The following is a 57,671-nucleotide window of genomic DNA, read 5'->3' on the forward strand; positions in this document are numbered from 1 at the left end:
GCAGCAAGCACGTCAAAAAACGCCTCCTGTCCCACATGAACTCGCAAAATTACCGAGTGGGAGAGAAGGCGTTGTGTTTAGCCACAGTTAATCGACGGCTTCCGCCAGACCGTTACGCAAGCCCAATCGAGCGCCCAGCTGCATTTAACGGTCCGGCAGGCTGTTGCGGCTTTGAAGCTTTGCTTTTTCAAGCTTTTGACAAGGCGCTGTCGGACATGATACGTTGAACTCACAAGCCATCCGCTGCAGAGGAAAGGAGCCGTGGTCCGCATCGCGTACGAACAGAAAACGAAAGAAACCGAAAATAGCGTCCTCGAATTTATCGCCAACGTGGATTCTCCCAAAAAACGCGAGGACGCGTACAAGCTGCTCGATATTTTCGCCGAGACGACCGGTTATCCCGCGAAGATGTGGGGGCCGAGCATTATCGGCTTCGGATCGTACCGTTACAAGTACGCGACCGGACATGAGGGAGAGGCGCCTCTCGTCGGCTTCTCGCCGAGAAAAGCGAAGACAAGTCTCTATTTTGCGACGGGGGACGCGGGGCGCGAAGCGCTGCTGCCAAAGCTGGGCAAGTACACGGCGGGCAAAGCCTGCGTCTACGTCAACAAGCTGGAAGACATTGATATCGAAGTGCTGAAAGCTTTAATCCGGCAATCGATGGAATTTTTGCAGAAGACTTATCCCGATTGATCCCGTCCGAATAAGCCCGCCAGACGCTTGCTCCCCCGAGGGAGGCCGAGCGTTCGGCGGGCTTTATTCGCAATTCGGCAGGAAAACGCAAGAACCGCTAAACGTTCCGAAATCATCTCCCGACAAATCAGCGATCTTCGTTTATCCTTTTCGAAAACGTCCCCCCACAAAACAGCGACTTCGTTTATCCTTTCCGAAAAACGTCTCCGACAAAAAAGCGATCTTAGTCAAAGGGACGCCGAAGGCGCTGCTGCCGGTTACAGCTTAAACGCAACTTCCAGCTCGCGGATTTGCGCCGGGCCGATGTGCGCGATCTCTCCCAGGCAGCCGGCCGATAGCAGCGCTTTGGCGCTGTATTCGGCGACCTCGAGCCGGTCGAAGGCGTTGAGCAGATTTTGGCCGGTAACGATGACGCAGTTGTTCTCCACGAGGGCGATCGGGGTATCCTTCGTAAAACAGGCCGCCGTTCCTTCCGTGTCCCGATAGACGGCATCGAAGGGCAGCTTGGGCGTCCGTCTCATCAAAATGTAGCTTTCCGGAATCGTCCGCGAATCCAGCGCCCGATCGGTGACGGCAAAAGCCATCGCGTTGGGAGGATGGGCGATAATCACGCTGTCGATATGCGGATGCAGCTCATACACGCGCCGGTGCAGGCGGACGGACCGGCTCGGCGTCTTGCCGGCCTCGGCTGCTTCGCCTTCGATGCGGACGAGATCCTCCGGCTCCAAATATTTGCGGTCGGCTCCGTAAGGCGTAATGACAAAGGCGCCGTCCGCCAGCCGGTGAGAGAAGGTGCCCTGCGTGCTCGTGAACAGACGCTGATCGTACGCGCGTTTGATGAGCGCGCACATGTCCCGGCGGATAGCCAGCTCTTCCGTACCGTACGCTCCCGGAACGAAAGCGCCCGGCGCCGGCTCGTCGCCGTCCGCGACCGTGCGGAACTGTTCGTCCGACAGCAGCGCCGGATTGCCGATTCGTCTGGCGTTGATCTCCAGGCGCGCGCAGAAATCGAGCGTCTCGAAGCGTTGGAACGCCTTGAACAGGTCCGTTCCTCCGACGACGACGCCGTGGTTTTCCAGCATGACCGAGTCGATGCCGCGCTTGAACACGGCGGCGATATTCTCCCCCAGCTCGCGGCTGCCGGGGAGCGCGTATTCCGCCATGCCGATCTCTCCGCAAATTTGCCGTTCGTTCGGCAGCAGTCTCGTATCGGGAATGCGCCTGACGATGCTGAACGAGACGAGAGCGGGCGGGTGCGCGTGCACGACCGCGCGCAAGTCGGGTCTGGCGTCGTAGATGAGCCGGTGAAACGGAAACTCGCTGGACGGGCGATGAGGCCCGACCACCGATCCGTCTGGCTTGACGCAGACGATGTCGTTTCTGGTCAGGGCGCCCTTGTCCACGCCGGCGGGCGTAATCCAAATCTGATTGTTTTCGTCGAGAATGGAAAGATTGCCTCCCGAGGTCGTCGTCATGCCGTAGCCGTAAATCCGGTCCATCATCAGCAGGATTTGATCCGCGGGGTGGAGAAATTCGTATCGCATAGTAAGCTCTCCTTTGCCTGTCGTACGTGTTCTCCCTTAATGTACCACAAGCGGCGGAAACGCTAATGTAACGAAAGTCATAATCCGGACAAGAAAAGACACAATATCGCCCAAATGTGAGGAACACTACAGAAATCCGGGCAAAGAGGGAATATGCTGTAAGCACGACAGAGATCAACATCATTTTGGAGGGATCAGTATGGCGTACCATCACGTATTAGCCGCATATGACGGCTCCAAGGCGTCGAACAAAGCGCTTCAGCACGCGATCAAGCTCGTCGAAAGCCGCCCGGGAAGCAAGCTTACGGTGGCCCACGTCACTTTGCGCCCTCCGTATGCATTTGCGGGCTTCGGCATGGTGGTGCCGAACGATTACGAAGAACGGATGAAGGAATATCAGAACGACCTCGTTCGCCAAGCGGAGGACACGGTGAAGGAGCTGCCCTACGCGAAGGTCGTCGTGTTGAACGGAACCCCGTCCTCGGCGCTTCTCGAATATGCCCGGGACAATTGCTGCGATCTGATCGTTATCGGCAACCGAGGGTTGGGGCCGATTCGCGAATGGATGCTCGGAAGCGTCAGCCACCATGTCGTTCAGCAAGCGCAAATTCCGGTTCTGGTCGTAAAATAACGGGCGCGAACACGACGAAGAGGCTGTTCCATAAGCAGCTCTGCTTATGGGACAGCCCCGGCGAGCGTATGCCGCTCCGTTTTACAGCCAGGATCTCAGGTAGGGATGGCAGCAGCCTCCGCGATGGTCATGGCCGTGGCTGTGGTGCTCGCTCTTGTGGCAGGATTTGTGCTTCCTGTCGTGACCTTCGCTCCGCTGGCCGCAGCTTTTATGCGGCTCGCGGCACTCGTGCCTGCCGCCGGATTTGTGCATGCCATGGGACTTGTGCGCGCCGCCGGTTCTGTGCATGCCGTGAGAGTGATGCATGCCGGAGCTTCTGTGTCCGCCATGGGACTTGTGCTTGCCGCAGCTCTTATGTTCGTTGCGGGATTTATGCTTGTCGTGGTGACATTCGCAACTCATAGGGCTCACCTCGTTTCTCCAGAGAATACTAGAGTATATGAGGAACTCGTCCGTACGGCTTGTACCTTTGGCTGCCCGAACGAAAAATGGAGGAGTGCGTAGCGGCCGGCTCTCGCCTCCGGGATTCCGGGAACGGGCGAATGGAAAAAAGCCGCCGGAAAGGCGGCCTGACAAATCGGGGTTCAGGCTTTGCGCTCGATCAGAATCGTTAAGCTGACGAGCGTAACGAATACCGTTGCTCCCATATCCGATAAAATGGCGAACCACAGCGTGAGCCAGCCCGGCAAGGTCAACAGCAGCGCGGCCAGCTTCAGTCCGAGGGAGACGGCGATGTTGAAACGAATCGTGCGGTTGACTCGTCTGGCCAGGCGAATCGCTTCCGGCAATTTGCCCAGGTGATCCTGCATCAGCACGACGTCCGCCGTCTCGATGGCGCTGTCCGTACCTTTGCCCATCGCAATGCCGAGGCGGGCGGAGGCCAGGGCGGGGGCGTCGTTAATACCGTCCCCGATCATACCGACCGCTCCCTGCGCGGCAAGGCTTTTCACCATGGCGACCTTATCCTCCGGCAGCAGATTGCCGAACGCCTCGTCGATGCCGACCGCGCGGGCCACCTTGTCCGCCGTCTTCGCATGGTCTCCCGTCAGCATGACGGTGCGGCGGATGCCCTCCCGGCGCAGCGCCGAGAGGACGGAGGCGCTCTCCTCGCGAATTTCGTCGGCAATGCCGAACAATCCCAGCACATCGACCCGGTCGGCGACCAGAACGACGGTAAGTCCGTTTTGCTTCAACCTTTCGATCTGCTCGCGAACGCGCTCGGGAATCGCGAAATGCTCGATGAGGCTCTCGTTGCCCAGCCAATACGTTTCCTCCCCGCAGTCGGCGACGGCGCCGCGGCCCGGAACCGCCCGTATGCCGTCGGCCTCCAGAGGCGCTATGCCCGAGCGCTCGACTTCCTTCATGATCGCCTTGGCCAGCGGATGGGAGGAGGCCCTCTCGATGGCGCCGGCGGCGGAGAAGAAGCGCGGCTCCTCGTATATGACCGTCTCCTCGACGTGAGGCTCGCCCTTGGTCAGCGTTCCGGTCTTGTCGAAAGCGAGCGTATCCAGCTTGCCGAGCTGCTCGAGATGAACGCCTCCCTTGACGAGAACGCCGTGGCGGGCGCTGCGCGCAATACCCGACAGAATGGCGATCGGAGACGACAGGATGAGCGCGCAAGGACAGCCGACGATCAGCACGGCGAGTCCCTGGTAGAGCCATTTCGTCCAGTTCCCGTCGAGCAGCAGGGGAGGGACGAGCGCGACGAGCGCCGCAACGATCATAATGAGCGGCGTGTAGTATTTGGCGAAGCGGTCGATGAACAGCTCGGTCGGCGTTCTCGTCTCTTGAGCTTCCTCGACGAGGTGCAGGATGCGGGCCAGCGAGGAATCCTTGTACGCCCTGGCGATGCGCACGCGGATAACGCCTTCGTTGTTGAGACTGCCTCCGTACACCGAATCGCCCGGGCCCTTCTCCAAAGGCAGCGACTCGCCGGTTATGGCCGCTTCGTTCACCGAGCTTCGCCCGAACACGATCGAGCCGTCGGAAGGAATTTTCTCCCCGGGCTTGACGACGACCGTATCGCCAATCTGCAGCGCCGCGACCGGCACAAGCGTCTCTGCGCCGTCCTCCAGCTTGAGTGCCTGCTTCGGCGCGACGCTGAGAAGCTTCTCCATCGAGCGGCGGGCTTTCTCCATGCCGAGTCCTTCGAGAAGCTCGTTGACCCCGAACAAAATGGCGACAAGGGTCGCTTCCTTCCATTCGCCGATCGAGACGGCGCCGACCAGCGCGATCGTCATCAGCGTGTCGATGTTGAACTTGAGGCGGAGCAGGTTTTTGACGCCTTTATAGAAAGTGCCGTATCCGCTGAGCGCGGCGGCTGTCAGGTAACAACCGACGGCGAGGAGAGAGGGGACCGATCCGTCCATGATCAGCGCGGCGGCATAGATCGCCGCCGACACGCCCAGAATGGCGATCAGCCGCTTGCTTCCTTGAGCATGAGCGTGTTCGTGTTCGTCGCCATGCGCGTGGCCATGCTCGTCACCGTGCTCGCCGCGATCGCGCATCTGTTCGCCGTCGCGCTTTTGCGCGAGGGGGAGCGTCTGCGCCGCGGCCGGGGACGCTCCCGATCCGGACGGCTCCGCACCCTCCGAAGGCTCGGCGAGATAAGCCCGATCGCTGCCGAGAATTTGCCGCACCCGTTCGAGCGGCACCCGTTCGTCGAGCTTCAGCTTGCCGCTGGCGAAGCTGAGCGTGGCCGACTCTCCGTAATCCAGCCGCCGAATTTCCTCCTCGAGCGTTCGGGCGCAATTCCCGCATGAAAGTCCTTTGACCCGATATTCGATCATGGTGTTCCTCTCCCGTTGTCAAATGAATACTTGCTCATATAATAATCCATAGAGGGCGGCAAAACAAGTCGAAAAACGGGATGCCGGATGCCTTTTTCCGAACGGACGATAAAACGGCAAAAATCGCCCAACGGGAAGTCGGCGCGATATTCGCGGCAGGTATTCGTGGTAGGATAGAGGGATAAAGCAGACGAGGTGAGGACGATGACGTCCGTGAGATGGAATTCGCGATGAGGATGCAAACCGTGGCAGAGGTCACATCGCCGTATAACGAAATCGCAGTTTATGAAACGGCGCAATTGGACGGAGAGGCGGGCAGATTCAGGTGCATGCGCTTCGCGGACGAGGACGTGCAGGGCGCGATCGACTTGAGAGACAGCCGGCGCCTTGTGCTGGGCTATCAGAAAGCGCTGGCGCGCCTGCTGGAGCTGCGGGACCCTTCCTTCGGGAGTTTGTTCGTGATCGGGCACGGGTGCGGCTCGATTCCTCGTTATTACTCCGGGAAGGCCGTTAAAGTGGCGGAGATCGACGCAGCGGTCGTGGAGCTGAGCCGCCGCTATTTCGGATATGCGGACCACAACGTGGCCATCGGAGACGGACGCGCCCTGCTCGAGGCGGAGCCCGACGGGGCTTTCGATTATATCGTCCTCGACGCGTTTACGAGCAAGGGAACGCCTGCCCATCTGACGACGGAGGCGTTTTTCCGGCTCGCTTCGGACAAGCTGAGCCCGGGAGGCGCGCTTGTCCTCAACGTGATGGGACGACCGCGCGACGACGGCCTGACGGAGGCGATCGGCACGACTTTGCGCCGCGTCTTCGCCGACACGCGCTGCTATTCGCTCCCGGCGAAGCGGAATCGGGACCGACGGAACATGATTTTCATCGGCAGCGATGCCGAGTTCGAGTTGGGCGGCAGGGGGATGGGCGAACTGGTCGAAGTCGAGCTGGCGGAAGGTTACGTCCTGCTGGACGACCCGACGCCTCGGGCATGAGCGCCGAGGCGGAAGAGGACGGGCTTATCGAGTCATGCATGCTTCAGGCTGTCCGGACGGGGGAGCGAATTCAGGCGTATTTTCGCAGCGCGATCACCGCGTTATGTCCGCCGAATCCGAACGAGTTGGAGAGGCCGACGCTCAGCTCGGCCCGTCTGGCCTCGTTCGGCACGCAATCCAGATCGCAGTCGGGATCGGGCGTCTCGTAGTTGATCGTCGGCGGAACGATGCCGGCCTGCAGGCTCTTGACGAGCGCGATCGCTTCGACCGCGCTGGAGGCGCCGAGCAGGTGGCCGGTCATCGATTTGTTCGCGGTCACGGGCACGCGGTAGGCGTGCTCGCCGAACAGCCGCTTGATCGCCAGCGTCTCGGAGCGGTCGCCGATCTCCGTGCTTGTCGCGTGGGCGCTGATGACGTCGACCTGCTCCGGCCGCAGACCGGCTTCCGCGAGCGCCGCTCTCATCGCCCGGTAAGCCCCGTCGCCTTCGGGATGCGTCGCCACCATATGATAGGCGTCCGAGCTGGCGCCGTAGCCGATCACTTCGGCGTAGATGCGCGCGCCGCGTTGTCTGGCATGGGCCAGCGATTCCAGAACGACGATGCCGGCTCCCTCGGCCATGACGAAGCCGTCGCGGCCGGCGTCGAACGGGCGGCTGGCTCCGGCCGGATCGTCGTTGCGGGAGGAGAGGGCGGTCGCGTTGCCGAAGCTGGCAAGCGCAATATCGGACAAGGCCGCTTCCGCGCCGCCGGCGATGACGATGTCCGCGCCGCCGCCGCGGATCAGCCGGAACGCCTCGCCAATCGACGTATTGCCGATCGAGCAGGCGGTCACCGGGGACACGGTCGGACCGAGCGCGCCGAATTTCATGCTGATCAGGGCGGCGGCCATGTTCGAGATAATCATCGGCACGAGCATCGGGCTGACCCGTTCCGGTCCCCGGTCGCGCAGCACCGCGGCCTGATCCAGCAGCGTTTGCAAACCTCCGACGCCCGAGCCCACGTAGACGCCAAGCCTTTCTCCGTCGACCTGCGCCTCGTGCAGCCCCGCATCCTCCCAGGCTTGTCCGGCCGCGGCCAGCGCGAACTGGCAGAAGCGATCCATGCGGCGCGCTTCCTTGCGTCCGAACAGCGCTTCCGCATCGAAGCCGCGCACCGATCCCGCGATTTGGGCCTTGAACCGCGACGTATCGAATGTTTCGATCCGCGATACGCCGGAATCCCCGCGCGCCAGCCGCTCCCAGAAGCTATCCACCGAATTGCCGAGCGGCGTCAGGGCGCCCATTCCGGTGATGACGACTTGTTCCATACCGATTCCACTCCTTGTTCGTGTCAAAGTACGTTCAGCATCTCATTTCATTTATCCTATTACAAGTTGCCAATTATACTAGTATAATGAGTAATACGATAATACGATTCAAGCCGAACCGAAGATGCGCCGCGGGGCCGATGCGGCGGTTCGGCTTGCCGGAGCGGAGGAACAAGCGATGAATCATGAAGCGAGGCTGTCGGCTCTGTCAGCTTTTCTTAAAGCCAAACGGGCGAAAATATCGCCGGAATCGGCGGGCTTCGGAACGGGAAGCCGCAGGAGGACGCCGGGTCTGCGCAGGGAGGAGGTCGCCCAGCTCGCCGGGGTCAGCCTGACCTGGTATACGTGGTTCGAGCAGGGACGGGACATTCGCGTATCGGCTTCCGTGCTGGAGTGCATCGCTTCGGCGCTGCAGCTAAGCGTGGACGAGCGCAAGTATTTGCATTCCCTGGCGATGGAGTCGAGTCCTGGAACGGTCCTCAAGGAGGAGCTGCCCGAGATCAGCCCGTCGCTCAGACGGATTTTGCGCGAGCTGACTTATTGTCCGACGATCATTACGGACCGGCGTCACGCGATCGTCGGGTGGAACGAAGCGGCGGCTCACGTCTTTCTCGACTTCGAGCAGGTGCCGGCCGAGGAGCGGAATATGATCCGGCTGCTGTTCGCCAGGAAGGAGCTGCGCAGATTGGCCGTCAACTGGGAGCATTTCACGAAGGGTTTCCTGGCCATCTTCCGCGCCTATTACGGACAATACGTCGAGGATCGGTGGTACGACCGCTTTCTCGGCGAAATGAAGGCGGCCCATCCGGAGTTCGAGGCTCTGTGGGAGGAGAGCGAGGTGCAGTCGGCCCCGGAGGTGCTGATCGAGTTCCGGCACGCCAAGGTCGGCAAGATGCTGTTCCATCTGACGTCGCTGCAGGTTCAGGGCAGCGTGGATCTGCGATGCAGCATCTACACGCCGGTGCCGGAATCGACGACCGAAAACAAGCTGAAGCGGCTGATCGGGGCCGACGCGGTCTCCGGGGAGCCGCGGGGCGGGGACATCCCCTTATTCTGAATCGCCAAGCATCCTCATAGGGTAGAGAAGGACAGGCGAAGCCGCCGAATCTTCGAACAGGATGGGATGCCGCATGGATACGCTGCGTTTGCAAGTGACGGGAATGACGTGCGCCGCATGCTCGGCCCGTATCGAGAAAGGACTCGGCCGCATGAGCGGCGTCGGCGGCGCGAGCGTCAATATGGCGACGGCGCAAGCGTTCGTGCAATACGATCCCCGGGTGACCGGCGAAGCGGACATCCGGCGCAAAATCGAGCAGCTCGGGTACGGAGCCGCCGAGCAGGTCGATTCTCCGCAGAAGGCGCACGAGTCCGAAGTCCGTCTCCTCCGCAACAAGCTGCTGGTCGCCGTCGCCGTCTCGATCCCGCTTTTTTGGGCGATGCTCGCCCATCTTCCGCTTTTGTCTTCGTCCTTATGGGTTCCCGATCTTTTTTTCCACCCTTATTTGCAGCTTGGGCTGGCGACGGTGCTGCAATTTTACGTCGGCTACTCCTTCTACAGAGGCGCCTACCAGGCGCTCAAGCAGCGGAGCGCGAACATGGACGCGCTGGTCGTTCTCAGCACTTCCGTCGCTTATTTCTACAGCCATTACAAGCTGATGCGTTCGCAGGGGGCGATCCCGCACGATCAGCTTTATTTCGATACGATCGCGATGATCTTGACGGTTGTGCTGCTGGGCAAGCTGCTCGAGGCCAAAGCCAAAGGCCGGGCGCTAAAGGATCTGAACGAGCTGTACGGCCTGCAAATCCGTTTCGTTCGGGTAGCGAGAAAGCAGGGAGAAGATTGGATTCCGGCCGGCGAGCTGCGGCGCGGCGAACAGGTCGTCGTGCTGGCCGGGGAGTGGATCTCCGCGGACGGCCGCATCGTCTCGGGCGCCGCCGAGATCGACGAGTCGCTGCTGACGGGGGAAAGCGCGCCCTCGCTGAGGCGGACGGGCGATTACGCGTACAGCGGAACCCGATGTCTGAACGGTTCGCTGCGGATTCGCGCCGAATGCGACGCCGGAGAGACGCGGCTCTCGCGGATGATCGCGATGGTCGAAGAGGCGCAAAGCCTGAAGCCGACGATCGCGCGCAGGGCGGACAGGGCGGCCGCGGTGTTCGTGCCGGCAATGGCGCTGTGCGCCGCGGCGACGTATGCGGGCTGGGCGTTGGCGGCGGGCGCGGCGGCATCGGAAGAGGCGATGCGCTACGCGCTCGCCGTGCTGCTGATCGCTTGTCCCTGCGCGCTCGGCCTGGCGGCGCCGGTATCGATTCTGATCGCCACGGCGCTCGCCGCCAAGCGGGGGATTCTGTTTAAGCACGGAAGCGCGATGGAGACGCTGGCGAAGGCCGACCGGATTTTGTTCGACAAAACCGGAACGCTGACCGAGGGCAAGCCGCGCCTGATCGAGGCGCGCGCCGCCGGGCGTCCGCACGCTTATCTGTTGAAGATGGCCGCCGCTGTCGAACGGCATTCCGCGCACCCGCTCGCCCAGGCCATCGTCCGGGAGGCGGAGCGTCTGCGCGTGCTTGCGCCCGAGTCCGCGGACGTCCTCGAGGTGCCGGGAGGAGGGATGGAGGGGCGGGTCGAAGGCAAGCTTGTGCGGATCGGCCATCCCGGCTGGGTGCTGCGGGGCGAGGGCGCTTCGGAGCAGGCGCGAGCGCCGGGAACCGCGGCCGTCCGCCCCGGCGTGACGGTGCTGTGCATGACGATTGACGGACGCTTCGCGGGCGAGCTCGCCTTCTCCGATTCGCTGAGAAGCGAGGCTCCGGAGGTCGTAAGGCTGCTGGAGCGCGCGGCCTCGATCGGCATGGTGACCGGCGACCAGCCGGAGCCCGCGCAGGCGATTGCCCGGCAAGCGGGCATCGGCGACGTCCAGGCGGCCTGCGCGCCGGATCGCAAGGCGGCGATCGTCGAGGAAGCGCGGCGCGCCGGGCAGGTTGTCGCCTTCGTCGGGGACGGCAACAACGACGCGGCCGCTCTTGCGACGGCCGACGTCGGCGTCGCGATGGGGGGCGGAGCCGGAGCCGCCATGCAGACCGGCGACGTGGTGCTGACGCGAGACCGCCTGTCCGGTCTGGCGGACGCGATCTCCATCAGCAGATCGGCGCTGCGGAACATCAAGCAGAATATCGGTTTCGCGATTGCCTACAATACGGCTGCCGTCCCTCTGGCGGCATTCGGATATTTGGACCCCCGGGTCGCCTGCATGGGGATGGCGGCAAGCTCGCTGCTCGTCGTCGGCAACGCGCTGCGGCTCCGGAGGGCCGCGGTGTTCGGAGGGCGCGAATGATGCTTGCGCAGAGCCTGCTTCTTGCTGCGGCGGCGGGGCTGGCCGGCGCTCCGCACTGTCTGATCATGTGCGGCGGCATCACCTCCTCGATTGTGCTGAACGCTGGGAAGCGGCCGATTAAAGCCGCGGCGGCGTATCATGCCGGCCGACTGACGACTTACACCGCTACGGGAGCCTTCATGGGAATAGTCGGCTCGTTCCTGAACGCGGCCGGCACGTTCGTCGGCCTGCAAAGCTTGGCCAGCATTGCCGGCGGAGCGCTGATTATCGCCTGGACGTACTGGCGCTTCACGCTTCCTTACCCTCACCGGTTTTTCCCTTTCGGGAGGAAGGCGGATCGAAGGCTGACGGAGAACAAGCGGGAAGGGGCATGGATGGGCACTTACTCCTCGGGCGTCTTGCTCGGCTTCCTTCCGTGCGGATTGACCTATGCAATGCAGATGAACGCTGCCGCTTCCGGCTCGTGGGCGGAGGGGGCGGCGCTGCTGCTTGCCTTCGGGCTGGCCACCGTTCCGGTCTTCGCGCTGCTTGCGCTTTTCTCCGGCAGACTGGGCAAGGGCCGCAAAAAAATAATGCGCGCAGCCGGCACGGCGCTTGCGTACACGATGGGGATTCTGGCTATTCTGAAAGGAATGGCGGCCAACGGCTGGATTCCGAGCGTGCATCCCTGGCTTTGGTGAGGACAGATGTTTAATGACATTAACTACATGGCTTTAAAAGGATGAGCGGCCCGCAGCGAATCTCCGTCCGACGCGACGGAAATTTCCGCCTCCCATTTGCCCGCCATGACGGGAATCGCCAGCAGCTCGTATTGTCCCGGCCCGACGGCTCGCGCCTCCGCCGGAATTCGTCCGCAGAACATGCCCGGCATGACCAGGTAGGCCTCGATGCGCGCCTGTTCGACCGGATTTCCCGCTTCGTCCCGCAGCGCGAGCCGAATGATATTTTCCTCCATTACCGCCATCCCTCCTCGTTCGGAACGAACGTCCAGCCGCAGCGCCGAGCTGCTCGCCGAAGTTTCCGCCGCCGCTCCCCCCGAGTATTTTCCGTTTAACGGACCGCAACCTCCACCCGCGAGCGACAAGCCGACGACGCAGGCCAACACAACCGCTTTTTTGGACATCTTACCCCTTCTTTCGCCGCGATTTCCGTTGTTCATGTATATCCGCCGGACATTTGGTTCATTCCTGATTCGAGCGCGTTCGCAATTGTCACAATTATGTCATCGGATGTAGCCCTAACGGGTTATGTCAAGGGTCGGATCTCAAGTTAGAATAAGGTGGAAGCACTTGAACAGATAGGGGCGATCCGGATGAAAATGAGAACGACGGGGTGGCTGACGCTGATTGTCCTGGCCGTCTGGTGCCTCTCGGGATGCGCGTCCTCCAAGCCCGGGGATCAAGATCCGAGAGCGGTAAAGGTGGAATTGACGACGGACCCGGCGGCAGCGAAGGCGGGAACGGACGTCAAGCTGATCACGACGGTAACAGGGCTTGTGGACGAGAAAAATACGATCGTGCAGTACGAAATCCGCAAAGCGGACCACAGCGGTCTGCCCGAGCTGCTGGAAGAGGTCGACAGGGAGGGCGCCACCTACTCGGCGAACTTCAGCTTCGCGGAAGGCGCGACCTACGATGTGTACATTCATATCTATAACGGCGAGCTTCACATCACGAAGAAAAAATCGGTGGAAGTGACGCCATGAACAGGAAGGGCGAAAGTCGGAGAGGCGGCATCGCTGGCGGCGCAGCTCTGGCTGCTCTTCTGTTGGCCGGAATCGGCTGGCCCGGGCCGGCTGCCGCGGCGGAACCGGCGGTTCAAGCGGTGCCGCTTCAACCGATTCTCGATCAAGCGGAGCCCGGAAGCGAGCTCGTGCTCGCCGCGGGAGATTACGCCGGACCCGCGGTCGTCGACAAAACGCTCACGATCCGCGCAGAGTCGGGCGCAACCCTGTACGGACTGGATGGAGCGGCTGCGCTGACCGTGCGCGCTCCCCGATCGGAGCTTCGAGGCATTCGCGTGGTCGGTGCGGATTCGGACAAGCTGGCGGCGGTGGCGGTCGAGGCCGACGATGTCGTCATCCGGGACTCGGTCATCGAATCCTCGGGGTTCGGAATTTCTCTGCGCGGCGCGGACAGGGCGGTTATCTCCGGCAACGTCGTGCACTCGGCGGAAGCGGCCGCCGTCAGAGGCGCCACTGCGCGAACAGGCAACGGCATCGATCTTTATGAGTCGCATGAGGCGCGAATCGAGCATAACGAAGTGTTCGACATGAAGGACGGCATCTACCTGGAGAAAAGCCATCGCGCCATCGTCGAAGAGAATCGAATCTATCGTTCGAGATACGGAATTCACTGCATGTATACGGACGGAACGATCGTGCGAAGGAACGAAGGGGAGTACAACGTTACCGGGGCCATGGTCATGGGGGTCAGAGACGCCGTCGTGACGGACAATTCGTTCCGCAAGCAAAGCGAGAACGTCCACTCCCAGGGGCTGCTTCTCTTCGACGTTCAGACCTCGCTGATCGAACGGAACACGTTCGAAGGCAATCGGGTTGGCATCTATATGGAGCTGTCCTCGAATAATCGTTTGGCAAACAACGAGGTGCTTAGAAACTTTGTCGGAATTCAATTTTTGGAATCTTCCGATAATTCGTTCGCGAGCAACGTGTTTCTGTCCAATGTGATCGAAGCGCAAGCGACGGACAGCGCCGGCAACCGGATGGAGAACAACTACTGGGATGCCGCGCAGTCGCTGGATGCCGACGGAGACGGGATCGGCGATCTGGCGTACGCCATCAATCCGTTTTTCGAAAGGGCGGTTGACCGCGCTCCGGCTTTTCAGCTGTTTTTCCAGTCGCCGGGCATGACGTTTCTTAGCGGTTTGTTTACAAGCGACAAGTCGGAATGGTCCGAGGATATTGCACCGCTGATGGAGCCGCCCGAGGGGGCGGGCGCCGGCGGAGCCTCGCGTCTTGCGGCCGATCGGGATCCGGAGGTCGGATGGATCGGATTCGTTTTGACGTTGGCTGCTGTATCTACAATTTATTTGGGGGTAAGAAAATCATGAAAAAGTGGATGATAGTTGGCGTTGTGGCGTTGGTTTTGGCGGTTGTTGCCGGCTGCGGGGAGAAGAAATACGAGGCGGTTCCGATCAACGAGGAAGTCGACGTATGCGCGATCTGCAAAATGCAGATCAAAGACGACGCCTACGCCACGCAGCTCACGACCAAGGACGGCAAAAACTACAAGTTCGACGACATTGGCTGCATGAACGAATGGAAAACGCAAAACGGCACGGATAATATCGGCATGGATTTCGTCAGAGATTACAACGACAAGGAATGGATTGAATTTTCCGCCGCCACCTACGTTTACGACGCTTCCATCCGCACGCCGATGGCTTATGGGATCGTCAGCTTCAAGGACAAGAAATCGGCTGAGGCGTTTATCGCCGAGCAAGGCGTCGGACAGCTGATGAGCGCGGACGATCTGGCCAAGCATACCTGGACGCAAAATACGGACGGCATGAACATGGGCGGCATGGAGCATAACCACAGCGCGGAAGGCGGCATGGAGCATGGCCAGAATGCCGGGGATGGCATGGGGCACAGCCCCGACGCCGAGGGCGGCATGGAAAACGGTCACGGGGCGCAAGGACATACGGAGACATAAGCGATGGCTAACATGCTGCAGGTTGCGCTAAGGGAGATACGTATCGGGTTTCGGAATCCCTGGTCCTATTCCTTTATGGTATTGTTCTCGATATTCAGCCTGAGTCTCCTGCTGATGAACGCCCGAGGCGTTGTGCAGGGCTACTCGGGAACGACGGGGTCGATGATCAGTCTGATTCTTTATTTGCTGCCTCTGATGACTTTGCTTCTCGGTTCGTTCTCGTTAACTTCGGAGAAGGAGGAGGGCAGCTGGCAGCTGCTGTCGACCTATCCGCTCGGCACGGTTTCCTACATCGTCGGCAAATACGCGGGGCTGTCGGTCACGCTGCTTGCGATTGTCGCTTTTGGCTACGGACTGATGGGCGTTGCCGGTTGGGCCTTCGGAGCCGGCTTTGCGCTAAAAACCTATCTGTTGTTTCTCGCCTTCTCCGCCGGGCTCGTCCTTTTGTTTCTGGCGATCGCGATGATTGTCGGCTCGTTGTCCCGCAATCGGTGGCAGGCGATGACGATCAGCGTCGCGCTGTGGTTCTTCCTCGTCATCGGCTGGTCGACGATTCTGATCGCGCTGCTCGGCAACCTGCCCTATGTCTGGATCAAGCCTGTTCTCGTGTTTTTTACGTTCGTTAATCCGGCCGAGCTGGTCCGTTTGTTCGTCGTGATCAAGCTCGGGGGAGGGGCAGTGCTGGGACCGGAATATTACGACTGGGTTCAATGGGTGCAAGGGACGGGCGGAACGCTCGGTTTCCTGGGAGGATGCGCGGCGCTGGTCGGCTTGTCCGGAGCGCTCGTCTGCTGGATATGGGAAAGGAGGCGCTCGCATGGCTGAATCTTTGCTTGTCGCCGAGGGAATGACCAAGGCGATCAAGAAGCAGGTTCTGGTCGAACCGATCGACGTCAGGCTGGACAGGGGGCAGGTGCTCGCCCTGTGCGGCGGCAACGGCGCGGGCAAGAGCACGATTCTGCGAATGCTCGCCGGCATTCTGCGGCCGAGCGGCGGAAGCGTTCGGCTGAACGGATGGGAATGGGCAAGCAACCGGGCGGAGTATGCCAAGCAGCTCGGCTATATGCCGGACGATTATTCGTTCAGCCCGGGACTGACGGCGGGAGAAGCGCTGAACTTCTGGGCGGCGCTGCGGGGGATCGGCAAATTGCGGGTGCAGGAAGTGCTGGAGACGGTCGGTCTGGAGCACAAGCGCAGCGGCAGGGTTCAAACCTTCTCCAAAGGGATGAGGCAGCGCTTGCTGTTCGCTCAGGCGATTCTGGCCGAGCCGCCGCTGCTGCTGATGGATGAGCCGACCAACGGCCTGGACCCTTATTGGATGGACGAGTTCGTGAGATTATTGGACGGGCTGAAGCAAAAAGGGCACGCGGTCGTCTTCAGCACGCACCAGCTGCAGGTGGCCGAGGATATTGCGGATCGGGTGGTTTTCCTGATCGAGGGCCGCAAATGCGCGGAAGGCGATGTGGAATCGTATCGGACGATTCACGGCGAGCATCCGCTTCACGCGGCTTTCAAGGCGGCGCTCGAATGATGCGGGGGCGTTCGTACCGGAGAGGATTGACCGGCATAATCGGCCTGCTGGCGATACTTGTTTTATGCGCGGTCGCCTGGACGTCTTTCCGTAGCGAATCCGATGGCAGGGGAGGGATCGCCGTCGGAAAAGAAGCTCCCGCGATCGAAGGGATCGACACGTCCGGCGCGAAAGTCGATCTGCTAGATTATCGGGGACAGCCTGTCCTCGTTAACTTCTGGGCTTCCTGGTGCCAGCCCTGCGTCAAGGAGATGCCTCTGATCGATCGAACGTATCGCGAGGCCTCGGACCGCTTTCGGTTGATCTCGGTCAATGTCGGAGACACCAAGGGCACGGTAAACGAGTTTTTGAAGGCGCACGACATCTCGTTCCCGGTGCTGATCGACGCGACCGGCCGAGCGGCCGAACGTTATCGCGTCTCCGCGCTTCCCGCCACGTTCGCAATCGATGCGGAAGGCCGCCTCAGCCGCGCGGGCATAGGAGAATTGACCGAAGCGGAGCAGCTGTACAAGCTCTTGCAAATCGACAAATAATTTATACAACAAGCAGGTTAAATAGGGTATGCTATCTTTGAATCATAGAGGACGTCCCGGCCTTCGGGACATCCGTAAGGAGCGTATGCCTATGGAATTGCTGATTATGGTGCTGATGCTGCTCATGCTCATCGGTCTATCCAATGTCCTTCATCGATTTATTCCGTTCGTCCCCGTACCGATTATACAGATTGCGCTGGGCGTCGCGGCGGCTTATATGCCGGGATTGCACCATGTGCCCCTCAATCCGGAGCTGTTTCTCGTTCTGTTCATCGCTCCTTTGCTGTTCAACGACGGTAAAATCATCCCGCGGGACGAGCTGTGGCGCCTGCGAAAATACATATTGCTGATGGCGCTCGGACTTGTGCTCGCCACCGTGCTGATCGCGGGTCCGGTGATCCATTGGCTCATTCCCGCCATTCCGCTGGCCGCCGCCTTCGCGCTCGCGGCCATTCTGTCCCCGACGGACGCCGTGGCGGTCGGCTCTCTATCGAGCCGCGTCAAGCTGCCCGGCCGCATGATGCGGCTGCTGGAGGGCGAGGCGCTCATGAACGACGCTTCGGGGCTCGTCGCCTTCAACTTCGCGATCGCCGCGGCGCTGAGCGGCGAGTTCTCGCTGCCGAAAGCCGTCGGCAGCTTCATCACCATTGCCGTCGGCGGGCTGCTCGTCGGCGCGGTTTTGGGTTTTGCGCTCATCTGGCTGCGCTTGTTCTTGCGGCGGCTGGGCATCGAGGACGTTACGCTGCACATGCTGATCATCATCGTGACGCCTTTCGTGATTTTTCTGGCGGCGGAAGAAATTCATGTGTCCGGAATTTTGGCCGTCGTGGCCGGAGGAATCGTGCATTCGATCGAAAGGGAGCGGCTGGAATCCTCCTCTTCCCGTCTGCGGGTCGTTTCGGACAGCACCTGGTCGGTTATTTTATACGTACTGAACGGACTTGTGTTTATTTTGCTCGGGCTGGAAATTCCCGAAGTGATCGCCGCCGTATGGGACGATCCGGCGTATAACAACGCGCAGGCGATCGGCTATATTTTCATCATTACGGCGCTGCTGCTGTTAATCCGATTCGCCTGGGTATGGCTGAGCAACCGGAAAGCCCGCTCGGCGCTGCTCATGACGCTCTCCGGGGTGCGCGGCGCGCTGACGCTCGCGGCCGCTTTCTCGATTCCGACCGTCTTCATCGACGGCAGGGTGTTCCCGGGACGTAGTCTGATGCTCTACATCTGCGCAGGCGTTATCCTGCTGACGCTCGTCTCCGCGAGCATCTTCCTGCCCTTGCTGACGCGAGGAACGAAGAAGGCCGAAAGCCAAACGCCGGAGACGCGGGGCCTGAACGAACGCGAGGCGAGAATGCGCGTGCTGGAAGCCGGCCTGAGCACGATCCGCGAAGAAATGACCGAAGAAAACAAACGCGAAGCGGTAGAGGTCATATCGGAGTATAACAGGCGGCTTCAGCAGATGAGGATGGAAGGCCGCGTGGACTATCGGAAGGAATGGAGAGCGGCCATCGGCATTCGACTGGAAGCGATGAAAACCGAGCGGGAGGCCGTCTTGTCCTTGCAGCGCGAAGGCAAGATTACGGCGGCTATGGAAAGCCGTTTGTTGACCTCGCTTGGACAGATGGAACTGATTTTGTCCAATAAGGCTTTTCCGAAGCGGGCGGTGCTGCTGTTTTGGCTCGCGATGAAACGTTTGTTCCGCGGCAAGAAGGGAGCAACCCGCATGTCGCCGGACCATCCGAACTGGGAGTCGATGAAGCAGGTCAAGCTCATCTGCGTTCGCAGAGCGATCGAGCGTCTGAAAGAGATGGAAGCGGCGGGGGAAAACAATCGGGAGATCGTCCGGTCCGTGCTGGCCGATTATCGCGAGATCGAGCTGCTGCTACAGAACGATTGGTACAAAGACGCGGGCAAGACCGAGAAGAGCGAGCTGCGCAGGGAATTGGAGCTAAAGGCGATTCAATCGGAGAGAAACGAGATTCAGGCGATGTTCGAGCAAGGGGACATCGACCGCCAGCTCGCGGGAAGCCTGCGCTCGGACGTGAATTATCGCGAAGCCAACGTATTCGAATCGCACACCGTTCATGCCGACGGCGCGCATGGATAGCGAAAATTCGGTCTTCCTATCCGTTAATGCCCAAATAATTGTTACATTCGGGCCCGGAATCCGTATGTAATATCATATTAAGCAGGAGAGGAAGACTCAGTTGATTCTTAATTTAGTTCTCGTCGTCGTTCTTATCGTTTTAACCGCCTTTTTCGTGGCGACCGAATTCGCCGTCATCAAGCTGCGCTCCAGCCGCGTCGACCAGATGGTGATGGAGGGCAGAAAAAACGCGCTGGCAGTTCAAAAGGTGACGAGCAACCTGGACGGCTACTTGTCCGCCTGTCAGCTCGGCATTACGATTACCGCTCTGGGCCTCGGCTGGCTCGGCGAGCCGACGGTCGAGAAGATGCTGTATCCGGTGTTCGGGCAATTGGGAATCGGAGAGAGCGCCGGCCACATTTTATCCTTCGGCATCGCCTTCGTATCGATTACGTTTTTGCACGTTGTGCTCGGCGAGCTGGCTCCGAAGACGATGGCGATTCACAAAGCCGAAGCGATCTCGGTGTTTACCGCTCCGCTGATCATTATTTTCCATAAAGTCATGTATCCGTTTATTTGGGTCTTGAACGGCTCGGCCAACGCGCTTGTGCGGGTGTTCGGGATGAAGCCGGCCAGCGAGCATGAGGAAGCGCACTCGGAAGAGGAGATCCGCATCATTTTGTCGGAAAGCTACGAGAGCGGAAAAATCAACAATACCGAATTCGGTTACGTAAACCGGATTTTTCAATTCGACGAAATGATGGCCAAGGAAATTATGGTGCCCCGCACCGATATGGTCTGCTTGTACGAGAACATGTCGCTTGAAGAGCTGGTAGCGGTCGTGAGGAAAGAGCAGTATACGCGTTTCCCGGTCGCGAAGGAAAACAAGGATGATATTATCGGATTCATCAATACGAAACATTTGTTCCTGAAATACGATAACGATCCGGAATTCGATTTCCGCAAGCATATCCATCCGGTCATGACCGTTCCGGAGGCGATGCCGGTTAAATTGCTGCTGGTCAGAATGCAGGAAGAACGCGTGCATCTGGCGATTTTGCTCGACGAGTACGGAGGCACTTCCGGTCTGGTGACCATCGAAGACATTCTCGAGGAAATCGTAGGAGAAATCCGCGACGAATTCGACAACGACGAGAAAAAGCCGATCGAGCAACTGGGAGCGGGCCATTATTTGGTCGACGGATTAACGCCGATCGACGAAATCAATTTGCTGCTCGGCTCCTCGCTCGAACAGGACGGCATCGACACGATCGGAGGCTGGCTGTACGCCAGGCAGCCGGAGTTGGCCGAAGGCGGGGAATGGAGCTTCGGAGAGCTGCATTTCATCGTCCGGGAACGGGACAAGCACCGCATTCGCAAGGTGGAGATCCGGGAGAGTCATTAGAGGTAGGCGATTAGGGGACTATCATGTATAATAAGCTCAATTCATTCGGAGGTGTAAAAATATGCAAAGAACTCAACAATCCGCTAGGACGGCAGCCAACCTTCAGGAAAGAGACAGCAAGCGGTAGGCAACGCGCGATCTAATCGCGTTTGACGATTGTCGGCACGGGTAGGATGAACGCGTTGATCTGCCGTATATAGAGAGGCGGATTCGACGTTTTGAAGAAACTGGATGCATCGCGAATTTATATGATTATGGGGTTTATGACGTCGTTGGCTAATGCGACGATGTTTACGACCTATGCTATCTATCAGGTTGTTGCGCTTGGTTTTAATCCTCTACAGCTTCTGATGGTAGGAGTGGTGCTGGAGGTTACGGTATTGCTCTTCGAGGGTGTCACGGGAGTTATGGCGGACACGTATAGCCGAAGAGCATCCGTCATTGTCGGCATGTTCGTGCTCGGAGCCGGATTCGTACTGGAAGGAAGCGCAATGTGGCTGGGGGACGGTGGCACAGCCATGTCCGCGTTCGTCTGGCTGCTGATTGCGCAGGTCGTCTTCGGCATCGGATTCACGTTTGTCAGCGGCGCCGATTCCGCCTGGATGGTCGACGAGGTGGGAGAGGACCGCGCGGGCGGCGTATTCCTGAAGGCGAAGAGGATCGGCTTGATCGGAACGCTTCTTGGCATCGGACTCAGTGTAGCCATTTCCACGGTCGGTTACAACCTGCCTTATATTGCCGGGGGCTTGATGTACTTGGCGTTGGGCGCGTTTCTGATCGTCCAGATGAAGGAAACGAACTTTACCAGGCCGGAGAAACCCGAGGGTGGTTCCTCCCATTGGCGCAGTATGAAGACGACATGGGTGATGGGAGCGCGAACCGTCAGAGGCAACCGGATATTGCTGATGATTTTGATCGTAACTCTGTTCAGCGGGGCGGCTTCGGAAGGCTACGACCGACTTTGGCAAGCTTTCGTAATCGGAGATATCGGCTTTCCGGCCGCAATTCGGTTCAACATGGCGACATGGTTCGGCTTGATCGCGCTGGCGTCGACGCTGCTGAGCCTGGCGGCGGTCTGGGCGGCGGAAAAGCGCATGAACATTGCCGGCGAGAAATTCGTCCGCCGAAGCCTGGTCGTCCTGACTGCTGCTCGAGTGTTGGGCATAGCGGGGCTGGCCTTATCGCCGGACTTCGCGTATGCGCTGGCCGCCGTGCTGCTGATAGAGGTCGTAACGGCGCTAACCGGTCCTCTCTATGACACATGGCTTAACATGAACATCGAGAGCCGTTCGCGGGCCACCGTACTGTCTATGCTGAGCCAATCGGATGCGCTGGGTCAAACGGGCGGCGGGCCCTTCGTCGGCTGGATTGGCAGCCGGCTGTCCGTGAGGGCGTCGCTGCTGGCTTCCGCCGCGCTGCTCGTTCCGATTCTCGCTGTATTCGCTCGGGCGCGCGGCCAACAAATCGCCGCTCCCTCCGGCAAACAAAATACACCGTAAACCCCATGGAAAGTCATCTCCCCGATTAACTCGGCGGGATGGCTTTCTTCTCGTTCACACGAGCTCCAGCACCCCGCAAAGCTCGATCAACCGATGAATGCCTAGCAACTGGTTGCGGTTGCGGTCGTCGATGCTGCGAATGGCTTCCTCCGTGACCTTTTTGGCGTGCTCCAGGCTGTGATGATCCAGCGCGTGTACGATTTCCTTCATGCTTTTCAGAAAATAGATCGTGCTCCGCAGCGTGCGAATGAGCAATATTTTGCGCAAGTGTTGAGGCGTGAACACGCGATATCCGTTCTCCGGGTCCCGTTCCGGCACAAGCAGCCCCTCCTTCTCCCAGTGGCGGATCGCGGAAGCGGCCACACCGGCCAAGCGGGCGACCTCTCCGATCGTCATCCGTTTCTTGGCTTTCGGATTCGTCATCTGCGCGGCTTCAATAGGGTGAAGCAGCTCGAGCGTCTGATCGGCCGCCTGCTTCTCCTGCTGCAAAAGAGCCTGCTCCTTGTTGATCTTCCAGAAAGCCTTGTCGGTCCGCCCGTCCTGGATCATCTTCAGCACGTCGCAGGTCGCTTTGACCCCGAAGCCGGGAAACATGGCACGCAGGCAGCGGAAATAGGCCAGATGCACTTCCGTGTACAGCCGGTACCCATTGTCCGCCCGCTCGGGAGCGGGAACAACGCCCCAGGACTCATAATGCCGCAGCGCGCTCGTGCTAATATGAAGCTGCCTCGCTATCTCAATCGGCTTATAGTACCTCAACGAACATCCCTCTCCTTCGGACGAAAGCTTAGGCGTCTACCTCATCAAAGCCGGGCGATCGGTTCACAAAAAAACTTGGTTGGATGCTTCACTATAGCAGAAGGTTTCGAGCTTCGCAATCGCCCCGGCTCTTAAAAGCTAAAAGTAAAAGCTTAAAGAAGCATAACAAGGTTTGAGCGGCGAATAGAAAGGATTCATGAAGAACGGGACAAAACTTTAGCACTTGCATGAATGTAGTAAAGTAAGTTACGTGTGAGGAATCATCAAGCAGAATCATCAAACAGACCATTAGAAAGAAGGGATCGAGTTGCTAATTAATCATGGTTTTCCGGAAGCCGGGGAATATGCAGCATTAAGAGCGGAAGCGAGTCTTGGCCCGCAAAATCCGCTATCTGCCGAAGCGGCGTTTCGCCATTCGCTGTTTGTCGCCTGCGCGCGAGACGAGCAGAACAAGCTGCTCGGGACGGGAAGGGTCATCGGAGACGGAGTTTATCATTTCCAAATCGTGGATGTAATTGTTCGCTCCGATTGCCGGGACGACTCTGTCGTTCATGAACTTATGAAAGAGTTAATAGATTACGTCGACCGCAGCGCGGTTAAAGACGCGAGCCTCATCGTTATTTCCGATCTGGATAGGATGAAAATGTATACGACGCATGGCTTCGAGCTTATGTATCCGAACTTTTACGGAATGAGCAGAAAGCTTTAAGCGGCTTCATCGTCAAGCCTCCGCCGAGAGGTGGAACGGAGACTTCCGTACTCGTTCATCGTGTAGATCGTCGTACAGGCACTCGTCGCCAGCTTCACTAGCGCTTCGACAGGGTTGTGCTCGTTGCTGCAACGGAATCGGTACTCGCAATAGTAGTACGGTCGCCTCCATTTCGCCACGCGGCCGTAATACTTGCGGACGAAGGACCGGGCTCTTCTGTACATCATCTGCATCGCTTTCCTGACGATCGGCTGCTGGGCTGTTCGTTTCTCGCGATTCCAGAAGTCGAACAGCGGAGCCGACTCGTTGCTGTACATCGCCGCTCTAATTTTGTTAAGCAGCCACCTTGCGGTACGGTATTGAAGCTTAAGCGTACCGGCAAGCCTGCGAGCCGAGCAGCGATGTCCGGACGCGACCCAATAGATCGCAACCATCCAGTAGCGAAGGGGCAATTACGTACGGTGCATCAGCGTGTTGGAGGTAAGGGACGTCTGGGTCTTGCAATTGGCGCATTCGAACACGTTCCGCGTTTTGATCAGGCTGTATCTCATTTCGCCGCATTTGGTGCAAATAAAGCCGCGCGGCCAGCGGATGCCGAACAAGAAATCCCGGCACGACTGCTCGTCCGGAAACAACGTCATAAACCTGCGAATGGACATCATCCCAAACTCCCCCTTCAAACACAATTTCGAACGTTTGTTCTTATTTTATTGTACCAAACAAACGTTCCCTTTTCAATAAAAGAAGCGAAGAAAAGACGAAATTTTTTCTCGATTTATGGGATATTTTAGGAGGATAAAATTCGTTTTGTATCTCTAAATTGCGTTACCTGAGCAATCTGCAGAGGGGGGCGGAAGAGACGGAGGAAGGGAAGGATTATTTCTGCATTTTACTTAGGTAAGGCGAAATTGAGATAGATGCTTGTTCAGCAAAACGCGGCAAAAATAGGGGGTCGGCAGATGACTCAGGTAAGGCAAAAGTGAGATAGAAGGCCAGTTGGTGGGCGGGTGAAGGAGGGACGGACGGAAAGGGTTGGCAGATGACTCAGGCGAGACGAAAGTGAGATAGAGAGGCGATCGGTGCGCTGGGAAGGAAGGAGCGAGGTGCGGAAACTGCGGAAAGGAGCGGAGAAGAGGGGACAGAAGAGGACAGAGGAGGTGAGGAGAGGACGGGAGCAGGTCAGGAAAAGAGGACGGGACCAATTCAGGAGAAGAGGCTTGACAGGGGGATTTTTATTCTCTATGATGAGTTTCAAAGTTAGGCGACGATCAAGGACATGAGCGTGTGCGGACACCGTCCAGAGAGAGGGGGCGAGGGCTGAGACCCCCTTCGGAGAGAGGCATGCGTTTACCCCCTTGTAGCTGCGATTCGGAAAACGCGATGCGCGATTGACGCGCGGGGCGGGAGTATGAGTCGACGGGAGCTCCCGTTACAGAGCGCCAAGAATTTGTCGGCCGTGCCGGAGCATGGGGGCAAATTGAATTTGGGTGGAACCACGAGCGCGCTCGTCCCTTTTGCGGACGGCGCTTTTTTTATGATCATAACGGCTTGGATCAAGGACACGAGCGTATGCGGAAACCGCCAGAGAGAGGGGGCGAGGGCTGAGACCCCCTTCGGAGAGAGGCATGCGTTTACCCCCTTGTAGCTGCGATTCGGAAACCGCGACGCGCGATGGACGCGCGGGGCGGGAGTATGAGTCGACGGGAGCTCCCGTTACAGGGCGCCAAGGATTCGTCGGTCGTGCCGGAGCACGGAGGCGGATTGAATTTGGGTGGAACCACGAGCGCGCTCGTCCCTTTTGCGGACGGGGGCGTTTTTTAGTTCATACGAAAACAGACAAGGAGAGGTTAAAAGATGAGTCAATCCAAACAAGACAAACATGAGCAAGTCAAAGCGGGTGCGGCATTGCTGTTGGCCCAGGCGGTGCAGCGGAGGTTTGCGGGAGCGAAGCTGGGCGTCGGAGCGCTGTCGGAGCAGGGATTTTATTACGATTTCGAGGTGCCCGGCGCATTTGCGGAATCGGATCTGGCCGGCCTCGAGGAAGAGATGCGGAAGCTGTTGGCCGAGCAAATCCCCTCCGAGCTCGAATGGCTTTCGAGAGCGGAGGCCGCGGACCTGTTCGAAGCAAGGGGAGAAAGCTGGAAGGCGGAGTGGCTGAGAGAAGTAGCGGCAATGGAGCGGGTGCCGATAGATCGGAGGGGCGAGTTCGTCGACATCGCTTTGGGCGCAGAGGCGGACGGCTGCGATGGCCGCGTGAGCGAAATCGGGGAGGAACAACCGATATTCAAGCTGTTAAGCGTAGCGGGAGCGTACTGGAGGGGAGACAGCGGCAAGCCGATGCTGCAGCGCGTCCATGGAGTGGCGTTCGCGAGCGAACAGGAGCTGACGGACTTCCTGTCCTGGCAGGAGGAAGCGGAGCGGCGCGATCACCGGAAGCTGGGCAAGCAGCTGCAGCTTATTTATTTCTCGGAGGAGGCTCCGGGTATGCCGTTCTACTTGCCCAAGGGGGCGGTCGTGCGGCAGGAGCTGGAAAACCTGTCGAGACGGTTTTTACGAAAATACGGCTATGAAGAGGTCCGCACACCGCTTATCATGAACAGGCAAATGTGGGAGCAGTCGGGGCATTGGGAGCATTATCGGGACAATATGTATTTCTCCGAGCAGGATGGCCAGCAGTTCGCCGTCAAGCCGATGAACTGCCCGGGACATATGCTGATTTACAAGAGCCGACTGCGCTCGTACCGGGATTTGCCCATCCGGCTGGCCGAGTTCGGACAGGTGCATCGTCATGAATTCAGCGGGGCGTTGAACGGCTTGTTCCGGGTCCGTACTTTTTGCCAGGACGATGCGCATATTTTCGTTCGGCCGGATCAGATCGAGGAGGAGATCGGGCGGACGATCGCGATGATCCAGGAGATGTACGCCATGTTCGGCTTCGAATACAGCCTGGAATTGTCGACGCGTCCCGACGATTCGATGGGCGACGACGAGCAGTGGGCGGAGGCCGAAAGGGCGCTTGCCAGCGTGTTGGAAAGCAGCGGCCTTCCTTATCGCATCAACCCCGGGGACGGCGCTTTTTACGGTCCGAAAATCGACTTCCATATCAAGGACGCGCTGAATCGGAGCCATCAATGCGCGACGGTTCAGCTGGATTTTCAGATGCCGGAGAAGTTCGGGCTGCTTTATGTGGACGAGGGAAACGAGAAGCGGACGCCGATCGTGATTCATCGCGCGGTGTACGGGTCGATCGACCGGTTTATGGGGATTTTGATCGAGCATTATGCGGGCGCGTTTCAGGCGTGGCTGGCGCCCGTGCAGGCGGTGGTGATCCCGGTCGCGGATCGTCACAGGAATTATGCCGGGGAGGCGTGCCGTCAGCTGAAGGAAGCCGGGATACGGGCGGAGACGGATTGCCGGAATGAGAAGCTCGGTTTTCGCATACGTGAGGCGCAACTGATGAAGATTCCGTATGTCGCGGTCGTCGGGGACGCCGAACTGGCCGTCGGTACGGTGCAGTCGCGCATGTACGGTCAGGCGGGGCAGCGGCAATTCGACCTGAACGATTTTGTCGCGGACGTGCGCGGCAGGATCGAGAGAAAAGAAGGCTGAAGGTGTCGCGGTGCTCAACGGTTGGGGATGGATGGTTTTGCGAACATGTGGGGCAGGATCGATAGAGGGGAATGCTGATGGAGCAGCGGGCCTCAACGGTTGGGGATGGATGGTTTAGCGGACATGTGCGGCAGGAACGATAGAGGGGAATGCTGATGGAGCAGCGGGAATTGACGGGACGGGGGGAGGTTGCACTTTTGGCGGAAAGGAGCGGATCTGGCGTTGGCAAGGATGAAAATGCTTCTTTTGTCGCAAGCTGTTAATTAAAAGCAGATGAACGAAGGAGCCGAGAGCATGAAGGATACGATCGGGAAAGCGATAGCGCTTGGATTGGGGCTGGCCGTTGCGGGCAAGGAGCAGGTAGAGAGGACGATCGACGAGCTGGTGAAAAAAGGGGAGCTGAGCCGGGCGGAGTCGGGCTCGCTGACCGAGGAGCTCGTGCGCAAGGGAGAGGAAGCCAAATCGCGGGTCGAGGAGATGGTTCGCGCTCGCGTCTATGCGCTGCTGGGAGAAGGCACTTTGGCGACGAAGGAGGACATCGAACGTCTCAAGGCGCGGGTGAGCGAGCTGGAGCAGCGGCTGGCCGGCAATTGACGGAAGTCGGAGGGGCGACAGATGAACCTGCGACAACGAATTCGAAGGCTGAGACGTTATCGGGCGATCGCCGCGGCGCTCGTGCGCAACGGGCTCGGGTATGTCGCCCATGAGATGGGGCTGACCGACAAGCTGTTGTTTTTTCGCGGCGAGGAGCGCAGAGGCGTCAAAGGAAAAAGTCTCGGAGAACGCATTCGCATGCTGCTGGAGGAGCTGGGGCCGACCTTCGTCAAGCTCGGCCAGTTGGCGAGCTCCCGTCCGGATCTGCTGCCCGCCGATATCGTAACGTCGCTGGAGCGGCTGCAGGACCAGGTGTCGGCTTTCCCGTACGAGCAGGCTGCGGAGATTATCGAGCAGGAGCTTGGCGATTCCGTCGACCGCCTGTTCCTGCGGCTGTACGAGACGCCGATCGCGGCGGCGTCGATCGGGCAAGTGTACCACGCCCGTCTGAAGGACGGCACGGACGTGGCCGTTAAAGTGCAGCGGCCGAATATTTTGCGGCTGATCGAGACCGATCTCGGCATTTTGGCGGACTGGGCCCGATTGGCCGAGAGTCGGCTGGAATGGGCGAGGAACTACCGGATCGCCGACATCGTGGAGGAGCTGGGGCTTGCGCTGCGGGCCGAGCTGGATTTCGACAAGGAAGCGCGGAACGCCGAGCAGTTCGCGCTGCGAAGCAAGGGCGAGAAGAAGATACGCGTGCCGGCCGTCTACCGGGAATACAGCTCGAGACGGGTGCTGACGATGGACTACGTCGAAGGCATCAAGCTGTCCGAGACGGCAAGGCTGGATCGTGCCGGTCTGGACAGGAAGGCGCTGGCCGAGCGGTATGCGCGGATGATTTTTCAGCAGGCGCTGATGGAAGGCTTTTTCCACGGAGATCCGCATCCGGGCAATGTGCTGGCGCTGCCGGACGGCACGCTCGCCTGGCTGGACTTCGGCATGATGGGCCGGCTGTCCCCGGAGACAAAGCTCAGCTTCGCCTCGTTCGTCATCGCGCTGCGCAACCAGAGCTCCAAAGGCGTGCTGCGCGCCATCTCTCGCATGGGCGTCGTGCCCGACGAGGCGGACCGCGACCGGCTGCTGGCCGACATCGAGGAGCTCAGAGACAAATACTACAAGGTTCCGTTCCAGCGGCTCAGGCTCGGAGAAGCGGTGCACGATTTGTTTTCGGTGGCGCTGCGCCACCGCATCTCGATTCCGAAGGAGCTGACGCTGCTCGGCAAAACGTTCCTGACGATGGAGGGAGTCGTCACGACGCTCGACCCGACGTTCAGCATTTTCGACGTCGCCGAGCCGTTCGGCAAAAAACTGTTCCTGGAGCGGCTGAATCCGCGGCAATGGTTGAGCGGATGGGCCGAGGACCTTCCCGATTATATCGAGCTGCTGAACGAGCTGCCGTCCAATCTGAAGCATGTGTCGCGTCTGCTGCGCCAGGGCAAGCTGCGCATCGAGGTGGCGACGCCGCAAATCGAAGCCATTATGGCCAAGATGGACCGCATCGGCAACCGGCTGTCATTCAGCATCGTGCTGCTGTCGCTGAGCATCGTTATGCTCGGCTTGATCGTCGGCGCCGCTCTGAGCCATTCGAAGACGCTGCTGTGGCGCATTCCGGTCATCGAGATCGGTCTCGGCATCGCTTTTTTTATGCTGATATGGCTGATTTCGTCGATTTTTCGCTCGGGGAGATTTTAGAATAGTTGAAGGAAACGGCAAGTGTGATAAAATGAGTTCATCCAAGACGCTTCAGCGGAGGTAGAAAGATGCAACTCATTGATAGATCGATCGTGCAGGAGAGGATTGACCGTCTCAAGGATCAGGAGCTTTACATTCATCTGGAGATGACGTCGGGGGCTTACGCCGCGCACTACGACAGCTCCAAGCACCCGGCCGCCACCTTTATCACCAATGCGTCCATCCGGTACGCCCAAGGCTCGATATCCGGAGACGGCCCGTACCGCGTTGGCTTGAAGACGACCCAGGGCTGGGTATACTCCGAAGGATTGACCCACTACGAAGAGACGGAAGGGGAACGGTTGATTCTGGCCGGTCACGACAGTCAGGGCAAGCTGGTCGTCGCACTGCAGCTCGGCCGGGAACCTTTCTAAACGGAAAACGGAATGGAGATGAACCAACAGATGAGTCGCATATTGGTCGTTTTGCCGCACCCGGACGATGAAGCGTTCGGTCTGTCGGGCACCCTTGCCAAGCATATCGGCGAAGGGGCGCAGGTGTCGTATGCCTGCTTGACTTTGGGAGAGATGGGACGGAACATGGGCGTTCCGCCGTTCGCCAACCGCGTGACGCTGCCTGTCGTCCGCAAGATAGAGCTGGAGCAGTCGTGCCAGGCTATCGGCATTCAGGACTTGCGCATGATGGGCTTTCACGATAAAACGATCGAATTCGAGGATCAGCAGCGGCTGGACGGGAAAATTCGGGCGCTGCTGGACGAGCTCCAGCCCGAGCTGGTATACACGTTCTACCCGGGCTACAGCGTGCATCCGGACCATGACGCGACCGGCGCCGCGGTCATTCGCACGATCGAAGCTTTGCCCGAGAAGGACAGACCGGTCGTTCGCTGCATCGCCTTCGCCAACAATCACGAGGAAGCGATCGGCAAGCCGGATATCATTAATGACGTTAAACAATTCCTGAAAGCCAAGCTGGCCTCCATTCAGGCTCATCGCTCGCAGTTCCAGGCGGCCGAATTGCTGGGCAGGAACGAGCTGGACAACGAAGAAATCCGGCAGCGGTTCGGTACGGAGAGATTTTGGACTTATCGCTTCGCCAACTAAATAGAACCGGAAATTCCCGAAACCTCCGCAGAATGCGGAGGTTTTTTTGCGATCCGGCAAGTCACGATTCGGCAAACCGCGATGCGCAAGTCTAGGCGAAGCCCGGAGCGAATTGCCCGGAGGCAACAGAGTTAGCTGCGGAAAGCTTAATTGTTCCCTCTCTACTCTTAAGGGCGGCCGCAACACTGTTTCTCTAGACCCACACGAGTTTCGTTCTGTATGCTTAGAACGTGAAGATGAGGAGGGCCGCTCATGGAGGCTTATCGGGATATTAAGCAGGGGGAGAAGGGCGCCTGGATCAGCATTGTCGCCTACATCGCTCTATCGGCGTTAAAGCTGGCGGTCGGCCAAGCCTCCGGTTCGGAAGCGCTGCTGGCGGACGGATTTAACAACGCGACGGATATTATTGCTTCGATCGCGGTGCTCGTTGGGTTGAAAATATCGCGCAAGCCGCCGGATCGCAATCACCGGTACGGCCATTTTCGGGCGGAGACGGTAGCTGCGCTGGTCGCTTCGTTCATTATGATGGGCGTGGGCATACAGGTATTCATCCAGGCGATCGCCAAGTTTTCGCAGCCGAATCTGGAATCGCCGGATGTGATCGCGGGCTGGACGGCGCTGCTGTGCGCGGCGGCGATGTTCGCCGTTTACCGGTACAACGCGCGGTTGGCCAAGCGGATCGACAGTCAAGCGTTAAGGGCCGCGGCGCAGGACAATCGGTCGGACGCGCTCGTCAGCGTGGGCGCGTTCGTCGGAATCGTCGGCTCGCAGTTCGGAATCGCCTGGCTGGACCCGCTGACGGCATTGCTCGTCGCCGTCATCATCTGCCGGACGGCCTGGCAGATTTTCAGGGACGCCACTCACGCCCTGACCGACGGCTTCGACGAGACGGAGCTCGACAAGCTGCGGCAGACGATCGGAGACAGCCCTGGGGTCAAGGGAGTCAAAGACGTTAAGGCGCGGGTTCACGGCAATCAAGTGCTCGTCGACGCCACAATCAACGTCAGCAAATACTTGAACGTATCAGAGAGTCACGCCATAACGGAGAAGATCGAAGAGAGAATGAGGGCCGACCACAAAATCTCGCATATTCACATTCATATCGAGCCTTACGAGGCGGGTTAGAAGCCGCTCGGGAGAGAAACGGGACTGACGGGAGACGTCCCGCCGCCGCGCAGGTTCGTCATACTTCTATCATGCTGCTGTGACTGTTCGTCTATTGAAGAGATCGGGGGGATTCAATAGGATAACATTGAAGGCGCTCCGAATCCGCTATACGTATTTTGCGGCAACGTCGGACAGCGTCAGGATGTAGCCTTTGCCGCGAATATTCTCGATCGAGAGGGCGGCGTTCGTCTTCTTGCGAATCCGGTACAGCAGCGAATTGAGCTCCTCCGGTCCCGCTGCGGGCAGCGGTTCTCCTTCCGAGCGTTCCGGCCATACATACCGCAGAATCTCTTCCTTGGGAACGAATTGCCGTTCCCGGCCCAGCAGCAGCTCCAGGCATCGGTACTCCTTGTCGGAGAAGGAATAGCTCAGATCGCGGAGATGAAGAAGCCGTCTGACCGGATCGAGCTCGTAACCGGCGGAGGAAGGGGCCAGCGGAGACGTCGGGCTGAAATCCATCGTCTCTTCCCACAGGCTCGTGGAGAAGGTCAGGCAGACCATCCCTCTTGCGAAGGAGATCGTGTCGGACGAATGGAGCGGGTGAGGCGCGAACGGCACAAGCTTGACGCCGTTGACTTCCGTTCCGTGCTTGCTCTCGAAATCGGTAACGGTGTAGCCGCCTTGGTCGTAGCGGATCGCGGCTTGTTTTCTGGAGACGTAGGCGTTCTCGAAGCCGATGTCCGGCTCCCATTCGATATCCTTGCGGCCGAGAATCACGTTCGGCCGGGCGATCCGAAGCGTCGTGCCCTCATCGTAGGGGAAGCCTCGTATCACGACAAGACAGGAGTTAAGCTTCTTCATTCTCTTAACCTCGTTCCTGATCGAAATGAATGACGAAAAATAATAGTGTCGCGTACAACGAAAAATTATGGGGCAAGGTCCGCCAAATTGCAACAGCGAGCCGGCCGGCCTCCATTGACAGCAAGGAGAGAACGTTATGAAACAAATCGTGGTGAAGCCCGCTCGCACGTTCGGCGGCGCAATCTCCATACCGGGGTCCAAAAACAGTTCGCTGGCGCTGATGGCCGCCGCCTGCTTGTCGGACGAGCCCGTCACCTTAAAGGGAATTCCGAAAATCACCGATCTCGACGTCTTCGCCCGGATCGGGGAGGACATCGGCCTCGTGATCTATCGCGACGAGGAGAATACGGCGCTGCTCGATCCGCGAGGCATTCGCTCGGCGATCGTCGATCCGCTCCGGGCCTCCTCGTTCCGTACCGCTTATTATTTTATAGGGGCGCTTCTGGCCAAGTACGGCAAAGTGAGCATGGGTTATCCGGGAGGGGATGATTTCGTCAGCCGTCCGATCGACCAGCACGTCAAAGCGCTGATGGCGATGGGGGCCAAGTTCGTTTTTCACACCGACTATTACGAGGTGGAATGCGCCCAATTGCGGGGTGCGGATATTTACTTCGATACGATCTCTTCCGGGGCGACGATCAATGCGATGCTCGCCGCGGCGAGGGCGGCGGGCAGAACGACGCTGCGCCAGGCGGCCAGAGACCCGGAGGTCGTCGATACCGCGCAGCTGCTCGTCAAGATGGGCGCCAAGATCAGAGGGGCGGGCAGCGACACGATTACGATCGAAGGCGTCCGTCATTTGCGCGGCTGCACGTACACGGCGATTCCCGACCGCTTGATCGCGGGATCGTTCCTGATCGCCGCCGGGGCGACGAATGGCATCGTCAGGGTGAACGACGTCATCCCCGAGCACCTCGGCTCCTGCCTGGCGAAGCTGCGGGAAATCGGCATGGACGTGGAGGAGACGGATTATTCCGTGACCGCGTACGCGAGCGGGAGGCTTAGACCGACGCGGGTGAGAACCGCGATGTATCCCGGATTCCCGACCGACCTGCAGCAGCCTTTGACCGCGCTTCTGACGCGGGTTCCCGGGACCAGCCTGATCGCGGACCGCATCTATCCGAAGCGGTTCCAGCATGTCCCGCAATTGAACCGGATGGGGGCCAACATCGACGTGCGGTCCGGCGTGGCGCGGATCAGAGGAGGCGCGCCGCTGCGCGGGACGCTCGTGCACGCGTCCGACGTCCGCGCCGGCATCTGCCTGCTGATTGCCGCGCTGACGGCGGAGGGGACGACTTCGATCGCGGGCGTCCGCCACATCGAGCGCGGCTACGAGAATATCGCCGCTTCATTCCGCTCGCTCGGCGCGGATGTGACGATGCGCGATACGGATGACGAGGGAGCTTACGGCTTTTACGCGAACGCGGGGTCCTAAGAAGCGAGGCGCATGCGAAGCCGGCGGCGGCGTTACCTGGCCGCCGGCCCGCTTGTCGTTCCCGGGATCAGACGGGGCTCCAGCACGACTTTGCGGTAATCGTTGGGGCGGCTTTTTCCCTCCAGGGCATCGAGCAGGATGCGCGTCGCCTGCCGACCGATCTCTTCCTCGGATTGCGCGATATGGGTGAAGCGCGCCGAACGGTCCAGCCCGGGCGACGGATCGTCGAAGGCGACGATGGACAGATCTCCGGGTATGTTCAGATTAAGCTGACGGGCGATGGCGGCGATATGCGAGCCGAGCGTGGAGTTCAGCGTAATGTACGCGGTGGCCAGACGGCTGCCGACGTAACGGTGCAGCATATGGCCGCCATCCTCCACTTCCTTGGCGCTGATCGTAAATTCGGACAAAATAAGCGCCGGATCGATTAAAGCACCTCTTCGCTTCAAGGCGTCCATATACCCCGCAAGGCGGTCCTGCACCGTGATCGTCTGCAGAGGCGAATCCGAGCATACGGCGATGGCGCGGTGGCCCAGGTCCCACAGATGGGCGACGGCGAGCTCCGCGCCTTGCCGGCTGTCGGAGCAGACGAAATGGGTTTCCACGCCCGGCAGGTAACAATCGATCAGCACAAACGGAAAACCGCTCACCTTAAGCGCCAAAATTTCCTCGTTGTAGGAGACGGTATCTACCGGAAAGATGATCAATCCCGCCGCGCCCATGCGGAGCAGGTCGGCGATCGCCTCTTTTTCTTTGGCCTTGGAGTCGTTGGTCAGCACGATGTGCAAAGAGTAGGGCGTGTCGGCCAGCAGGCCGTTCATGCCCCTGATCAGCCGCAGCGCGAAAAAGTCGTTTGCCGTCGGAACGATAAATCCGATGATGCGTCCGGGCGCGAGCGCGGCGGGCGGCTGTCCGGAGGCGCGTCTGGAGCCCGTGAAAGCCTCCGAAGCCGACGATTGCTCTGAGACGCGCCCGCCGGGTCCCGCCGCGGTCTCCGCTCCAGGCGCCGGGGAAGCGAACGGCTCCCCGGGAGAGCTTGTCTCCTCGTAATGGCGCCCATTCTCGGTCGTCGTCCCCGCGTTTTCCGCCGCTTGCCCCACGAAGCTTCCTTTTCCCGGAATGCGATAGATCCAGCCTTCCTTGGCCAACTGCGACATGGCGTTCGCCACCGTAATTCGGCTGACGTTAAACGTTGCCATCAGCTCGAGCTCGGTCGGAATCCGGTCGCCCGCCCGCAGCTTTCCAGCGGCAATCCGCCGCTTGAACTCGTTCTGAATTTGCTTGTACAGCGGCAGCCGATCATTGGGCATGTGTCCGCTCTCCCCCGATATATAATCATATAGCTATTATATCAAATAAGGGTGCGACATTGTACTCTGAATGCTGTATTCCATAGGGGTTTCTCTCGAAATGACATAAATGATATAAAATGATTAGGATATGTTGAATATATCATATAGCAATGGTATATTCGTTGAAAAAGCCTTCTGGCCATAAGGAGAAAAACAAATGCCCTACGAGACGAAGACGATCATGATGGGTCGGGCAAAGCAAACGTTGGAGGTCATCCGGGAGCGCGTCTACACGAAGATCGCCTCCCTTGAAGTTAATGCTTGGCGGACCCCGGAGCCGGTTCCTTTCGAGCGGAGAACGTCCGGAGAGCCGATCGCTCTCCGACCGGGAGACAAGTGGGGCGAGCTGTGGGACTGCGCCTGGTTTCGATTTTCCGGCTCCGTTCCCGCCGACGCGGCCGGATGCAAAGTCGTGCTGCTGATCGACGTAAACGGGGAGCTGTGCCTTGTCGACGAGAACGGCGCGCCGGTTCAGGGACTGACCAACGTTAATTCGGAATTCGATTTTTCGCTCGGGCTGCCGGGTAAAAGGGTGGTCGACGTAACCGATTGCGCCCGGGGCGGGGAAGCGATCGACCTGTGGGCGGACGCCGGCTGCAACGACCTGTTCGGCCTTTACCGCAGCGGCACGCTGAAGGAAGCGGACATCGCGATCTGCCATGAGGAGACGCGCCGCCTCTTCTACGACTACGAGGTGCTGCTGGAGCTGGCCGAGCAGCTGCCGGAGAACAGCGCCCGCCGGAACCGGCTGCTGCACAAGCTGTACGAGGCTTCGTATGTGCTGGAAAACGCAGACGACGGCGCCGTTGCGGCCGCGCGCGAGCTGCTGCGCACCGAGCTGGACAAGAAGGGCGGCGACCCCGATGTTACGGTCAGCGCCATCGGACACGCGCATATCGATCTCGCCTGGCTGTGGCCGATCCGCGAGACGATCCGCAAGGGAGCAAGGACGTTCTCGACGGTGCTCCGCAATATGGAGAAATATCCGGATTATGTGTTCGGGGCGAGCCAGCCGCAGTTGTACCAATGGATGAAGGAGCATTATCCGAAGCTGTACGGGCGCATAAAGGAGAAAATCTCCGAAGGCCGCTGGGAGGTTCAAGGCGCGATGTGGGTCGAGCCCGATTCCAACGTGTCGGGCGGAGAGGCGCTCGTTCGGCAAATTTTGTACGGGAAACGGTTTTTCAAGCAGGAATTCGGCGAGGACGTGCGGATGCTGTGGGTGCCCGATATTTTTGGCTACAGCGCCAGCCTGCCGCAGCTCCTGAAGAAAGCCGGAGTCGATTACGTGATGACGCAGAAGCTGAGCTGGAGCGTCTACAACGACCATCCGCATCATAGCTTCCTGTGGGAGGGCATCGACGGCACGAAGGTGCTGACGCATCTTCCGCCGGAGGATACGTACAACAGCCCGGCCGCGCCGCGGTCGCTGGCGAAAATCGAGAGAGAGTACTTGGACAGCGGCGTCTCCGGCCATGCGCTGATGCTGTACGGCATCGGCGACGGAGGCGGCGGGCCGGGCGAGGAGCATCTGGAGCGGCTGGAGCGGCTGCGCAACCTGCAAGGTCTCGTGCCGGTCGTTCAGGAGCCGTCCATCGCTTTCTTCCGCAAGCTGGAGCAGGAACAGGAACGGTTCGAGACGTGGCGCGGCGAGCTGTATTTGGAGAAGCACCAGGGCACGCTGACGTCGCAGGCCCGCAACAAATGGTACAATCGCAAGCTGGAGAAGGCGCTGCGCGAAGTCGAGTTTGCCGCCTCGCTCGCCCTCTCTCTCGGAGCGGAGGCGTCCGTCTATCCGCAGGCTGAGCTGGAGACGATCTGGAAGGAAACGCTGCTCTATCAGTTCCATGATATTTTGCCGGGCTCTTCGATCGGCAGAGTGTACGACGAATCGCTGGAACGCTACGCGGCGCTGTACGAGCGGACGCTGGAGCTGACCGAGGAGGCGTACGCAGCCGCGGCGGCCCATGCCGGCCTGGAGCCGGGCGAGGCGTTCGTCGCCAATTCGCTGCCGTGGGAACGGCGGGAGTGGGTGAGCTGGAACGGCCAAGCGTTTCTCGTGACGGTGCCGCCGATGAGCGTTGCGCCGCTGGAGCGGTCGGTAAGCGAGGCGAGCCCGGCAGCTCCAGTCGCGGACGAGAACGGGCTGGAAAACGAGCTGCTGCGCGTGAAGCTCGGCTCCGACGGCAGTATTGTCTCTCTCTACGACAAGCTGGCCGGGAGGGAGACGGTGGCGGCGGGCGAACAGGCCAACCTGCTGACCGTCTATCATGACCGCGGGGACGCCTGGGATTTCGACCGCAACTACCGTCAGGCCGTCGCCGGCCGGATGACGCGGGAGTCGGTCACCGCTTACGAGAACGGCTCCGAGGCGGTCGTGGAGCAGCGATTCCGCTTCGGCGAGTCGACGCTGACGCAGAAAATCGTGCTCCGCGCGGGCGAACGGATCGTTCGCTTCGAGACGGAGGCGGATTGGCGGGAATCGGGCAAAATGCTGCGGGCGTCGTTCCCCGTGGATGTCCGCGCCGACCGGGTCAATTGCGAGATCCAGTTCGGCAGCCTGCAGCGGCAGACGCACCGCAATACGAGACACGATTTTGCCAAGGACGAAATATGCGCGCACCAGTATATCGATCTGTCGCAGCCGGATTACGGCGTCTCGCTGCTGAACGATTCCAAGTACGGCTTCAGCGCGCTGGGCAGCGTGCTGGACATCCATCTGCTGCGCAGTCCGTCGTATCCCGATCCGCGGGCCGACCGGGCGGTTCACCGGTTCGTCTACGCGCTGTATCCGCACGAAGGGGATTATGTCGCGGCGAACACTTACCGGAGAGGCTACGAGCTGAACTCTCCGCTGACCGCCTTCGCGGGCGGCAAAGGAGAGCGGCGGCAGGCGGGAGCCGTGCCAAGTCCGTTCGTGCGGATCGATTCGCCGCGTATCATGCTGGAAGCGGTCAAGAAGGCCGAGGATTCCGACGATCTGATCGTGCGCCTGTACGAAACGTCGGGAACGCGCGCCGAGGCGGTCTTGTCGTTCGGCGCGGCGTACGCGGCGATCGACGAAGTCGACTTGATGGAAAACCCAGTTGCGGGCTTGGGAGAAAACACGGATACGGCGAAGCTGACTTTCGGTCCGTTCGAAATCCGCACGCTTCGTCTGAGGAAAGCTGCCAGGAGCTAAGAGAGCAGAGACAAGGCCGGTCCCGTTTCGCGGGGCCGGCTTTTTCGCGAGCAAACGCCATCATAAACGGAAGTCCAATCGCGTAAAAATAAAACAAAGGTCCGGAGACAACATCCATTGTCCCTAATCTGTCGCGGAAACCCGCGGCTTTTTTTGTGACTTGGGAGGGGGGCGAAGCATACGAAGCTTGTCAAGCTGCTGGGTTTGGTCGTCGCCGTCGCGATCTTGAACGTCGTTGTGCTGTCGCCCGGCCTGATCGGCGTCGGATTCGGAGAGAGCGCTCTGGAGACGGCGATCGGGGTAACGCTGCCGCTGGCCAGCGTCGTCGCGCTGCTGCTGGGCAGCTACGCGATTCTTAACGGGCGGCAAGCGCCGCCTCTTCGGGAGCTTCAATCTCGCGAAGACTTCGCGGCGGCGTTGTCCCGTTACAAGCGGGTCAGACCGCTGGAGGAGGACATCGAACACGCCGTGGAGCAGCTCGATCGCCTCCGCAAGAAAAAAGCCGCGCTGCTCGAAACGCTGGCGCAAAGATTCCAGCCTGGCGAGCTGAGCTACGCGAAATTCGTTTCCGTCGTCGGCGAGGTCGAGTCGCTGTTTTACCGCAATGTCAGAAGCGTCTTGAATCGGCTGCGGGCGTTCGACGAATCCGAGTTCGAGAGTCTGGGCTCCCGGGGAGCCGCGCGAATGCCCAGAGAGCTGCTGCAGATGCGGGTGGAAATGCTGAACGAGTTTATCGGCTCCGTGAAATACTCGGTCGGCATGAACGAGGAGATTTTGCTCAAGCTGGACCGGCTGCTGCTCGAAATTTCGCGTCTGGACGCCTTCGAGCCCGGCGATATCGAGGCGATGCCGGGGATGAGGGAAATCGACGAACTGATCCAACAGACGAAGCATTACAGATGAAAAGAGGTGGGGGAGTTGGCTAAGCCGCGCAAGTTTGCTCTGGTGTCCGTCATTTTGCTCATTATCGTGTTCGCTTTGGTGTACTGGGGAGTCGGCTTGACGTCCAATCTGGGAAAATCGAAGGCGGAGCTGACCGCAGAGAGCGCCGAGAAACGGCTAAACAAGCTGTTCGCGGATCTCTCCGTATCGACCGCCGAGCCGGTGAAGGGTCAGATCGATCTCGATCCGGCGGACGTCGCCGAGGCGCTGCCGGACATCTCCAAGTTTCCGGTGACCGTGGACAATACGACCGGCTTCTACGTCGAAATTTTCTCGTCGACGGAGAAATCCGGCACCGGCGTCGACGGCTGGCTGACCGAGGTCGCCGCCGCGTTCAACCGCGCGGGAATCGAAGTGAACGGCCAGGCGGCATCGGTCAAGGTGAGGGATATCGCCTCGGGGACGGCGACCGATTATATCGCCTCCGGCAAGTACGTTCCCGACGCGTTCACTCCGTCGAATGAGCTGTGGGGAGAGATGGTGAAGGCGAGCGGAGTCAAGACGGAGCTGATCGCCAAGCGGCTCGCCGGGAACGTGCCGGGCATCGTCATCGCCAAGGCGAAATACGACGCGCTCGTGGAGAAATACGGGGCGGTGAACGTCAAGACGGTGACGGAGGCGATCGCCGGCAACGAGTTTTCGATGGGCTACACCGATCCGTTCGCCAGCTCGACGGGGCTGAACTTCCTGCTTACGGCGCTCGATTCGTTCGACAGCTCGAACCTGCTGGGAGAGAAGGCGGTCGCCGGCTTCGAGAAGTTCCAGGCGAATGTGCCTTTCATCGCGTCGACGACGATTCAGATGCGCGACGCGGCCAAGTCCGGCATGCTGGACGGCTTCGTGCTGGAGTACCAGACCTATGTCAACACGGCGGATTTGAAGGGCGGCTACGTGTTTACGCCGTTTGGCGTCCGGCACGACAGTCCGCTCTACGCGCTGGGCGATCTGCCGCCGGAGAAGGTCGAACTCATCCGGCGGTTCGCGGAATTCGTGCAGCAGGAGCCATACCAGCAAGCGGCGGAGAAGCTCGGCTTTAACGGGCTGGAGGACTATACGCCGGAGCTGGCCGTTCCGGACGGCGCGCTGCTTGCCGCCGCGCAGAAGCTGTGGAAGGAGAAGAAAAACGCCGGCAAGCCGATCTCGGCCGTATTCGTGGCCGACGTCTCCGGCAGCATGGACGGGGAGCCGCTGAACCGGCTGAAGGAGTCGCTGCTGAAGGGGCAGAAGTATCTCGGCCGGGACAACAGCATCGGTCTGGTGTCCTATTCGAGCGACGTTACGATCCATCTGCCGATCGGGAAGTACGATACCAATCAGCAATCGATGTTCGTCGGCGCGGTGAACAGCCTGCAGTCCGGCGGCGGGACGGCGACGTTCGACGGCATCGTCGTGGCGCTCAAGATGCTGCAAGACGAGCTGAGCGTCAACCCGAACGGCAAGCCGGTCATTTTCGTCCTGAGCGACGGGGAGACCAACGAAGGCTATTCGCTTAACGACATTAAAGAACTCGTCGAAGCGTACAAGGTGCCGATCTATACGATCGGGTACAACGCCAATATTCAGGCGCTGCAAAGCATTTCCGGCATTAACGAGGCGGCCAGCATCAATGCGGATACGGACGACGTCGTCTACAAGATCGGCAACCTGTTCAACGTGCAGATGTAACGATTCGCCAACGCGCTAACGCGCCAACGCAGCTTAAATTCGGAGGAGGATTTTTCGATGTCATTTTCGATGGAAGTCGCCAGCCCGGAACAGCTCAAAGCGGTCATTGAACAGGAGGTTAAGCCCGTACCCGAAGAGGTCGCCAAGCTGAAGGAACTGGCCGACGCGAACGTGGCGACGATTATGGCGCTCGATGTCGAGTCGCTCGAGAAGCGCAAGGAGGTTATGCAGTCGATCGAAGGCTTCGGCCTGAACACGATGAAATCGTCCGCGGACAAAAACAAGCTGCTGGAGGTGTCCGTCGGCAATCTGGCGCGCACGGGCGACGAGGGCGGCCAGGTGGCCAAAGGGCTGTCCGAGCTGCATACGCAGCTGAAGGATTTGGACCCGAGCGCCGTCGACTTCGCCAAGCGCGGCATGCTGGGCAAGCTGTTTAATCCGCTGCGCGCCTATTTCCTGAAGTATCAGAAAGCCGACACCGTCATTGCCGATATCATCGTCTCGCTCGACAAGGGCAAAGCGACGCTCAAGAACGACAATACGACGCTGGAGCTGGAGCAGCAGTCGCTGCGCGAGCTGACCAAGCGGCTGCAGAAGGAAATTCAGCTCGGCACGCTGATGGACGAATCGATCGAGGGGCAGATCGAGGCGGCGCGGCAGCGGAACGAGGATCCCGACAAAATCCGCTTCATTACCGAGGAGGTGCTGTTCCCGCTCCGCCAGCGCGTGATGGACCTGCAGCAGATGCTTGTCGTCAACCAGCAGGGCATTATGGCGATCGAGGTCGTCATCCGCAACAACAAAGAGCTGATCCGCGGCGTGGACCGGGCGAAGAACGTGACGATCTCGGCGCTGCGCATCTCCGTGACGGTCGCCAGCGCGCTGTTTAACCAGCGGATCGTGCTGCGGAAGATCGAGCTGCTGAACCAAACGACGAACGAGCTGATCGCCGGCACCTCCCGCATGCTCAAGGAGCAGGGAGCGACGATCCACAAGCAGGCGCTCGAGACGAGCGTATCGGTGGAGACGCTGAAGCAGGCGTTCACCGACGTGCTGGCCGCGCTCGATTCGATCAGCGCCTACAAGCAGGAGGCGCTGCCCCGCATGCGGGAGACGATCGGCCAATTCCGCGAGCTGGCCGACCAGGGAGAGCAGCAGATCCGGCGGCTGGAGAAGGGACAGCGGCTGGGGATATGACTTTCCTGCGGATCAGTGATAAAATTTCGGTAATCGCGCAAGACCATCTTTTACCGAGATAGGGGGGAATAGGCTTTGACCCTGCAGCAACTGAAGTACGTCATCGAAGTGGCGAACCGCGGGTCCATTAACGAGGCGGCCAAGCGGCTGTTTATTTCGCAGCCGAGTCTGTCCAACGCGATCAAGGATCTGGAGGAGGAGCTGCAGATCGCCATCTTCGAGCGATCGAACAAGGGTATCTCGCTCTCCAAGGAGGGCGTCGAGTTTCTGAGCTACGCGCGGCAGGTCGTCGAGCAGGCGGAGCTGCTGGAGGGCCGGTATTTGAACGCTAAGCCGTCGCCGCAGCATTTCTCGGTCTCGACTCAGCACTATGCGTTCGCCGTCAACGCCTTCGTCAGTCTCGTCAAGGAGTACGGCCAGGAGGAATACGAGCTGACGCTGCGCGAGACGAAAACCCACGAGATCATCGAGGACGTCGCCACGCTGCGCAGCGAGATTGGCATTTTGTACGTGAACGACTTCAACGGCAAGGTCATTCACAAGCTGCTGAGAAGCGCCAACCTGCAGTTTACGAGCCTGTTCACGGCCAAGCCGCACATTTTCATCAGCATCCACAATCCGCTGGCCAAGCACGACATCGTCACCATCGACCAGCTGCAGGACTATCCGTATCTGTCTTTTGATCAGGGGGAGTACAACTCCTTTCATTTTGCCGAAGAGATATTGAGCACCTTGTCCCGCAAAAAGAGCATTCGCGTCAGCGACCGGGCGACGTTGTTCAACCTGCTGATCGGGCTGAACGGCTATACGATTTCGACGGGGGTGCTGAGCAAGGATCTGAACGGCAACGAGATTATCCCCGTTCCGCTCGACTGCAAAGAGACGATTAACGTCGGCTGGATCTCTCACCGCAATGTGGCGCTGTCCAAGCTCGGAACGGCCTACATCGAAGCTCTGGAGCAGGCGATCGGGCTTGTGAGACGAGGCGTGGATTCGGAAATCGAAGCTGCGGGAGTCGAGATCGAGGGGGGAAGGAGCGGAGACTTGCGGTAAAATTCGCGGAAAGGGGCGGCGGGCAGCGGCCCAGTACGGCTTTCGATATAGCCAAATGCTATAACCAGATATAGGATATGTGAGTTACGCTATACCCGGAATTCCGTGTTATCTTCTACGTAACAACTTGTATAGGAGTGTTACGAGATGGCGCAAAGCAGTATTTTGGGATATCCGCGCATCGGCGCGGACCGGGAATGGAAAAAAGCGCTGGAAGCGTTCTGGGCGGGCAAGCTCGTAGAAGCGGAATTCCAGGCGAAGCTGCAGGAAATTCGTCTGACCCATCTGCAAAAACAGAAGGATAAAGGCATCGACCTGATTCCGGTTAACGACTTCAGCTATTACGATCACGTATTGGATACGGCGACGATGTTCGGCATCGTTCCGAAGCGGTTCGAGTACAACGGCGGCGAGGTTCCGCTGTCCGTCTACTACGGCATCGCCCGGGGCACGAAAGACGCGGCAGCCAGCGAAATGACGAAATGGTTCAACACGAACTACCATTATATCGTCCCTGAGCTGGACGGAGCCAACCCGACGGTTACCGAGAACAAGCCGCTGAAGGCGTATCGCGAAGCGAAGGAGAAGCTCGGCATCGACGGCAAGCCGGTGCTGGTCGGACCGCTGACCTTCCTGAAGCTGTCCAAGGGCTACGACAAAGCGGAGACCGACGCCTGGCTCGACCGGCTGATTCCGCTGTACGTTCAAGTACTGCGGGAGCTGGCGCTCGAAGGCGTGCGCTGGGTGCAGATCGACGAGCCGATCGTCGTGACGAAAATCGACAATGATGACGTTCGCCGTCTGAAATCGATCTACGAGACGTTCGCGGCCGCCGTGCCTCAATTGAACATTTTGCTGCAGACCTACTTCGAATCGGTTGAGCGTTATGCCGATATCGTGGCGCTTCCCGTAAAAGGAATCGGCCTGGACTTCGTTCACGGGTTGGAGGCCAATCTGTCCGCCGTTCGCGAGCACGGCTTCCCGGCGGACAAGGTGTTGGGCGCGGGCGTCATCGACGGCCGCGGCATCTGGAGAGCGTCGCTGGGCGAGAAGCTGGGCGTGCTGGAGCAGCTCGGTCAATCTGTCTCCTCCGACCGTCTGATCGTGCAATCCTCGTGCAGCCTGCTTCACGTTCCGGTTACGGTGGTCGGCGAGACGAAGCTGGCGTCCGAGCTGAAGGGAGCGCTCGCCTTCGCGGACGAGAAGCTGGAGGAGATCGCGCTGCTGACCAAGGGTGCAACCGAGGGCCGGGCGGCGATCGCGAGCGAGCTGGAGAGCAGCGAACGCGCCGTGCAGGCGCTGAGGCAATCGGCGGAGCGCAATCGCGCCGACGTCCAGCAGGCGGTCGCCAAGCTGGGTGCGCAGGAACCCGTGCGTGGCCGTCCGTTCTCCGAGCGCCGGGTTGCGCAGCAGGACAAGTGGCAGCTACCGATTTTCCCGACCACGACGATCGGAAGCTTCCCGCAGTCGGCGGAGGTGCGCAAAGCCCGCCAGCTCTGGCGCAAGGGCGAATGGGACGGAGAACGCTACGCCGCCTTCATCCGCGAGCAGATCGATCTGTGGATCAAGCTGCAGGAGGAGATCGGACTGGACGTGCTTGTGCACGGCGAGTTTGAACGCACGGACATGGTTGAATTTTTCGGCGAGAAGCTGGCCGGCTTCGTCTTTACGCGGAACGGATGGGTGCAGTCGTACGGCTCCCGCTGTGTGAAGCCTCCGGTCATCTACGGAGACGTCGCGTTCGAGCAGGCGATGACCGTCGAGGAGACGAAATACGCGCAATCGCAGACGGCGCGTCCCGTTAAGGGCATGCTGACCGGACCGATCACGATCATGAACTGGTCGTTCGTCCGCGACGACATTCCGCGCGAGCAGATCGCGTATCAGCTTGCCTATGCGCTCAGACAAGAAGTCGAGGCATTGGAGCAGGCGGGTATCGGCATGATTCAAGTCGACGAGCCGGCCGTGCGCGAAGGGCTGCCGCTGAAGGAGAAGGATCAGGCGAATTACTTGGCTTGGGCCGTCAAAGCGTTCCGCATGACGACTTGCACGGTGAAGGACGAGACGCAGGTTCATACGCATATGTGCTACTGCGAATTCCACGACATGATCGATTCGATCGAGGCGATGGACGCGGACGTGATCTCCATCGAGACGTCGCGGAGCCACGGCGAGCTGATCCACAGCTTCGAGGAGAACACCTACAAGCTTGGCATCGGTCTGGGCGTCTACGACATCCACAGCCCGCGCGTGCCGGGAGTGGAAGAGATGAGCGGCATGATCGACCGCGCGCTGCGCGTGCTCGACCCGCAGCTGTTCTGGATCAATCCCGACTGCGGCCTGAAGACGCGCGGCCAGGAAGAGACTGTCGCTTCGCTGCGCAACATGGTCGAAGCGACGCGAATCGCCCGCGCGAAGCACGCCTAAGGTGTTCCATTAAAATTATCGGATCTTCGTTATCTACCCGCGCCGACTGGCGCGGGTTTTCTTTTGTAGAGACCCGGGCGGCAGGATTTATCGTTCTCTGCCTCTTTTGCTGGTATCCCGTTCATTCAGGTTGTCTGAGCCTCATTTTGAATAGGTGTGTAGTGTCTGTTCCCTTCTTATGCCGGTATCCCGTTCAGTCAGGTTGATCGTATCCTGCTTCGAGATTCGGCTACGACCGATTCTTCATTTGTCAGTATCCCGTCAGCTCAGAAATCAGGTTATTACCGTTTAGCGATGGGAAGGGGAGCGGCAAAAGGAGGGATAACGGAAGGCAGCGGGGATTTGAACTGAACGGAAGGGATAGCGGCAAAAGGAGAGATAACGGAAGGCGGCAGGAGTGTGAACTGAACGGAGGGGATAGCGGCAAAAGCAGCAGGAAGCAAAACGGCTGGAGGCAGACGGACGGACTGACGGAAGGGGACAGCATAACGACTTGTCAATGAGAACGGTTATCATCTATGATGGGATTACGGAATAAATCGGTTCGTATTCCGCCGGGAAAGGAAAGGTTCGGGGGCGAGCGAGTTCATGGAATTGGACAACCATATCCGGTTGTGGAATCAAGCGTACGTCGAGCTGATCGATATTCGCGGCATAAAGCTGGAGCGGTCGCGGGAGCTTCGGGATTACCGGCTGCCGGCCAGCTCCTTTCTCTATATCCAGCGGGGGACGGGACGGATTCGTCTGGACGGGGACAGCCATAAAGTCAGAACGCACAATTTGATTCACGGCGGCAAAGGAACGAGCTTAACGGTGGAGGCCGACGAGGAGCTGGCGTACTGCTTGATCCTGTACCGGGCTTCCCCGCCGGTTCCCGCGCGCCGGGATTTCGTCAGGTTGATGGAGGAAGGGAATCCGTTTCAGTTCAGATACGTGTTCGCGCCGCGTTATCCGCTGCGGCTAAGCGACAAAATCGAGCAGATGAGCAGAGGGTGGCAGGAGGCTACCGAGCTGAGCAAGGTTCAAGTAAAGTCGCTGTTTTACCAATTTATTTACGAACTGCTCTGGCAGCTGCACCGGCAGCAAGTCGAGCCGATAAAGCCCGACATGGCGGCGCTGGCGGTACGTTATATCGAGGAGCATTACAGCCGTCCGCTGACGCTGGAGGCGATCGCCAAAGCGCTCGATTACAGCGCGGGACATCTGTCGCGGCTGTTCAAGGCGAAGCTGGCTACGAGTCCCATTCATTTTCTGGGCCGGGTGAGGGCGGCGCGGACGATGCAACTGCTCGTCGAGACGGAGGCGACGCTGCAGGAAATTGCCGAGGCCGTCGGTTTTCCGGATGCGCATTCCTTAAGCAGAAGCTTCAAAAAGCATACCGGAGTTTCTCCGACCTTTTACAGACAGTGCGGCGGCAAGCTGCGGGAAGATCAGGATTTGTCCTCCGGAATGCGAAGATTTGCCGTTTCTCGAATTTCGTCGCTCCCTTATACTGATACTGAAAATCATTATCAACAGATAACGGGGAGAGAGCTTTACATGCAAAAGAGAACCAAACTCGCGGCCATAACCGCCGTACTCAGTCTATCCTTGCTTATGGGGGCGTGCTCGAATTCGAATTCGACCAACACGTCTTCCGAATCCGCGGCGCAGCCGTCCTCAAGCGCCAGCACCGGCGAACCGGCCGCAACGCCGGCCGCTTCGGCCGGCCAACAGCAGGAGCCGCAGCCGACAACCCGGACGATATCGACGCCAAGGGGAGACGTCGTCGTTCCGGCCGAGCCGCAGCGCGTTGCCGCCGATCAGTACATGGGCCACCTGCTCAAGCTGGGCATCGTTCCCGTCGGCGTCCGAACGTTCATGATGGACGAAGGGTGGATGGCGAAGGCGGGGATCGGACAAGAGACGCTGGCAGGCGTCGAAGACCTGGGCGGCTTTCCGATGAACGTGGAGAAGCTGATCGCGCTGGAGCCGGATCTGATTATCGGATCGGTGGAGGCCAGCATCGAAGAGTACGAGAAAATCGGCACCACCGTATTTCTGCCGTACTGGACGGGAGAGACGACCGCGGGACCGCTGGAGAAATTTCGCAGCTTAAGCGATATTTTCGGCAAGCGGGAAGAAGCCGAGCAGTGGATTGCCGAGTACGAGAGGAAGGCCTCGGAGGCGCGGGAGCAAATCAAAGGCATCGTGAAGGACGGAGAGACGGTGTCCGTCGTTCAATTCGCGGACAAGGCCGTCTACGTGCTGGCCGCCGAAGGGGGCAACTACGGCTCCTCCACCATCTACGAAATTCTGCAGCTGCCGCCTACCGACATTGCGAAAAATATGAAGGAAGGCTTCGAGCTGATTTCGGCGGAGATGCTTCCGGAGTATATGGGCGATCATATTTTCGTATATTACGGCGCGAAGGAAGCGACGGACGAAATGATGAACAGCAAGCTGTGGAAGGGGCTGCCCGCCGTTCAGAACAACCAGGTGTACCTCTACGGCGACGATTTCTACGACGAATTCGTCATGGAGGATCCTTATTCGCTGGAGCAGCAGTTGGAGACGATCGTCGGACTGCTCCGAGGCAGCCAGCCCTGAACGAATGAAAGTTCCTCTGCTCAAAAATCGGCTCTTCTCCGCATCGGAGAGAGCCGTTTTTTTCTTGCGGCGCAACGGAACGATTCGGGACGAACCGTTGTCTAATAGGGTGGAGGTGAGGAGATGGACTCCCAGGTTGGGCTGCAGTATTTGGCGCGCAAGGCGACGTTGGACGAGGCGGAGCTGTACGAGCTGATGACCGCGTACGGCGACGACGTCAGGCGGTACGCTTACGCGATAACGAAAAACCGGGAGCAGGCCAAGGATGTGGCGCAGGAAACGTTCCTCAGAGCCTATCGCGGCTTCGGCTCGTTCCAAGGCCGCTCCTCGCTTAAAACATGGCTGTTCTCGATTGCCAGAAACGCGGCGCTCAACGAGATGAAGTCGAGCTACATGCGCCGCATCGTGCTGTTCGAATGGGTCAAGCCGCGAGGGGTCGGAGAATCGGCCGAGACAGAATATTTGGAGGAGCAGTCCGTCCGCGAGATCAGGGAAGCGCTGATGAGCTTGTCGATCAAGCTTCGGGAGGTGCTGCTTCTCTCGCTGGAGCACGGACTGACGATGCCGGAGATCGCCGAACTGCTGCACGTGTCGGAAGGAACGGTCAAGTCCAGAATGCACCGGGCGCGTCAGGCGATGGAGCGCAAACGGAAGGAGATGGAACGATGAGCGGAAATTCGTTGTCCTGGGAGGAACGGGTGAAGCAGGGGCTGTTCCGGGAGGAGAAATTTACGAACGAGATGAAAAATACCGTGCTGCGGGCGGCGGATCGCCGTGTGCGCCGGCGGTTCGGGAAGCGGATCGCCCTTTTGGGGACGCTGCTGGCGTTCTGCGCGGCGGCTTTCCTGCTGCTGTCCCATTTGAGCGGAGATGGCGCCGATACCTATCGCACGGCCGGAGCGACGGGGGAGAGCTTCCCACTGGCGTTTAAGCCGCTTGAGGCTCGGATTCTTCAGCAGGGGGAGACGATTTACGGGGGAGATCCCGGCATTTTGCCCGGTCTGTCCAACACCCACAGCCCGCTGGTGAACACGGGCTACGCCGAGCAGATTTCCCTGTCCGATATCGATCTGATCGAGCAGAAAGAGGTTCCGGGCTTCGGAACGGCTTTTCTGTATACGTTAAAAGAGGGAACGGTGCTGCACGATTCGATCGTGACGAAGGACGAGGCTCTCGGTCTGGCGGTCGACGGGGTCTCTCCCGCAGGCACGCTCTACCATTACGGTACAGGGCACATGTACGGGCTTCAGATGGGCATGACGCGCCTGTTCGGTCAAGAGGTGCTGAAGTTCAACCAGCCTCTCTGCCGAACCGACGGCGAAGGCTGTGCGTGGTACGTGAAGAAGGATGCCAACGGGCTGTCCACCTTTGCCACCTTCAGCTCGCTTGCCTATGAGAGAGACTTGGACGGAGACGGGCGGGAGGAAGCGATTGCCGTTACGCATAAGCAAAATCAAATCTACATTTTCAAAGAGGAACAAGGACGGCTCCTGTGGGCAAGCGTCAGGGACGCGCTGGGAGCGGGTGCCGAAGACGCGATCTCGTACGACGAGCTTCAGGGAACGTTCGAGCTGCACGGGAGGGAGACGGACGGAAGCTTGGCGGTACGCACGTATCGTTACGGAGAGGACAACCGGCTCGCCGAAGTGGTAAAATAAGAGGATCAGGCGGCTGTTTCCCGCAGGGGGAACAGCCTTCGCATGTCGGCGCCGCCGGGCGTTCGGGACGGTTATCGCCGTGACGAGGAAGGGGCATCATCTTGTTTATATCCATTGCAATCTTCGTGCTGGCCGGTCTTGCCGAGATCGGCGGAGGTTATCTGGTATGGCTGTGGCTCAGAGAGGGCAAATCGATCGGGTACGGGATCGCGGGAAGCTTGATTCTGGTGCTGTACGGAATCATCCCGACGCTGCAAAACTTTCCGTCCTTCGGACGGGTTTATGCCGCTTACGGAGGCGTGTTCGTCGTATTGGCCGTTCTGTGGGGCTGGCTCGTCGACAAGAAGACGCCGGACCTGTACGACTGGCTCGGGGCCGCGATCTGCATCGTCGGCGTATCGATCATGCTGTGGGCGCCGAGAAATTGACGGAAGCGAACACCAAGAGAATGGAGACGCCGGCATATGGAGCATCTGACGACGAACGAATGGAATGAGGCCTTGTGGGCGGAGGCGGACGCGATTTACCGGGAGGCTTTTCCCGAACACGGGCGAAAGAGCGAGGCGATCGTCAGGCGCATGTTCGAACGCGGCTTGTGCGCGCTGCACGTATGGCGCATCGAAGGCGAGGCCGCGGCGATGGCGCTGACGTCTTACGACGATCGTTCCGGCCTGCTGGTCGTCGATTACATCGCCGTACGGCAAGCACGGCAAGGTCAAGGGATCGGCCGGCGCTGCGTTTTGCAGCTGCGCGACTGGATCTCCCGTGCGCAGCCGGGCTGCCACGGCATCGTGATCGAGGTCGAAGCGGAGGAGACGGAAGAGAATGCGAGACGGATCTGCTTCTGGCAGAGCGCCGGCTTCCGGCTGACCGATTATGTGCACGCCTACGTCTGGGTTCCCGAGACTTACCGGGCGATGGCGCTCGGCTTCGACGCCGCGTTGCCGCTTACGGACGACGGCCGGGAGCTGTTCAAGACCATTACGCGTTACCATGAGCGCGCCTATCGAAAAACGAAGGGCGGCAGCGATAAAGTTTGATTATAGCCGTTTATTCACTTTTGTCCGCATGCGTTCGGTCGTACAATATAGATGTCGGGCCCGACGAATTTGTTGGAAAGGAGTTGATCGAGTTGATCTACCATCCTGAGGTGATCTCCGTTTAGGCGGGGATTCCAGTTAGGGAAGGAGGCCGCAAGGCCTCCTTTTTTCAACCCATTATAAGCTTGTGGGATAGAGCGAACTTCAATATACTGGAAATACGAACGGCTGCGTTCGAGTTTGTCGTTTGGCCGTCATCATTTTAAAAAGGAGGAGAAAAGAGAATATGGTTAAGGCCTATGCGGAAACAAGCTTATCCATTATCGGGGCGTTAGAATTGAAGGAGGGCCAATTTGATCTACAAAAACGGGAGAGATGTGCTTCCCCCTAGCTTGCTTCGGGAGCTGCAAAACTATGCGGGCGGCGAGCTGATCTATATCCCCAAGCCGAACGAGCGTCGCGCGCGTTGGGGAGAGGTCAGCGGAACGAGGAAGCTGCTGGCGGAGCGCAACAAGGAAATTTGCCGGCTTCATTCGGACGGAATGACGGTCTCCGAGCTTGTGGCCAGGTTCCATCTGTCCGGGGACAGCATTCGCAAAATCATCGTGAAATCTTAAAGCGGTCGTTCACAAAATACTCATGCAAAAATAGCTTTACCTCCGCAGCGTTATTTGATAATATAATCGCAATAACAAATGCGGTGAAGAGAAGAGTAGGTAAAGCCATTCTTTCGCAGAGAGCTCCGGCGGCTGGGAAGGAGCAAAGAAGGCTTTAGCGAAAAAAGACTCCGAGCAGCGCGTCGGAACCTCGCGGACGAGGGGGTGGCGCGACAGGTGCTCCTGTTACAGGGCTAGAGTATAAGCATTGCTTGGCAATGCCGTACTTGAAGAGGCGGATATGGCGACATATCGGCGAATCCGGGGTGGTACCGCGAGCACACAATCTCGTCCCTAAGGCTAAAGTCTTGGGGGTGGGATTTTTTTGTTGAGTACGAGGCGTCGATGCAGACGACACACCAATTCGTCCGTTTTGAATAGGTAGTAGGTATAGGGGATGGCGTTACGCAAAATTCGCGACAAGGAAAGGGATGGCATAGAAAATGGCAAACAAACTGAGAGCAGGCATAGTCGGAGGAACGGGGATGGTGGGCCAGCGGTTCGTGCAGCTGCTCGACGGGCATCCGTGGTTCGAAGTGACGACGATCGCGGCAAGCGCGAGCTCGGCCGGCAAGACGTACGAACAATCGGTGCAAAACCGGTGGAAGCTGTCCACTCCGATTCCGGAAGCGGTGAAAAATATCGTCGTTCTCGACGCTTCCAAGGTGGAAGAGGTCGCTTCGCAGGTCGATTTTATTTTCTGCGCGGTCGATATGAAGAAGGATGAGATCCAGGCGCTCGAGGAAGCTTACGCCAAGACGGGGACGCCGGTCGTCTCCAACAACTCGGCGCACCGCTGGACGCCGGACGTACCGATGGTCATTCCGGAGATTAACCCGGGACATCTGGACGTCATCGCCGCCCAGCGCCGGCGTCTCGGCACCGAGACCGGCTTTATCGCCGTGAAGCCGAACTGCTCGATTCAGAGCTATGTGCCGATGCTGCACGCTTTGTTGGGCTTCAAGCCGACGAAGGTCGTCGCTTCGACGTATCAGGCGATCTCCGGTGCGGGCAAAAATTTCACCGACTGGCCGGAAATGCTCGACAACGTCATCCCGTATATCGGCGGCGAGGAAGAGAAGAGCGAGCAGGAGCCGCTACGCATCTGGGGCAGCGTCGAGGACGGCCGGATCGTGAAGGCGAGTACTCCGCTCATTACGACGCAGTGCATCCGCGTTCCGGTGACGGACGGCCATCTGGCGACCGTATTCGTGTCGTTCGAGAACAAGCCGGAGAAGGAAGAGATTTTGCGGCACTGGCGCGAGTTCCAGGGACGTCCGCAGCAGCTTGGCCTGCCGAGCGCGCCCAAGCAGTTCATTACGTACTTCGAGGAAGAAAACCGGCCGCAGACGAATCTGGATCGCGACATCGAGGGCGGCATGGGCGTATCCGCCGGGCGGCTGCGCGCGGACTCCCTGTACGACTATAAATTCGTCGGCCTGTCGCACAACACGCTGCGCGGAGCCGCGGGCGGCGCTGTTCTGATCGCCGAGCTGCTCAAAGCGGAAGGCTACATCCAGGCGAAGTAAGCCATTGCTCATACTGGGGCTGTCCCTAAGTCACGGCAACCAAAATGATCGATCACAAGATGGGGGATATATCTCCTGTAGAGCGAAGCGCCTGCCTCATACGGTCATGAAATTACCCTGTTACGGGTTAATCAAATCCAAATTTCATGACCGTATCAGCAGCGGAAGGAGATATATCCCCCATGATTATAAATCGATCATTTTTGTTGTTGCCATCTAATGACTTAGGGACAGCCCCTTGAGCCGTGGCTTACAAGCAGAGCTGCTTAAGATAATCGGTAGACAAAGAAGGGGTATGTGCCTCCTGGAGAATGCCTCATACGCTCCTAAAATTACCTTGCAACGGGTTTATCATTCCCATTTTAGGAGCGTATAGCATCGGAAGGAGGTACATACCCCTCACACTTTTATTATCGATTATTTTTCAAAGCAATCTGACTTGCTTATAGACAGCCCCTTGCGCCGTGGCTTACAAGAATATGAGGAATAGGATGCCCGCAACAAAGCAGTAATAAGAGAAATACTTCAAGTTGCCTCTAGCCATAATCCCCATAAACCATCTCATGGAGAAATAAGTCACGACCAGCGTCGTCAGGAAAGCGATAAGATAAGGAATCGCCAGCTGCGAACGATTCGGATCGCCGGCGATGTCGGACGCGCCGAGAACGATGCCGCCTATGCTGATCGGTATGTACAGCATAAAAGAAAACTTCAAAGCCGTTTCCTGCTTCATCCCGACGGCGATCGACGTAATGACGGTCGCGCCCGAACGGCTGATGCCGGGAATCAGCGCGACGGCTTGGGCCAGGCCGACGAGAAGCGCGTCCTTGACCGACAGATCCCCGTCCTGCTTGCGGCCGCGAAGATTGCGAATGAGCCACAGCGCGATGCCCGTCAAGAGCAATCCGACCGATACGGTATGTACCGAAGAGAAAATTTCCTCGATCCGATCCTTGAACAGCGCCGCTACAACAGCGGCCGGCACGGTGCCGATGACGATGTACAGACAGAACAGAAAGTCCGGTTTGAATTCCGCTTTGCGGGTGAGAAGAAAGCGGCCGGCTCCCGAGACCAGCTTAACGATCTCATGACGGAAAATGACGCAAATCGCGATTAAGGATGCCGTGTTCGTCAAAATTTCAAAGCTCAGTCCGTTTTGCTCCAGTCCGAGCAGCTTCTGGGCAATGATCAGATGACCGCTCGACGAGACCGGAATCGGCTCGGTCGCGCCCTGAACGACGCCCAGAAACAAATACTTCAGCCACAGTACGAGTTGTTCCATTCTCCCTCCAAATTCTCTCCTTTATAGAGGCTGTTCGAAAAGCTGCAAACCCGACTTTTTCGAACGCCCATTTTGATATTGTTCATCGTACCCCAATCAAGCGCGCGCTGACAACTCGTCTTTGTACCTGTTATTGAATCATATCCATAAACCGGGTCGTCGCGCTGGACAGCGGCATGTTCCGCTTCGTCATGATCCCGACCTGGGAAGGAGGGATGGTAATGTCCAGCTCGATCTCGAACAGCGAGCCTTCCTCCAGCTCCTTGGACACGAACTCGCGGGTCACGAAGGAGATGCCGAGCCCTCTGCGCGCGAATTCGATCAGCAGATCGACGCTGCCGACCTCGATCTCCGGCTTGATCGTATAGCCGTAGCTTTGGAAGATTTCCGTAATCGTCATCCGGGCCCGGCTGTTGCGGGAAAATAAAATGATCGGCTGCTCGAGCAGCGTATCCAGCGACAGCTTCCTGCCTCTAAGCTCCGCGTACCGCGCTCCCGCGACGAAGCAGTCCTGCAGCTGGAAGCTTTCCCGCACTTCGAGCTGCGGGTCGACGATCGGCATGCGCACGACGCCGAGGTCGATTCTTCCTTCCTTCAGGAACGAGATGACCTCCGGCGTCGTGCCGTGGTTCAGATGCAGCCGGATGCTCGGATACCGCTCGTGAAACTCCTCCAGGTACGGAAGCAAATAGTGCTTAAACAGCGAATCGCTGCCCCCGATTCTCAGCTCGCCGCTCTCCAGGTTTTTGAGGGCGGCCATCTTTTCTTCAGCGAGGGATATAAAGATGTGCGACTGCTCGATGTAAGAATAGAGGATAGCGCCCTCCTGCGTCAGCTCGACCCCCTTGGCCGTCCGGTAAAACAAATTGACGCCAAAACTCGTCTCCAACTGCTTGATCGCATGGCTGACGCTGGGCTGGGTGAGGTACAGCGCTTTGGCCGCCTGCGTCAGGCTGCCCGTTTTCGCTGCCCAATAAAACACCTTGTACAGCTCGAAATTGTTGGTCATAGACATGGTCTATATCTCCTGTTAATTATATTAATTACTTGTATGACCTCTATTCGTATTATAGTGAAACTACGACAGAGTTACCAGTTTTGCGCGGTTATGCGCATTCGGAAGGAGCAGGAGAAGATGGAGTCTGCAACATTCGTACTGTTCGGAGCGACAGGGGATTTGGCGAAAAGAAAAATATACCCTGCTTTGTATAATTTGTTCGTCGACGGGAAACTGCCCGAATCGTTTTCGTTGTTTGGTCTCGGCAGACGGGAGTGGACCGACGAGTCCTTCCAGGCCAACGTCGAGCAATCGGTTCGGCAGTTCTCGCGGCGCGAAGCGAAAAACGACGGATCGCTGGAGCGATTCGTCCGCGCATTCCGCTACAATGTTCTGGACATCGGACGCAAGGAGGATTACGCGAGGCTGCTGGAGCGGATCGAGCAGCGGGAGGACGCACTGGGCGCTCCCCCGAATCGGCTGTTCTACCTGTCCGTCGGACCGGAGTTTTTCGAGACGATTGCGGCCAACATCCTGGAGAGCGGACTCGGTTCCGAGCAGGGCTGGAAGCGGCTCGTCATCGAGAAGCCGTTCGGCCACGACCTGCCCTCCGCCCGCGAGCTGAACCGGAAGCTGAGCCAGACGTTCGCGGAGGAGGAAATTTTCCGCATCGATCACTATCTCGGCAAGCCGATGGTGCAGAAGATGGGGGCGCTGCAGCAGGCCAACCCGGTCATCCAGGCGCTCTGGACGAACCGCTACATCGCCAACGTGCAGATTACGGCCAGCGAGACGGTCGGCGTCGAGGAGCGCGCCGGCTATTACGACCATGTAGGCGCCTTGCGCGACATGTTCCAGAACCATATGCTGCAGCTGCTTATGATGGCGGCGATTCATCTGCCGCACGAGAGCAGCTCCGAGCAGGTGCGCTTCAAGAAGCAGAGAATCATGCAAGCCGTCGTGCCGCTGCAGAAGCAGGACGTCGCGGGGAGCGTCGTGCGGGGCCAATACGCGGCGGGCGCTATCGGAGGCAAACCGGTTGCCGGCTATTCGGCGGAGCCGGGCATCGCCGAAGATTCGACGAACGATACGTTCATCGCCGCCAGATTGGAAATCGACGATATCTACTGGCGCGGAGTGCCGTTCTACATTCGCACCGGCAAGAGAATGAAGGAGAAGAGCACGCGCATCGTCGTCGAATTCAAGGAGCCGCTGCAGCAGCCTACGCAGGGACTCGGCACGCCGAACCTGCTCGTCTTCGAGATCGGTCCGAAGGAAGGCATCCGGCTGCACCTGAACACGAAGGAAGACGGCGAGTTCAAGCCGATGCGCGTCGAGCTGCACGGCAGCCAGGACGACGTTCCCGAAGCGTACGAGAACCTGATTCACGATGCGCTGCGCGGGGACGGCACGTTTTTCGCCCATTGGGACGAGGTCGAGCTGAGCTGGCAATGGGTGCAGCCGATTCTCGACGCCTTCGCCGAAAACCTGGTTCCTCTGCACGCCTACGCGGCCGGCTCCTACGGCCCCGCCGAGTCCGACGAGCTGCTCGCTCGGGACGGCTACCGCTGGTGGTTTGACGAAGAGATTACAACCTCAACAGGAAAAGGAGAACAATATGCCTACAACGCAAACTATTGAACAACTCGCGATCGATACGATCCGCACGCTGTCGATCGACGCCATTAACGCCGCCAACTCCGGACACCCGGGGCTGCCGATGGGAGCGGCCCCGATGGCGTACGCCCTCTGGTCCGAGCATCTGAACCACAACCCGGGCAACGCCAAATGGTTTAACCGCGACCGCTTCGTGCTGTCCGCGGGCCACGGCTCCGCATTGCTGTACAGCCTGCTGCACCTGTCCGGGTACCGCGTATCGCTGGACGACCTGAAGCAGTTCCGCAAGCTGAACAGCAAAACTCCCGGCCACCCGGAATACGGTCATACGGACGGCGTGGATGCGACGACCGGTCCGCTCGGCCAGGGAATCGCGAATGCCGTCGGCATGGCGATGGCCGAGGCGCATCTCGCGGCGAAATTCAACCAGGACGGCTCCCCGATCGTCGATCATTACACGTACGCGCTCGTCGGAGACGGCTGTTTGATGGAGGGGATTTCGTACGAAGCGATGTCGATGGCCGGCCACATGAAGCTGGGCAAGCTAATCGTGCTGTACGATTCCAACGACATTTCCTTGGACGGGGACCTGAACC

The 57,671-nt window shown here is 59.1% G+C and carries 51 protein-coding genes and 1 other annotated feature (1 of these 52 running past the window's edge); of the genes, 39 read left to right on the forward strand and 12 right to left on the reverse strand.

Annotated features, from left to right (window positions below):
* Together ACFFT4_RS04890 and ACFFT4_RS04895 are read left to right on the forward strand one after the other, a co-directional pair.
* Window positions 1-227 (forward strand): hypothetical protein (locus ACFFT4_RS04890; RefSeq protein ID WP_378045545.1); only part of this gene is annotated, 227 nt, incomplete at its 5' end.
* Window positions 228-270: 43 nt separating this feature from the next.
* On the forward strand, window positions 271-693 hold the full coding sequence (locus ACFFT4_RS04895) for a DUF1801 domain-containing protein (RefSeq protein WP_378045936.1): 423 nt from the start codon (window positions 271-273) through the stop codon (window positions 691-693).
* A gap of 257 nt (window positions 694-950) precedes the next feature.
* On the opposite strand, the gene ACFFT4_RS04900 is transcribed toward ACFFT4_RS04895, so the two are convergent.
* Window positions 951-2,237, reverse strand: a complete 1,287-nt coding sequence (locus ACFFT4_RS04900) for a class II aldolase/adducin family protein (RefSeq protein WP_378045547.1) — start codon at window positions 2,235-2,237, stop codon at window positions 951-953.
* Window positions 2,238-2,436: 199 nt separating this feature from the next.
* Here ACFFT4_RS04900 and ACFFT4_RS04905 point away from each other — a divergent pair, with 199 nt between their 5' ends.
* A complete protein-coding gene (locus tag ACFFT4_RS04905; RefSeq protein WP_378045549.1) occupies window positions 2,437-2,868 on the forward strand; it encodes a universal stress protein in 432 nt (143 codons plus the stop codon).
* 81 nt (window positions 2,869-2,949) lie between these two features.
* Here ACFFT4_RS04905 and ACFFT4_RS04910 read toward each other — a convergent pair whose 3' ends face one another.
* Window positions 2,950-3,270 carry a hypothetical protein gene (locus ACFFT4_RS04910; protein WP_378045550.1) on the reverse strand — a complete coding sequence of 107 codons (321 nt, stop codon included), beginning with the start codon at window positions 3,268-3,270 and terminating at the stop codon, window positions 2,950-2,952.
* A gap of 182 nt (window positions 3,271-3,452) precedes the next feature.
* Window positions 3,453-5,657 carry a heavy metal translocating P-type ATPase gene (locus ACFFT4_RS04915; RefSeq protein ID WP_378045552.1) on the reverse strand — a complete coding sequence of 735 codons (2,205 nt, stop codon included), beginning with the start codon at window positions 5,655-5,657 and terminating at the stop codon, window positions 3,453-3,455.
* Window positions 5,658-5,902: 245 nt separating this feature from the next.
* Here ACFFT4_RS04915 and ACFFT4_RS04920 point away from each other — a divergent pair, with 245 nt between their 5' ends.
* Complete coding sequence (locus ACFFT4_RS04920) at window positions 5,903-6,649, forward strand: spermidine synthase (protein ID WP_378045554.1); 747 nt, start codon at window positions 5,903-5,905, stop codon at window positions 6,647-6,649.
* 70 nt (window positions 6,650-6,719) lie between these two features.
* Here ACFFT4_RS04920 and fabF read toward each other — a convergent pair whose 3' ends face one another.
* The gene (gene fabF, locus ACFFT4_RS04925; protein ID WP_378045556.1) at window positions 6,720-7,955 is read right to left on the reverse strand and encodes a beta-ketoacyl-ACP synthase II; all 1,236 of its coding nucleotides are present in this window, start codon (window positions 7,953-7,955) and stop codon (window positions 6,720-6,722) included.
* Window positions 7,956-8,133: 178 nt separating this feature from the next.
* On the opposite strand from fabF, the gene ACFFT4_RS04930 reads away from it, so the two are divergent.
* From ACFFT4_RS04930 to ACFFT4_RS04940, 3 genes are all read left to right on the forward strand, one after another.
* Window positions 8,134-9,012: a helix-turn-helix transcriptional regulator gene (locus ACFFT4_RS04930; RefSeq protein ID WP_378045558.1), complete on the forward strand. Its 879-nt coding sequence runs from the start codon at window positions 8,134-8,136 to the stop codon at window positions 9,010-9,012.
* Between the two features lie 73 nt (window positions 9,013-9,085).
* Entirely contained in the window at window positions 9,086-11,287 is a 2,202-nt protein-coding gene (locus tag ACFFT4_RS04935; RefSeq protein ID WP_378045559.1) for a heavy metal translocating P-type ATPase, read from the forward strand.
* The gene (locus ACFFT4_RS04940) at window positions 11,284-11,967 is read left to right on the forward strand and encodes a sulfite exporter TauE/SafE family protein (protein ID WP_378045560.1); all 684 of its coding nucleotides are present in this window, start codon (window positions 11,284-11,286) and stop codon (window positions 11,965-11,967) included. The genes ACFFT4_RS04935 and ACFFT4_RS04940 overlap by 4 nt, the downstream gene beginning before the upstream one ends.
* A gap of 23 nt (window positions 11,968-11,990) precedes the next feature.
* Here ACFFT4_RS04940 and ACFFT4_RS04945 read toward each other — a convergent pair whose 3' ends face one another.
* Window positions 11,991-12,410, reverse strand: a complete 420-nt coding sequence (locus ACFFT4_RS04945; protein WP_378045562.1) for a FixH family protein — start codon at window positions 12,408-12,410, stop codon at window positions 11,991-11,993.
* A gap of 189 nt (window positions 12,411-12,599) precedes the next feature.
* Here ACFFT4_RS04945 and ACFFT4_RS04950 point away from each other — a divergent pair, with 189 nt between their 5' ends.
* The 9 genes from ACFFT4_RS04950 to ACFFT4_RS04990 all read left to right on the forward strand — a co-directional run bounded on the left by ACFFT4_RS04950 (window position 12,600) and on the right by ACFFT4_RS04990 (window position 22,021).
* Complete coding sequence (locus tag ACFFT4_RS04950) at window positions 12,600-12,992, forward strand: hypothetical protein (RefSeq protein WP_378045564.1); 393 nt, start codon at window positions 12,600-12,602, stop codon at window positions 12,990-12,992.
* On the forward strand, window positions 12,989-14,359 hold the full coding sequence (locus tag ACFFT4_RS04955) for a right-handed parallel beta-helix repeat-containing protein (RefSeq protein ID WP_378045565.1): 1,371 nt from the start codon (window positions 12,989-12,991) through the stop codon (window positions 14,357-14,359). Before ACFFT4_RS04950 ends, ACFFT4_RS04955 begins: the two co-directional genes overlap by 4 nt.
* Window positions 14,356-14,964, forward strand: a complete 609-nt coding sequence (locus tag ACFFT4_RS04960) for a nitrous oxide reductase accessory protein NosL (RefSeq protein ID WP_378045566.1) — start codon at window positions 14,356-14,358, stop codon at window positions 14,962-14,964. Before ACFFT4_RS04955 ends, ACFFT4_RS04960 begins: the two co-directional genes overlap by 4 nt.
* A gap of 3 nt (window positions 14,965-14,967) precedes the next feature.
* Window positions 14,968-15,789: an ABC transporter permease gene (locus ACFFT4_RS04965; RefSeq protein ID WP_378045568.1), complete on the forward strand. Its 822-nt coding sequence runs from the start codon at window positions 14,968-14,970 to the stop codon at window positions 15,787-15,789.
* A complete protein-coding gene (locus ACFFT4_RS04970) occupies window positions 15,782-16,495 on the forward strand; it encodes an ABC transporter ATP-binding protein (protein WP_378045569.1) in 714 nt (237 codons plus the stop codon). The genes ACFFT4_RS04965 and ACFFT4_RS04970 overlap by 8 nt, the downstream gene beginning before the upstream one ends.
* Window positions 16,492-17,028 (forward strand): TlpA family protein disulfide reductase, encoded by a 537-nt coding sequence (locus tag ACFFT4_RS04975; protein ID WP_378045571.1) that lies wholly within the window; start codon window positions 16,492-16,494, stop codon window positions 17,026-17,028. The genes ACFFT4_RS04970 and ACFFT4_RS04975 overlap by 4 nt, the downstream gene beginning before the upstream one ends.
* Window positions 17,029-17,119: 91 nt before the next feature.
* Window positions 17,120-19,138: a Na+/H+ antiporter gene (locus ACFFT4_RS04980; protein WP_378045572.1), complete on the forward strand. Its 2,019-nt coding sequence runs from the start codon at window positions 17,120-17,122 to the stop codon at window positions 19,136-19,138.
* Window positions 19,139-19,238: 100 nt separating this feature from the next.
* A complete protein-coding gene (locus ACFFT4_RS04985) occupies window positions 19,239-20,522 on the forward strand; it encodes a hemolysin family protein (protein WP_378045573.1) in 1,284 nt (427 codons plus the stop codon).
* A 218-nt stretch (window positions 20,523-20,740) separates the two neighbouring features.
* Window positions 20,741-22,021 (forward strand): MFS transporter, encoded by a 1,281-nt coding sequence (locus tag ACFFT4_RS04990; RefSeq protein ID WP_378045575.1) that lies wholly within the window; start codon window positions 20,741-20,743, stop codon window positions 22,019-22,021.
* Between the two features lie 54 nt (window positions 22,022-22,075).
* On the opposite strand, the gene ACFFT4_RS04995 is transcribed toward ACFFT4_RS04990, so the two are convergent.
* Window positions 22,076-22,780, reverse strand: a complete 705-nt coding sequence (locus tag ACFFT4_RS04995; protein ID WP_378045577.1) for a TioE family transcriptional regulator — start codon at window positions 22,778-22,780, stop codon at window positions 22,076-22,078.
* A gap of 307 nt (window positions 22,781-23,087) precedes the next feature.
* Here ACFFT4_RS04995 and ACFFT4_RS05000 point away from each other — a divergent pair, with 307 nt between their 5' ends.
* The gene (locus ACFFT4_RS05000) at window positions 23,088-23,489 is read left to right on the forward strand and encodes a GNAT family N-acetyltransferase (protein ID WP_378045579.1); all 402 of its coding nucleotides are present in this window, start codon (window positions 23,088-23,090) and stop codon (window positions 23,487-23,489) included.
* Here ACFFT4_RS05000 and ACFFT4_RS05005 read toward each other — a convergent pair.
* Together ACFFT4_RS05005 and ACFFT4_RS05010 are read right to left on the reverse strand one after the other, a co-directional pair.
* Complete coding sequence (locus tag ACFFT4_RS05005) at window positions 23,486-23,941, reverse strand: hypothetical protein (protein ID WP_378045580.1); 456 nt, start codon at window positions 23,939-23,941, stop codon at window positions 23,486-23,488. The genes ACFFT4_RS05000 and ACFFT4_RS05005 overlap by 4 nt on opposite strands.
* Window positions 23,942-24,151, reverse strand: a complete 210-nt coding sequence (locus ACFFT4_RS05010) for a transposase (RefSeq protein WP_378045581.1) — start codon at window positions 24,149-24,151, stop codon at window positions 23,942-23,944.
* Between the two features lie 1,192 nt (window positions 24,152-25,343).
* Here ACFFT4_RS05010 and thrS point away from each other — a divergent pair.
* The 6 genes from thrS to ACFFT4_RS05040 all read left to right on the forward strand — a co-directional run bounded on the left by thrS (window position 25,344) and on the right by ACFFT4_RS05040 (window position 31,612).
* Complete coding sequence (gene thrS, locus ACFFT4_RS05015; RefSeq protein WP_378045582.1) at window positions 25,344-27,098, forward strand: threonine--tRNA ligase; 1,755 nt, start codon at window positions 25,344-25,346, stop codon at window positions 27,096-27,098.
* A 294-nt stretch (window positions 27,099-27,392) separates the two neighbouring features.
* Complete coding sequence (locus ACFFT4_RS05020; protein ID WP_378045584.1) at window positions 27,393-27,692, forward strand: phasin family protein; 300 nt, start codon at window positions 27,393-27,395, stop codon at window positions 27,690-27,692.
* Window positions 27,693-27,713: 21 nt separating this feature from the next.
* The gene (locus tag ACFFT4_RS05025) at window positions 27,714-29,387 is read left to right on the forward strand and encodes an ABC1 kinase family protein (protein ID WP_378045586.1); all 1,674 of its coding nucleotides are present in this window, start codon (window positions 27,714-27,716) and stop codon (window positions 29,385-29,387) included.
* A gap of 68 nt (window positions 29,388-29,455) precedes the next feature.
* Window positions 29,456-29,800 carry a YojF family protein gene (locus tag ACFFT4_RS05030; RefSeq protein WP_378045588.1) on the forward strand — a complete coding sequence of 115 codons (345 nt, stop codon included), beginning with the start codon at window positions 29,456-29,458 and terminating at the stop codon, window positions 29,798-29,800.
* 30 nt (window positions 29,801-29,830) lie between these two features.
* Window positions 29,831-30,487, forward strand: a complete 657-nt coding sequence (bshB2, locus tag ACFFT4_RS05035; protein ID WP_378045590.1) for a bacillithiol biosynthesis deacetylase BshB2 — start codon at window positions 29,831-29,833, stop codon at window positions 30,485-30,487.
* Between the two features lie 252 nt (window positions 30,488-30,739).
* The gene (locus ACFFT4_RS05040; protein ID WP_378045592.1) at window positions 30,740-31,612 is read left to right on the forward strand and encodes a cation diffusion facilitator family transporter; all 873 of its coding nucleotides are present in this window, start codon (window positions 30,740-30,742) and stop codon (window positions 31,610-31,612) included.
* A 147-nt stretch (window positions 31,613-31,759) separates the two neighbouring features.
* On the opposite strand, the gene ACFFT4_RS05045 is transcribed toward ACFFT4_RS05040, so the two are convergent.
* Window positions 31,760-32,455 (reverse strand): FHA domain-containing protein, encoded by a 696-nt coding sequence (locus tag ACFFT4_RS05045; protein WP_378045594.1) that lies wholly within the window; start codon window positions 32,453-32,455, stop codon window positions 31,760-31,762.
* A gap of 136 nt (window positions 32,456-32,591) precedes the next feature.
* On the opposite strand from ACFFT4_RS05045, the gene murA reads away from it, so the two are divergent.
* Window positions 32,592-33,890: a UDP-N-acetylglucosamine 1-carboxyvinyltransferase gene (gene murA / locus ACFFT4_RS05050; RefSeq protein ID WP_378045595.1), complete on the forward strand. Its 1,299-nt coding sequence runs from the start codon at window positions 32,592-32,594 to the stop codon at window positions 33,888-33,890.
* A 32-nt stretch (window positions 33,891-33,922) separates the two neighbouring features.
* On the opposite strand, the gene ACFFT4_RS05055 is transcribed toward murA, so the two are convergent.
* Complete coding sequence (locus ACFFT4_RS05055) at window positions 33,923-35,200, reverse strand: GntR family transcriptional regulator (RefSeq protein ID WP_378045597.1); 1,278 nt, start codon at window positions 35,198-35,200, stop codon at window positions 33,923-33,925.
* Between the two features lie 199 nt (window positions 35,201-35,399).
* Between ACFFT4_RS05055 and ACFFT4_RS05060 the strand changes: the two genes are divergently transcribed.
* The 13 genes from ACFFT4_RS05060 (at window position 35,400) to asd (ending at window position 53,179) form a co-directional block, all read left to right on the forward strand.
* Entirely contained in the window at window positions 35,400-38,423 is a 3,024-nt protein-coding gene (locus ACFFT4_RS05060) for an alpha-mannosidase (RefSeq protein WP_378045599.1), read from the forward strand.
* A gap of 204 nt (window positions 38,424-38,627) precedes the next feature.
* A complete protein-coding gene (locus ACFFT4_RS05065; RefSeq protein WP_378045601.1) occupies window positions 38,628-39,326 on the forward strand; it encodes a hypothetical protein in 699 nt (232 codons plus the stop codon).
* Window positions 39,327-39,341: 15 nt separating this feature from the next.
* Window positions 39,342-41,030 (forward strand): vWA domain-containing protein, encoded by a 1,689-nt coding sequence (locus ACFFT4_RS05070; protein WP_378045602.1) that lies wholly within the window; start codon window positions 39,342-39,344, stop codon window positions 41,028-41,030.
* Window positions 41,031-41,087: 57 nt separating this feature from the next.
* Window positions 41,088-42,227: a toxic anion resistance protein gene (locus ACFFT4_RS05075; RefSeq protein ID WP_378045603.1), complete on the forward strand. Its 1,140-nt coding sequence runs from the start codon at window positions 41,088-41,090 to the stop codon at window positions 42,225-42,227.
* Window positions 42,228-42,302: 75 nt separating this feature from the next.
* Window positions 42,303-43,280: a LysR family transcriptional regulator gene (locus tag ACFFT4_RS05080; protein ID WP_378045605.1), complete on the forward strand. Its 978-nt coding sequence runs from the start codon at window positions 42,303-42,305 to the stop codon at window positions 43,278-43,280.
* 147 nt (window positions 43,281-43,427) lie between these two features.
* Window positions 43,428-45,707, forward strand: coding sequence for a 5-methyltetrahydropteroyltriglutamate--homocysteine S-methyltransferase (gene metE / locus ACFFT4_RS05085; protein WP_378045606.1), 2,280 nt, complete (start codon window positions 43,428-43,430; stop codon window positions 45,705-45,707).
* Between the two features lie 588 nt (window positions 45,708-46,295).
* The gene (locus tag ACFFT4_RS05090) at window positions 46,296-48,296 is read left to right on the forward strand and encodes an ABC transporter substrate-binding protein (RefSeq protein ID WP_378045607.1); all 2,001 of its coding nucleotides are present in this window, start codon (window positions 46,296-46,298) and stop codon (window positions 48,294-48,296) included.
* Window positions 48,297-48,419: 123 nt separating this feature from the next.
* Entirely contained in the window at window positions 48,420-48,965 is a 546-nt protein-coding gene (locus ACFFT4_RS05095) for an RNA polymerase sigma factor (protein WP_378045609.1), read from the forward strand.
* Entirely contained in the window at window positions 48,962-49,954 is a 993-nt protein-coding gene (locus tag ACFFT4_RS05100; protein ID WP_378045611.1) for a hypothetical protein, read from the forward strand. The genes ACFFT4_RS05095 and ACFFT4_RS05100 overlap by 4 nt, the downstream gene beginning before the upstream one ends.
* Window positions 49,955-50,061: 107 nt before the next feature.
* Window positions 50,062-50,382 carry a YnfA family protein gene (locus ACFFT4_RS05105; RefSeq protein ID WP_378045938.1) on the forward strand — a complete coding sequence of 107 codons (321 nt, stop codon included), beginning with the start codon at window positions 50,062-50,064 and terminating at the stop codon, window positions 50,380-50,382.
* Window positions 50,383-50,418: 36 nt separating this feature from the next.
* Window positions 50,419-50,994, forward strand: coding sequence for a GNAT family N-acetyltransferase (locus tag ACFFT4_RS05110; protein ID WP_378045613.1), 576 nt, complete (start codon window positions 50,419-50,421; stop codon window positions 50,992-50,994).
* Between the two features lie 353 nt (window positions 50,995-51,347).
* Window positions 51,348-51,611, forward strand: coding sequence for a CD3324 family protein (locus ACFFT4_RS05115; protein WP_372638424.1), 264 nt, complete (start codon window positions 51,348-51,350; stop codon window positions 51,609-51,611).
* A 74-nt stretch (window positions 51,612-51,685) separates the two neighbouring features.
* Window positions 51,686-51,949: a binding site (T-box leader), on the forward strand.
* A 144-nt stretch (window positions 51,950-52,093) separates the two neighbouring features.
* Window positions 52,094-53,179, forward strand: a complete 1,086-nt coding sequence (asd, locus tag ACFFT4_RS05120; RefSeq protein WP_378045616.1) for an aspartate-semialdehyde dehydrogenase — start codon at window positions 52,094-52,096, stop codon at window positions 53,177-53,179.
* Between the two features lie 469 nt (window positions 53,180-53,648).
* On the opposite strand, the gene ACFFT4_RS05125 is transcribed toward asd, so the two are convergent.
* Complete coding sequence (locus tag ACFFT4_RS05125; protein ID WP_378045618.1) at window positions 53,649-54,461, reverse strand: undecaprenyl-diphosphate phosphatase; 813 nt, start codon at window positions 54,459-54,461, stop codon at window positions 53,649-53,651.
* A gap of 130 nt (window positions 54,462-54,591) precedes the next feature.
* A complete protein-coding gene (locus ACFFT4_RS05130; RefSeq protein ID WP_378045940.1) occupies window positions 54,592-55,470 on the reverse strand; it encodes a LysR family transcriptional regulator in 879 nt (292 codons plus the stop codon).
* Between the two features lie 126 nt (window positions 55,471-55,596).
* Between ACFFT4_RS05130 and zwf the strand changes: the two genes are divergently transcribed.
* Together zwf and tkt are read left to right on the forward strand one after the other, a co-directional pair.
* Complete coding sequence (gene zwf, locus ACFFT4_RS05135; protein WP_378045620.1) at window positions 55,597-57,099, forward strand: glucose-6-phosphate dehydrogenase; 1,503 nt, start codon at window positions 55,597-55,599, stop codon at window positions 57,097-57,099.
* A protein-coding gene (gene tkt, locus ACFFT4_RS05140) for a transketolase (protein ID WP_378045621.1) crosses the window boundary here: on the forward strand, window positions 57,077-57,671 show its beginning. It continues 1,400 nt past the right edge of the window; 595 of the gene's 1,995 nt are visible here — the first part of the coding sequence; it begins with the start codon at window positions 57,077-57,079; its stop codon lies beyond the right edge, outside the window. Before zwf ends, tkt begins: the two co-directional genes overlap by 23 nt.

This window comes from Cohnella cellulosilytica, assembly GCF_042431195.1.
Lineage (GTDB): Bacteria > Bacillota > Bacilli > Paenibacillales > Paenibacillaceae > Cohnella > Cohnella cellulosilytica.

Coding starts and splice junctions, on each gene's coding strand:
- ACFFT4_RS05055 (WP_378045597.1), bottom strand. CDS start 35,200: ATGCCCAATGATCGGCTGCCGCTGTACAAGCAAATTCAGAACGAGTTC.
- fabF (WP_378045556.1), bottom strand. CDS start 7,955: ATGGAACAAGTCGTCATCACCGGAATGGGCGCCCTGACGCCGCTCGGC.
- ACFFT4_RS04970 (WP_378045569.1), top strand. CDS start 15,782: ATGGCTGAATCTTTGCTTGTCGCCGAGGGAATGACCAAGGCGATCAAG.
- ACFFT4_RS04955 (WP_378045565.1), top strand. CDS start 12,989: ATGAACAGGAAGGGCGAAAGTCGGAGAGGCGGCATCGCTGGCGGCGCA.
- ACFFT4_RS04980 (WP_378045572.1), top strand. CDS start 17,120: ATGGAATTGCTGATTATGGTGCTGATGCTGCTCATGCTCATCGGTCTA.
- ACFFT4_RS05075 (WP_378045603.1), top strand. CDS start 41,088: ATGTCATTTTCGATGGAAGTCGCCAGCCCGGAACAGCTCAAAGCGGTC.
- ACFFT4_RS04910 (WP_378045550.1), bottom strand. CDS start 3,270: ATGAGTTGCGAATGTCACCACGACAAGCATAAATCCCGCAACGAACAT.
- ACFFT4_RS04935 (WP_378045559.1), top strand. CDS start 9,086: ATGGATACGCTGCGTTTGCAAGTGACGGGAATGACGTGCGCCGCATGC.
- ACFFT4_RS05130 (WP_378045940.1), bottom strand. CDS start 55,470: ATGACCAACAATTTCGAGCTGTACAAGGTGTTTTATTGGGCAGCGAAA.
- ACFFT4_RS05030 (WP_378045588.1), top strand. CDS start 29,456: ATGCAACTCATTGATAGATCGATCGTGCAGGAGAGGATTGACCGTCTC.
- ACFFT4_RS04915 (WP_378045552.1), bottom strand. CDS start 5,657: ATGATCGAATATCGGGTCAAAGGACTTTCATGCGGGAATTGCGCCCGA.
- ACFFT4_RS04965 (WP_378045568.1), top strand. CDS start 14,968: ATGGCTAACATGCTGCAGGTTGCGCTAAGGGAGATACGTATCGGGTTT.
- ACFFT4_RS05090 (WP_378045607.1), top strand. CDS start 46,296: ATGGAATTGGACAACCATATCCGGTTGTGGAATCAAGCGTACGTCGAG.
- ACFFT4_RS05095 (WP_378045609.1), top strand. CDS start 48,420: ATGGACTCCCAGGTTGGGCTGCAGTATTTGGCGCGCAAGGCGACGTTG.
- murA (WP_378045595.1), top strand. CDS start 32,592: ATGAAACAAATCGTGGTGAAGCCCGCTCGCACGTTCGGCGGCGCAATC.
- ACFFT4_RS04900 (WP_378045547.1), bottom strand. CDS start 2,237: ATGCGATACGAATTTCTCCACCCCGCGGATCAAATCCTGCTGATGATG.
- ACFFT4_RS04930 (WP_378045558.1), top strand. CDS start 8,134: ATGAATCATGAAGCGAGGCTGTCGGCTCTGTCAGCTTTTCTTAAAGCC.
- ACFFT4_RS05100 (WP_378045611.1), top strand. CDS start 48,962: ATGAGCGGAAATTCGTTGTCCTGGGAGGAACGGGTGAAGCAGGGGCTG.
- ACFFT4_RS04940 (WP_378045560.1), top strand. CDS start 11,284: ATGATGCTTGCGCAGAGCCTGCTTCTTGCTGCGGCGGCGGGGCTGGCC.
- ACFFT4_RS04960 (WP_378045566.1), top strand. CDS start 14,356: ATGAAAAAGTGGATGATAGTTGGCGTTGTGGCGTTGGTTTTGGCGGTT.
- ACFFT4_RS05110 (WP_378045613.1), top strand. CDS start 50,419: ATGGAGCATCTGACGACGAACGAATGGAATGAGGCCTTGTGGGCGGAG.
- ACFFT4_RS05040 (WP_378045592.1), top strand. CDS start 30,740: ATGGAGGCTTATCGGGATATTAAGCAGGGGGAGAAGGGCGCCTGGATC.
- ACFFT4_RS05060 (WP_378045599.1), top strand. CDS start 35,400: ATGCCCTACGAGACGAAGACGATCATGATGGGTCGGGCAAAGCAAACG.
- ACFFT4_RS05020 (WP_378045584.1), top strand. CDS start 27,393: ATGAAGGATACGATCGGGAAAGCGATAGCGCTTGGATTGGGGCTGGCC.
- ACFFT4_RS05125 (WP_378045618.1), bottom strand. CDS start 54,461: ATGGAACAACTCGTACTGTGGCTGAAGTATTTGTTTCTGGGCGTCGTT.
- metE (WP_378045606.1), top strand. CDS start 43,428: ATGGCGCAAAGCAGTATTTTGGGATATCCGCGCATCGGCGCGGACCGG.
- bshB2 (WP_378045590.1), top strand. CDS start 29,831: ATGAGTCGCATATTGGTCGTTTTGCCGCACCCGGACGATGAAGCGTTC.
- ACFFT4_RS05010 (WP_378045581.1), bottom strand. CDS start 24,151: ATGATGTCCATTCGCAGGTTTATGACGTTGTTTCCGGACGAGCAGTCG.
- asd (WP_378045616.1), top strand. CDS start 52,094: ATGGCAAACAAACTGAGAGCAGGCATAGTCGGAGGAACGGGGATGGTG.
- ACFFT4_RS05045 (WP_378045594.1), bottom strand. CDS start 32,455: ATGAAGAAGCTTAACTCCTGTCTTGTCGTGATACGAGGCTTCCCCTAC.
- ACFFT4_RS04945 (WP_378045562.1), bottom strand. CDS start 12,410: ATGTCCAAAAAAGCGGTTGTGTTGGCCTGCGTCGTCGGCTTGTCGCTC.
- ACFFT4_RS04905 (WP_378045549.1), top strand. CDS start 2,437: ATGGCGTACCATCACGTATTAGCCGCATATGACGGCTCCAAGGCGTCG.
- ACFFT4_RS04950 (WP_378045564.1), top strand. CDS start 12,600: ATGAAAATGAGAACGACGGGGTGGCTGACGCTGATTGTCCTGGCCGTC.
- ACFFT4_RS04975 (WP_378045571.1), top strand. CDS start 16,492: ATGATGCGGGGGCGTTCGTACCGGAGAGGATTGACCGGCATAATCGGC.
- thrS (WP_378045582.1), top strand. CDS start 25,344: ATGAGTCAATCCAAACAAGACAAACATGAGCAAGTCAAAGCGGGTGCG.
- ACFFT4_RS05025 (WP_378045586.1), top strand. CDS start 27,714: ATGAACCTGCGACAACGAATTCGAAGGCTGAGACGTTATCGGGCGATC.
- zwf (WP_378045620.1), top strand. CDS start 55,597: ATGGAGTCTGCAACATTCGTACTGTTCGGAGCGACAGGGGATTTGGCG.